This is a genomic window from uncultured Thermosynechococcus sp., assembly GCF_937958135.1.
Lineage (GTDB): Bacteria > Cyanobacteriota > Cyanobacteriia > Thermosynechococcales > Thermosynechococcaceae > Thermosynechococcus.
On the sequence record NZ_CALGOG010000015.1, the window covers coordinates 1 to 56,865 of the forward strand.

General features: G+C 54.0%; 57 protein-coding genes and 1 tRNA gene. 37 read left to right on the forward strand and 21 right to left on the reverse strand.

Features of this window, described 5'->3' with window-relative positions; translation table 11 throughout:
- Positions 1-1,530, forward strand: a 1,530-nt coding sequence (locus Q0711_RS01890) for a PDZ domain-containing protein (protein ID WP_299041432.1), incomplete at its 5' end; no start/stop codon positions are given.
- A gap of 13 nt (positions 1,531-1,543) precedes the next feature.
- Positions 1,544-3,430: an excinuclease ABC subunit UvrC gene (gene uvrC, locus Q0711_RS01895; protein WP_298617290.1), complete on the forward strand. Its 1,887-nt coding sequence runs from the start codon at positions 1,544-1,546 to the stop codon at positions 3,428-3,430.
- A gap of 68 nt (positions 3,431-3,498) precedes the next feature.
- Here the strand turns inward: uvrC and Q0711_RS01900 are convergent.
- A tRNA-Gly gene (locus Q0711_RS01900) sits at positions 3,499-3,570 on the reverse strand.
- A 308-nt stretch (positions 3,571-3,878) separates the two neighbouring features.
- Here Q0711_RS01900 and Q0711_RS01905 point away from each other — a divergent pair.
- The 4 genes from Q0711_RS01905 to Q0711_RS01920 all read left to right on the forward strand — a co-directional run bounded on the left by Q0711_RS01905 (position 3,879) and on the right by Q0711_RS01920 (position 7,723).
- The gene (locus Q0711_RS01905; protein WP_298615422.1) at positions 3,879-4,037 is read left to right on the forward strand and encodes a chlorophyll a/b-binding protein; all 159 of its coding nucleotides are present in this window, start codon (positions 3,879-3,881) and stop codon (positions 4,035-4,037) included.
- Between the two features lie 3 nt (positions 4,038-4,040).
- Complete coding sequence (locus Q0711_RS01910) at positions 4,041-5,114, forward strand: ABC transporter ATP-binding protein (protein ID WP_298615418.1); 1,074 nt, start codon at positions 4,041-4,043, stop codon at positions 5,112-5,114.
- A 94-nt stretch (positions 5,115-5,208) separates the two neighbouring features.
- On the forward strand, positions 5,209-6,180 hold the full coding sequence (gene sds / locus Q0711_RS01915; protein WP_298615416.1) for a solanesyl diphosphate synthase: 972 nt from the start codon (positions 5,209-5,211) through the stop codon (positions 6,178-6,180).
- 181 nt (positions 6,181-6,361) lie between these two features.
- Complete coding sequence (locus Q0711_RS01920) at positions 6,362-7,723, forward strand: LCP family protein (RefSeq protein ID WP_298615413.1); 1,362 nt, start codon at positions 6,362-6,364, stop codon at positions 7,721-7,723.
- Here Q0711_RS01920 and Q0711_RS01925 read toward each other — a convergent pair.
- Positions 7,720-8,376: an ATP-dependent Clp protease proteolytic subunit gene (locus tag Q0711_RS01925; RefSeq protein ID WP_298615411.1), complete on the reverse strand. Its 657-nt coding sequence runs from the start codon at positions 8,374-8,376 to the stop codon at positions 7,720-7,722. The genes Q0711_RS01920 and Q0711_RS01925 overlap by 4 nt on opposite strands.
- Positions 8,377-8,482: 106 nt before the next feature.
- Between Q0711_RS01925 and Q0711_RS01930 the strand changes: the two genes are divergently transcribed.
- The 7 genes from Q0711_RS01930 (at position 8,483) to Q0711_RS01960 (ending at position 15,206) form a co-directional block, all read left to right on the forward strand.
- Positions 8,483-9,316, forward strand: a complete 834-nt coding sequence (locus Q0711_RS01930) for a prohibitin family protein (protein ID WP_298615409.1) — start codon at positions 8,483-8,485, stop codon at positions 9,314-9,316.
- Between the two features lie 121 nt (positions 9,317-9,437).
- Positions 9,438-10,796: a diaminopimelate decarboxylase gene (lysA, locus tag Q0711_RS01935; protein WP_298615406.1), complete on the forward strand. Its 1,359-nt coding sequence runs from the start codon at positions 9,438-9,440 to the stop codon at positions 10,794-10,796.
- 20 nt (positions 10,797-10,816) lie between these two features.
- The gene (cdaA, locus tag Q0711_RS01940) at positions 10,817-11,695 is read left to right on the forward strand and encodes a diadenylate cyclase CdaA (protein WP_298615404.1); all 879 of its coding nucleotides are present in this window, start codon (positions 10,817-10,819) and stop codon (positions 11,693-11,695) included.
- A 22-nt stretch (positions 11,696-11,717) separates the two neighbouring features.
- Complete coding sequence (uppS, locus tag Q0711_RS01945; RefSeq protein ID WP_298615401.1) at positions 11,718-12,467, forward strand: polyprenyl diphosphate synthase; 750 nt, start codon at positions 11,718-11,720, stop codon at positions 12,465-12,467.
- A 58-nt stretch (positions 12,468-12,525) separates the two neighbouring features.
- Complete coding sequence (gene upp, locus Q0711_RS01950) at positions 12,526-13,185, forward strand: uracil phosphoribosyltransferase (RefSeq protein ID WP_298615399.1); 660 nt, start codon at positions 12,526-12,528, stop codon at positions 13,183-13,185.
- A gap of 3 nt (positions 13,186-13,188) precedes the next feature.
- Complete coding sequence (thrB, locus tag Q0711_RS01955; RefSeq protein WP_298615397.1) at positions 13,189-14,094, forward strand: homoserine kinase; 906 nt, start codon at positions 13,189-13,191, stop codon at positions 14,092-14,094.
- A 41-nt stretch (positions 14,095-14,135) separates the two neighbouring features.
- Positions 14,136-15,206: a RuBisCO accumulation factor 1 gene (locus Q0711_RS01960; RefSeq protein ID WP_298615394.1), complete on the forward strand. Its 1,071-nt coding sequence runs from the start codon at positions 14,136-14,138 to the stop codon at positions 15,204-15,206.
- Position 15,207: 1 nt separating this feature from the next.
- Here the strand turns inward: Q0711_RS01960 and Q0711_RS01965 are convergent, their stop codons facing one another.
- Entirely contained in the window at positions 15,208-17,451 is a 2,244-nt protein-coding gene (locus tag Q0711_RS01965; RefSeq protein WP_299041437.1) for a tyrosine-protein kinase domain-containing protein, read from the reverse strand.
- An 8-nt stretch (positions 17,452-17,459) separates the two neighbouring features.
- Positions 17,460-18,596: a polysaccharide biosynthesis/export family protein gene (locus tag Q0711_RS01970; RefSeq protein WP_298617288.1), complete on the reverse strand. Its 1,137-nt coding sequence runs from the start codon at positions 18,594-18,596 to the stop codon at positions 17,460-17,462.
- 176 nt (positions 18,597-18,772) lie between these two features.
- Here Q0711_RS01970 and Q0711_RS01975 point away from each other — a divergent pair, with 176 nt between their 5' ends.
- Positions 18,773-19,495, forward strand: coding sequence for an ABC transporter ATP-binding protein (locus Q0711_RS01975; protein ID WP_298615385.1), 723 nt, complete (start codon positions 18,773-18,775; stop codon positions 19,493-19,495).
- Positions 19,496-19,521: 26 nt separating this feature from the next.
- Complete coding sequence (locus Q0711_RS01980) at positions 19,522-19,806, forward strand: DUF427 domain-containing protein (RefSeq protein WP_298615383.1); 285 nt, start codon at positions 19,522-19,524, stop codon at positions 19,804-19,806.
- Here the strand turns inward: Q0711_RS01980 and Q0711_RS01985 are convergent.
- Both Q0711_RS01985 and glmM read right to left on the reverse strand, forming a co-directional pair.
- Positions 19,760-20,692, reverse strand: coding sequence for a methylenetetrahydrofolate reductase (locus Q0711_RS01985; RefSeq protein ID WP_298615381.1), 933 nt, complete (start codon positions 20,690-20,692; stop codon positions 19,760-19,762). The genes Q0711_RS01980 and Q0711_RS01985 overlap by 47 nt on opposite strands.
- Before the next feature lie 55 nt (positions 20,693-20,747).
- Positions 20,748-22,118 carry a phosphoglucosamine mutase gene (gene glmM / locus Q0711_RS01990; protein WP_299041440.1) on the reverse strand — a complete coding sequence of 457 codons (1,371 nt, stop codon included), beginning with the start codon at positions 22,116-22,118 and terminating at the stop codon, positions 20,748-20,750.
- Positions 22,119-22,301: 183 nt separating this feature from the next.
- Here glmM and rfaE1 point away from each other — a divergent pair, with 183 nt between their 5' ends.
- The 3 genes from rfaE1 to Q0711_RS02005 all read left to right on the forward strand — a co-directional run bounded on the left by rfaE1 (position 22,302) and on the right by Q0711_RS02005 (position 24,447).
- Positions 22,302-23,324, forward strand: a complete 1,023-nt coding sequence (gene rfaE1, locus Q0711_RS01995) for a D-glycero-beta-D-manno-heptose-7-phosphate kinase (RefSeq protein WP_298617286.1) — start codon at positions 22,302-22,304, stop codon at positions 23,322-23,324.
- Positions 23,325-23,875: 551 nt separating this feature from the next.
- Positions 23,876-24,100 carry a hypothetical protein gene (locus Q0711_RS02000; protein ID WP_011057612.1) on the forward strand — a complete coding sequence of 75 codons (225 nt, stop codon included), beginning with the start codon at positions 23,876-23,878 and terminating at the stop codon, positions 24,098-24,100.
- A 68-nt stretch (positions 24,101-24,168) separates the two neighbouring features.
- Positions 24,169-24,447, forward strand: coding sequence for a hypothetical protein (locus tag Q0711_RS02005; RefSeq protein ID WP_298611742.1), 279 nt, complete (start codon positions 24,169-24,171; stop codon positions 24,445-24,447).
- On the opposite strand, the gene Q0711_RS02010 is transcribed toward Q0711_RS02005, so the two are convergent.
- Positions 24,444-25,643 carry an anion transporter gene (locus tag Q0711_RS02010; protein WP_298611739.1) on the reverse strand — a complete coding sequence of 400 codons (1,200 nt, stop codon included), beginning with the start codon at positions 25,641-25,643 and terminating at the stop codon, positions 24,444-24,446. The two genes, Q0711_RS02005 and Q0711_RS02010, sit on opposite strands and share 4 nt — an antisense overlap.
- A gap of 446 nt (positions 25,644-26,089) precedes the next feature.
- Between Q0711_RS02010 and Q0711_RS02015 the strand changes: the two genes are divergently transcribed.
- The 4 genes from Q0711_RS02015 to Q0711_RS02030 all read left to right on the forward strand — a co-directional run bounded on the left by Q0711_RS02015 (position 26,090) and on the right by Q0711_RS02030 (position 27,354).
- Entirely contained in the window at positions 26,090-26,395 is a 306-nt protein-coding gene (locus tag Q0711_RS02015) for a DUF3155 domain-containing protein (protein WP_149819587.1), read from the forward strand.
- Positions 26,396-26,668: 273 nt separating this feature from the next.
- Positions 26,669-26,821, forward strand: a complete 153-nt coding sequence (locus Q0711_RS02020; RefSeq protein WP_298611734.1) for a hypothetical protein — start codon at positions 26,669-26,671, stop codon at positions 26,819-26,821.
- Between the two features lie 58 nt (positions 26,822-26,879).
- Positions 26,880-27,260, forward strand: coding sequence for a transglutaminase domain-containing protein (locus Q0711_RS02025; protein WP_298977493.1), 381 nt, complete (start codon positions 26,880-26,882; stop codon positions 27,258-27,260).
- On the forward strand, positions 27,223-27,354 hold the full coding sequence (locus Q0711_RS02030; RefSeq protein WP_298611728.1) for a hypothetical protein: 132 nt from the start codon (positions 27,223-27,225) through the stop codon (positions 27,352-27,354). Before Q0711_RS02025 ends, Q0711_RS02030 begins: the two co-directional genes overlap by 38 nt.
- Here the strand turns inward: Q0711_RS02030 and cax are convergent.
- Positions 27,351-28,406: a calcium/proton exchanger gene (gene cax, locus Q0711_RS02035; protein ID WP_298611725.1), complete on the reverse strand. Its 1,056-nt coding sequence runs from the start codon at positions 28,404-28,406 to the stop codon at positions 27,351-27,353. The genes Q0711_RS02030 and cax overlap by 4 nt on opposite strands.
- A 97-nt stretch (positions 28,407-28,503) precedes the next feature.
- Complete coding sequence (locus Q0711_RS02040; protein WP_298611721.1) at positions 28,504-29,943, reverse strand: DUF3084 domain-containing protein; 1,440 nt, start codon at positions 29,941-29,943, stop codon at positions 28,504-28,506.
- A gap of 88 nt (positions 29,944-30,031) precedes the next feature.
- On the opposite strand from Q0711_RS02040, the gene xth reads away from it, so the two are divergent.
- On the forward strand, positions 30,032-30,817 hold the full coding sequence (gene xth / locus Q0711_RS02045) for an exodeoxyribonuclease III (protein WP_298615171.1): 786 nt from the start codon (positions 30,032-30,034) through the stop codon (positions 30,815-30,817).
- Here xth and surE read toward each other — a convergent pair.
- Complete coding sequence (gene surE / locus Q0711_RS02050; RefSeq protein WP_298615173.1) at positions 30,803-31,606, reverse strand: 5'/3'-nucleotidase SurE; 804 nt, start codon at positions 31,604-31,606, stop codon at positions 30,803-30,805. The two genes, xth and surE, sit on opposite strands and share 15 nt — an antisense overlap.
- A 170-nt stretch (positions 31,607-31,776) precedes the next feature.
- Between surE and Q0711_RS02055 the strand changes: the two genes are divergently transcribed.
- The 9 genes from Q0711_RS02055 to Q0711_RS02095 all read left to right on the forward strand — a co-directional run bounded on the left by Q0711_RS02055 (position 31,777) and on the right by Q0711_RS02095 (position 41,293).
- Positions 31,777-32,013, forward strand: coding sequence for a hypothetical protein (locus tag Q0711_RS02055; protein ID WP_298615175.1), 237 nt, complete (start codon positions 31,777-31,779; stop codon positions 32,011-32,013).
- A gap of 203 nt (positions 32,014-32,216) precedes the next feature.
- A complete protein-coding gene (locus Q0711_RS02060; RefSeq protein WP_298615178.1) occupies positions 32,217-32,804 on the forward strand; it encodes a thioredoxin family protein in 588 nt (195 codons plus the stop codon).
- A gap of 110 nt (positions 32,805-32,914) precedes the next feature.
- Positions 32,915-34,930 (forward strand): BamA/TamA family outer membrane protein, encoded by a 2,016-nt coding sequence (locus Q0711_RS02065; protein WP_299041444.1) that lies wholly within the window; start codon positions 32,915-32,917, stop codon positions 34,928-34,930.
- Between the two features lie 11 nt (positions 34,931-34,941).
- Positions 34,942-35,799: a UDP-3-O-acyl-N-acetylglucosamine deacetylase gene (lpxC, locus tag Q0711_RS02070; RefSeq protein ID WP_299041445.1), complete on the forward strand. Its 858-nt coding sequence runs from the start codon at positions 34,942-34,944 to the stop codon at positions 35,797-35,799.
- 71 nt (positions 35,800-35,870) lie between these two features.
- Positions 35,871-36,332 (forward strand): 3-hydroxyacyl-ACP dehydratase FabZ, encoded by a 462-nt coding sequence (fabZ, locus tag Q0711_RS02075; RefSeq protein ID WP_298615185.1) that lies wholly within the window; start codon positions 35,871-35,873, stop codon positions 36,330-36,332.
- A gap of 12 nt (positions 36,333-36,344) precedes the next feature.
- Positions 36,345-37,151 carry an acyl-ACP--UDP-N-acetylglucosamine O-acyltransferase gene (gene lpxA, locus Q0711_RS02080; RefSeq protein ID WP_366142475.1) on the forward strand — a complete coding sequence of 269 codons (807 nt, stop codon included), beginning with the start codon at positions 36,345-36,347 and terminating at the stop codon, positions 37,149-37,151.
- Between the two features lie 25 nt (positions 37,152-37,176).
- On the forward strand, positions 37,177-37,665 hold the full coding sequence (locus Q0711_RS02085) for a tRNA (cytidine(34)-2'-O)-methyltransferase (RefSeq protein WP_298977138.1): 489 nt from the start codon (positions 37,177-37,179) through the stop codon (positions 37,663-37,665).
- 101 nt (positions 37,666-37,766) lie between these two features.
- Complete coding sequence (locus Q0711_RS02090) at positions 37,767-39,032, forward strand: HlyD family efflux transporter periplasmic adaptor subunit (protein ID WP_298977136.1); 1,266 nt, start codon at positions 37,767-37,769, stop codon at positions 39,030-39,032.
- A gap of 38 nt (positions 39,033-39,070) precedes the next feature.
- Positions 39,071-41,293, forward strand: a complete 2,223-nt coding sequence (locus Q0711_RS02095) for a glycosyltransferase (RefSeq protein WP_298615194.1) — start codon at positions 39,071-39,073, stop codon at positions 41,291-41,293.
- Here the strand turns inward: Q0711_RS02095 and Q0711_RS02100 are convergent.
- The 3 genes from Q0711_RS02100 to Q0711_RS02110 all read right to left on the reverse strand — a co-directional run bounded on the left by Q0711_RS02100 (position 41,290) and on the right by Q0711_RS02110 (position 43,920).
- Positions 41,290-42,462, reverse strand: coding sequence for a hypothetical protein (locus Q0711_RS02100; RefSeq protein WP_299041448.1), 1,173 nt, complete (start codon positions 42,460-42,462; stop codon positions 41,290-41,292). The two genes, Q0711_RS02095 and Q0711_RS02100, sit on opposite strands and share 4 nt — an antisense overlap.
- Positions 42,463-42,678: 216 nt before the next feature.
- On the reverse strand, positions 42,679-43,263 hold the full coding sequence (rdgB, locus tag Q0711_RS02105; RefSeq protein ID WP_298615198.1) for an RdgB/HAM1 family non-canonical purine NTP pyrophosphatase: 585 nt from the start codon (positions 43,261-43,263) through the stop codon (positions 42,679-42,681).
- 3 nt (positions 43,264-43,266) lie between these two features.
- A complete protein-coding gene (locus Q0711_RS02110) occupies positions 43,267-43,920 on the reverse strand; it encodes a retropepsin-like aspartic protease (RefSeq protein ID WP_298615201.1) in 654 nt (217 codons plus the stop codon).
- A gap of 62 nt (positions 43,921-43,982) precedes the next feature.
- Here Q0711_RS02110 and Q0711_RS02115 point away from each other — a divergent pair, with 62 nt between their 5' ends.
- Complete coding sequence (locus Q0711_RS02115; RefSeq protein WP_298615203.1) at positions 43,983-44,441, forward strand: Uma2 family endonuclease; 459 nt, start codon at positions 43,983-43,985, stop codon at positions 44,439-44,441.
- A 6-nt stretch (positions 44,442-44,447) separates the two neighbouring features.
- Here Q0711_RS02115 and Q0711_RS02120 read toward each other — a convergent pair whose 3' ends face one another.
- The 8 genes from Q0711_RS02120 to speA form a co-directional block, all read right to left on the reverse strand.
- The gene (locus Q0711_RS02120; RefSeq protein ID WP_011057637.1) at positions 44,448-44,852 is read right to left on the reverse strand and encodes an NIL domain-containing protein; all 405 of its coding nucleotides are present in this window, start codon (positions 44,850-44,852) and stop codon (positions 44,448-44,450) included.
- Between the two features lie 114 nt (positions 44,853-44,966).
- On the reverse strand, positions 44,967-46,469 hold the full coding sequence (locus tag Q0711_RS02125) for a CapA family protein (RefSeq protein ID WP_298617152.1): 1,503 nt from the start codon (positions 46,467-46,469) through the stop codon (positions 44,967-44,969).
- Positions 46,470-46,565: 96 nt separating this feature from the next.
- A complete protein-coding gene (locus Q0711_RS02130) occupies positions 46,566-47,036 on the reverse strand; it encodes a CBS domain-containing protein (protein ID WP_298615210.1) in 471 nt (156 codons plus the stop codon).
- A gap of 2 nt (positions 47,037-47,038) precedes the next feature.
- Positions 47,039-47,455, reverse strand: a complete 417-nt coding sequence (gene aroH, locus Q0711_RS02135) for a chorismate mutase (RefSeq protein WP_298615212.1) — start codon at positions 47,453-47,455, stop codon at positions 47,039-47,041.
- 45 nt (positions 47,456-47,500) lie between these two features.
- Entirely contained in the window at positions 47,501-48,325 is an 825-nt protein-coding gene (sppA, locus tag Q0711_RS02140; RefSeq protein ID WP_298615233.1) for a signal peptide peptidase SppA, read from the reverse strand.
- Between the two features lie 53 nt (positions 48,326-48,378).
- Positions 48,379-49,515 carry an S-layer homology domain-containing protein gene (locus Q0711_RS02145; RefSeq protein ID WP_298615215.1) on the reverse strand — a complete coding sequence of 379 codons (1,137 nt, stop codon included), beginning with the start codon at positions 49,513-49,515 and terminating at the stop codon, positions 48,379-48,381.
- 40 nt (positions 49,516-49,555) lie between these two features.
- Positions 49,556-49,942 (reverse strand): hypothetical protein, encoded by a 387-nt coding sequence (locus Q0711_RS02150; protein ID WP_298615217.1) that lies wholly within the window; start codon positions 49,940-49,942, stop codon positions 49,556-49,558.
- A 17-nt stretch (positions 49,943-49,959) separates the two neighbouring features.
- Positions 49,960-51,873, reverse strand: coding sequence for a biosynthetic arginine decarboxylase (gene speA / locus Q0711_RS02155; RefSeq protein WP_298615235.1), 1,914 nt, complete (start codon positions 51,871-51,873; stop codon positions 49,960-49,962).
- Between the two features lie 514 nt (positions 51,874-52,387).
- Here speA and accC point away from each other — a divergent pair.
- From accC to purM, 4 genes are read left to right on the forward strand one after another with little or no spacing between them, the layout of a single operon-like run.
- The gene (accC, locus tag Q0711_RS02160; protein ID WP_298615219.1) at positions 52,388-53,749 is read left to right on the forward strand and encodes an acetyl-CoA carboxylase biotin carboxylase subunit; all 1,362 of its coding nucleotides are present in this window, start codon (positions 52,388-52,390) and stop codon (positions 53,747-53,749) included.
- Positions 53,749-54,819 (forward strand): undecaprenyldiphospho-muramoylpentapeptide beta-N-acetylglucosaminyltransferase, encoded by a 1,071-nt coding sequence (gene murG, locus Q0711_RS02165; RefSeq protein ID WP_298615221.1) that lies wholly within the window; start codon positions 53,749-53,751, stop codon positions 54,817-54,819. The genes accC and murG overlap by 1 nt, the downstream gene beginning before the upstream one ends.
- A gap of 10 nt (positions 54,820-54,829) precedes the next feature.
- Positions 54,830-55,324, forward strand: a complete 495-nt coding sequence (locus tag Q0711_RS02170; protein WP_298615223.1) for a low molecular weight protein-tyrosine-phosphatase — start codon at positions 54,830-54,832, stop codon at positions 55,322-55,324.
- A complete protein-coding gene (purM, locus tag Q0711_RS02175) occupies positions 55,324-56,349 on the forward strand; it encodes a phosphoribosylformylglycinamidine cyclo-ligase (RefSeq protein ID WP_298615226.1) in 1,026 nt (341 codons plus the stop codon). Before Q0711_RS02170 ends, purM begins: the two co-directional genes overlap by 1 nt.
- Positions 56,350-56,865: the final 516 nt, after the last annotated feature.

The window sequence follows — 56,865 nt, forward strand, 5'->3', positions numbered from 1 at the left end:
GAGTGGTGGAAGTGTACTAAAAATCAGTGGCAGGTGGCCTGCACACCTGGTTTGGAACTTGAAGTGCGCTATGCCATCTATGCCCACGAACTCTCGGTACGCACCAACCATGTTGATAGTAGCCACGCCTATTTTAATCCCGCGGCTGTGTGTCTCTATGCGCCGGCATATCGCGACCAGCCCCTCACGGTAACCATTGAAGCACCCCCTGATTGGCGGGTGACCACTTCCCTCCAGCCCTTGGACAAAGCAGGCTATACCTTTTGGGCGGCAAATTACGACCTGCTAGTAGATAGTCCCTTTGAGGTGGGTACCCATGCGGTTTACACTTTTGAGGTGGCGGGTAAACCCCACGAATTGGCAGTGTGGGGTGAGGGGAATTTTGAGCCAAAGCGAGCGATCGCCGATATTCAGCGGATTATTGCCACCGAGGCCAGTTTCTTTGGCGGCCTGCCCTACGATCGCTATGTCTTTATCTTGCACCTCACCCACAAGGGCTACGGCGGTCTGGAACACCTCAATAGCTGCTCATTGATCTTCCATCGCTTTGGCTTCCAGCAAGCGGAGCAGTATCGCCGCTTTCTCTGTTTAGTGGCCCATGAGTTTTTTCACCTCTGGAATGTCAAGCGCATCCGCCCCCAAGCCTTTGAGGTCTTTGACTACGACACTGAAAATTACACCACCAGTCTCTGGTTTGCTGAAGGGGTAACCAGCTATTTGGATCAACTGATTCCCCTGTGGGCGGGACTGTTTGATGCAGCAGCCTATCTCAAACTGTTGAGTGAAAGCCTCAATCGCTATTTCCATACCCCCGGTCGCCATGTGCAATCCCTGAGTGCCGCGAGCTTTGATGCTTGGATTAAGCTCTATCGCCCCGATGAAAACAGCATCAATTCCCAGATGTCGTACTACCTCAAAGGGGAGCTGGTGGCGCTGCTGTTGGATTTGCGGATTCGTCTCAACTTTAATCACCGGCGATCGCTCCTCGATGTCCTGCGGCGGCTCTGGCAACAGTATTGCGAGACGGGTCAAGGCTATACCCCCGATGGGCTGTGGGAGACCATTGAAACCATTGCCGATGAAGACTTGGGAGCATGGCGGGAGCAGTTCATTGAGGGCACGGCAGACTTACCCCTACAGGAGTGGCTTGCCAAAGTGGGACTGGAACTGGTTCCTGAGGAGGCACTGCCCTATACCGGCCTTCAGTTCAAACAGGAGCACGGTTCCCTTCAGGTCAAAGCGGTACTGCGGGACTCCCCGGCTGAAGCAGTGGGCTTGGCAGCGGGGGATGAAATTATTGCCCTCAATGGTTGGCGTGTGACGGCGGAGGACTGGTCAGAGCGCCTGCGGGAATACCAAGCCGGAGACACAATTCAGCTGACTTGGTTTCATGATCAGCAGTTGTGCTCCAGAGCGTTAACTCTAGGCAACCCCCAGCCCCAATATCGGCTACAGTGCTCTGCCAATGCCACGGCGAGCCAGCGGTCACATTTAGTTGCTTGGTTAGGAGACACCGCAGCGTCGCTTTAGGGGAGGTGGTAGGATGCTTCAGCCCTTGCTTCAGGATCGCGATCGCTTGGAACAGGTGCTGCGACAACTTCCCCTGTCTCCCGGCGTCTATTTCTTCAAGGACAAGACCGATCAGATTCTCTACATTGGCAAGTCCAAGCGCCTGCGATCGCGGGTGCGCTCCTATTTTCGTCAGCCGGCCCAACTGGGACCGCGCCTTGAGCTAATGGTCTATCAGGTGGCGGAAATTGAGTTTATTGTCACCGATACGGAAGCGGAGGCGCTCGCTCTGGAGGCTAACCTTATCAAGCAGCACCAGCCCCACTTTAACGTCCTCCTCAAAGATGACAAGAAATATCCCTATCTGTGCATTACATGGTCAGAACCCTATCCCCGCATTTTCATTACCCGCAAGCGCCAGTTTGGCAGTGGGGGCAATACCCCCGCTGATTCCCCCAAGGATCGCTACTATGGTCCCTATGTGGATAGCTTTCGGCTGCGCCAAACCCTTGCTCTAGTCAAGCGTCTTTTTCCCCTGCGGCAACGTCCCCGGCCGCTCTTTAAGGATCGGCCTTGCCTCAACTACGACATTGGCCGCTGCCCAGGGGTCTGCCAAGGCCTCATTTCCCCGCAGGAGTATCGGCAAACCCTGCAGAAGGTGGCCATGATTTTTCAGGGACGCACAGGGGAACTGGTGGCGCAGTTGCGGGAACAAATGGTACAAGCGGCAGCGAACCTCAATTTTGAACTGGCGGCACGGTTGCGGGATCAAATTCGCGGTCTAGAACATCTAGGGGTGGATCAAAAGGTCTCGTTGCCGGATGATACGGTGTCACGGGATGCCATTGCCCTTGCCCTTGGCGATCGCCATGCGGCCGTTCAACTCTTTCAAATTCGCGCCGGTCGCTTGGTGGGACGCTTGGCTTTTGTGGCCGATGCCCAAAGTGGCAGTCCCGGCAGCATTTTGCAGCGGGTGCTCGAAGAACACTATGCCCAAGTGGACGATGTAGAAATTCCCAGTGAAATTTTGCTGCAACATCCCCTTCCCGAGGCGGATCTGCTGCGCACCTACTTGAGCGAAAAGAAAGGCCGCGCCGTTACCCTCACCGTACCCCAGCGCCAAGCCAAAGCAGAACTAATTACTATGGTGCAGCGCAATGCGGAATTGGAATTGGCGCGCATTCAACAGGCCAGCGATCGCACCCAAACCGCCCTTGAAGATTTAGCCCAACTCCTTGGCTTGGATACCCTCCCCCACCGCATTGAAGGTTACGACGTTTCCCACATTCAGGGGGCGGACGCTGTGGCCTCGCGGGTTGTCTTTATTGAGGGGTTACCCGCCAAGCAGCACTATCGCCACTACAACATCCGCAATCCTGAAGTCAAACCTGGCCACGCCGATGACTTTGCCAGCCTAGCGGAGATTCTCCGCCGTCGCTTTGCTCCCTACCTTGAGGGGAAAAGGAACCCTCTGGAGACTGATGACTGGCCCGATGTCATCCTCATTGATGGCGGCAAGGGGCAACTCTCGGCTGTGGTTCAGGTCTTGGCGCCCCTCTTGGGCGATCTCACCCTTCTTAGCTTGGCCAAGCAGCGGGAAGAGATTTTTGTTCCCCATCAACCCCAGCCCCTTTCCGCTGACCCAGAGCAACCGGGAGTGCAATTGCTGCGCCGCGTCCGCGATGAAGCTCACCGCTTTGCCCTCAATTTCCATCGTCAAAAACGTTCCCAACGCCAGCGGCGATCGCACCTCGATCAAATTCCGGGCTTAGGCTATCAGCGCCAAAAGGAACTTCTGGCAACCTTTCGCTCCATAGATTACATCCGAATGGCTACGCCTGAGCAGCTGGCGCAGGTGCATGGGGTCGGCCCCCGCTTAGCGGAAAAAATTTACCGCTACTTTCATAGTGATACGCAGTAGCCCAGAGCCACTTACCTAAAAAAAAGAAGGCAACTTTTGGTCTCCTTCTTGGGGTTTATCATACCAAAAGCGGGTAACGCGATTCGAACGCGCGACATCAACCTTGGCAAGGTTGCGCTCTACCACTGAGCTATACCCGCAGTAGTACCTTAGTTTAGAAAATTAGCGGCGGCATTGTCAAGTCCCACCCGCGGTGTTCAATTCCCAGTGATCACAACGTGCTCAATGGTTTCCTAGGGGGTCTTGGCCCGTATGGACTAGCAACGGGGGCTAGAAGAGATTGCTATAAACCGGGAAGTATATTAGGCTGATGCTAAAATTCTGCGGGCCAAGCGCAAATCAAGGCGGTGATCACCGCCCTACAGCAGAAACAGACCTCTTCTAAAATGTGAGTACAAAGGGAAGGTTCTGTGCCAAGCTAGAGAAGTTGTTTTGCATTCCTAACACTATGAGTGAACCGACACCCGATGATTTGACTCCCCAATTCGGTTGGTCCCGCTATGCAGAGCTAGTCAATGGCCGCTTTGCCATGATCGGTTTTGTTGCCCTGCTGGTGCTGGAGTGGGTCACCGGCCAAGACTTCTTTACGTGGGTGGGCTGGCGATAGGTTGTGGCGGCAACACTGCGTTTAGAGGGAGTCACGCGGCGATTTGCGCCGGGCGTGGCAATTGGTCCACTATCCTTGACGGTACCCGCAGGGGAGCTTTGGGTCATTGTCGGGCCTTCCGGTTGTGGTAAATCTACCCTGTTGCGGCTCATTGCCGGTTTGGAGCAACCCACCAGCGGCAACATCTACATTGGAGAGACTTGTGTCAATGGCCTCAGTGGGCGCGATCGCGATGTGGCGATGGTTTTTCAAAACTATGCCCTCTATCCCCACATGACCGTGGCCGAAAACCTTAGCTTTGGCCTGAAAATGCGCGGTGTTGATTCGGCAACACGGCAACAACGGGTGCTCCAAGTGGCAAAGCTCCTGGGGATTGAGTCCCTGCTTCAGCGCAAGCCGTGGCAACTCTCCGGTGGTCAGCAGCAGCGGGTAGCCCTCGGAAGAGCTTTAGCGCGATCGCCCCAAGTGTTTTTGCTCGATGAACCTCTCTCCAACCTCGATGCCCAATTGCGGGAGCAAACTCGTGCTGAATTGAAACAATTACATCAACAACTGGGGATTACTACCCTCTACGTCACCCACGATCAAGTGGAGGCCATGACCCTTGGCGATCGCATTGTGGTGCTCGATCGCGGTCAAATCCAGCAGATTGGCACCCCTGCCGACCTCTACGCAAGACCCGCAAATACCATGGTGGCGCGCTTTCTGGGCACCCCGCCAATGAACTTACTGGCTGCTCACTGGCATGGCAGCCGCCTTTGGATCGCGCAGCAGCCCCTGAGTTGCCCCGATAACCTACATTGGTCACTCAAAAACGAACAGTCGCTGCTGGTGGGAATTCGGCCAGAGCACTTGCAGATTGGCGAGACCGGTTTAAGAGCGATCGCCACCCTCGTTGAACCCCTTGGTCGCGAAGCCATTGTCCGCTGTCGCCTGATGAATAGTTCCCAAGAACTCCTGTGGCTAGCTCCGAGTCAGCACCTCCCTCGCATCGGCGACTCCCTCCACCTGCAGGTCAGCCATCTCTATCTTTTTGATCCCACAAGCGGGGCGGCTCTCAATTTTGAGCCTTGTTGAAAATTCAGCGGAACCCTTACCCAAGACCGGTGGGTTCGCTTAGAATACAACTAGGATTCTGTAAAATTTCGTAACTTCTGCGGCCAGCCCGTCCATGACTTCGGTAACTTCTCTTTTCTCACCTGTCGAAGCCGATCTCTGTGTCCTGACGGAGAACCTGAAGGCACTGATTGGAGCACAACACGCCGTACTCTCTGCTGCCGCCGAACATCTCTTGACCGCCAGTGGCAAGCGTATTCGACCCGCCATTGTTCTACTGGTCTCACGCGCCACCCTGCCGGATCAGGGTCTCACTCCTCGGCACTGCCGCTTGGCAGAAATTACGGAAATGATTCATACTGCTAGTCTCTTTCATGATGATGTCGTTGACCAGGCTCAACTGCGGCGGGGTGTTCCTACCGTCAACAGTGTCTTTGGCAATCGGGTGGCCATTCAAGCCGGTGACTTTCTCTTTGCCCAAGCCTCTTGGTACTTAGCGGATCTAGATAATCTCCAAGTGGTGAAGCTGCTCTCTCAAGTGATCAAAGACTTTGCTGAAGGGGAAATTCGCCAAGGTTTTAACCGCTTTGACACCAGCATTACCCTAGAGGACTATCTGTTAAAAACCTACTACAAGACGGCCTCCCTCATTGCCAATAGCGCCAAAGCCGCAGCGGTTCTCAGTGAAGCCCCCCCAGAGACCATTGAGGCCATGTACACCTACGGCAAAAATCTCGGCTTGGCTTTTCAAATCGTAGATGACATTCTCGACTTTACCCGTTCAACCGCAGAATTAGGCAAGCCCGCCGGTTCAGATCTGCGGGATGGCAATTTAACAGCGCCTGTTCTCTTTGCCCTACCTAAAGCTCCCTACCTGCACACCCTTATCGAGCGCGAGTTTAGCGAAGAAGGAGATCTAGAAACCGCCCTCAACCTCGTGCGCCAAAGCGGGGCAATTGAAGAGGCGCGTAACTTAGCCAAGGAATATGCCCAGGCGGCTCTACCTGCCCTTGAGGTGCTCCCCCCTTCAGAACCGCGTCAAGCCCTCAGCCAGTTGACGGATTATGTCCTTGAGCGCCTGTATTGAGCTGCGAGGCAAACGAATTCCGACACACAGCGCATAAAGCTGCGGCGGTAAACGAAAACCCAAAAAACAGAAATAGTCCTGCTGAGTACAGGTGCGGGAGGAGGAGAGAATCCCCTACACTAAACACAGGGGGACATCCACCCGGCGAACCCATGACTTGTTCTTGGTGGGGGAGTGAATTGTGGCACGAAGTGTTAACCAGCGTAAACCAGTGAGTTCTCCTGTGGCTCGTCGGGGCAATCCAAAACCACCTTCCAAAACGGTTATCCGGCGATCGCACCCTTCCCCTTGGCGCACCCTGCGTTGGATTGCTGCCTTTGGCACTGTGTCCTTGGTCTCGGCCTTTGCGGGCATGACCTTTGTTTTGATAGCGCCATTTCAGGGGACAGGTCATCGGGGACAAGGCGATCCCTCTTGGCTGGAAATGATAACGCGGGGGTTGCAGTATGGCATGGGGCGGCCAGTGAACCTCCTAGTGTTGGGGGTAGATAAGGTCTTGGATGCGCCCGAAGGATCTCCTGAACGCTTTCGTGGTCGCACCGACACCCTCCTACTGGCGCGGTTTAACCCTGAAAATGGCACGATAACCGTTCTGAGTATTCCCCGTGACACCCGTGTTGAGATTCCCGGCTATGGCATTAACAAAATTAATGCAGCCAACGTTTATGGGGATGTGGATTTAACGGTGCGGGTAGTTAGCAAAACTTTGAATTACACCCCGGTGGATCGCTACATTCGCATTGATACGGCAGCCTTTCGGGAATTAGTAGATCTCGTCGGGGGGGTCGAAGTCAATGTTCCCAAGCGCATGGTTTACACCGATCACACTCAAAAACTCTACATTGATCTTCAACCGGGGCTGCAAACTCTGAATGGAGAGCAAGCGGAGGGGTTTGTTCGCTTTCGTTACGATGAATTGGGGGATATTGGGCGTGCCCAACGGCAGCAGATGTTGATTAAGGCTTTGCAAAAGAAACTGGCCAACCCCGTCATGCTGACCCAGTTGCCGAAAATCTACAGCGTCCTACAAAAATATGTGGATACAGATTTAACTTTTGCCGAATTAATGGCGATCGCTCAATTTAGTCTGCGCATTGAACCAGACAACCTACGTTTGATCTTGCTCCCTGGCCGTTTTGGTGGCGATGGCTATGAAGTGAGCTACTGGCTGCCTGACTATGAACGGATTGGTCGGGTGGTGGCAGAACATTTTAGGGATCGCCCCGCAAAACTCGTCAACTCTAATTGGAGCGAAAGCGGCACGTTACGCATTGCCCTGCAAAATGCCTCCGGCAGGAGCGACGCCGCCCAAGATATGGCTGACTTTCTCGCCCACCACGGCTACACAAACGTAATGATCAGTAACGAGTGGTATCAGCAAACCCCTGAAACAGAAATCATTGCCCAGCAAGGGGATGTGGGAGCTGCCCAAATGATCCGCTCTGTTCTTGGCATGGGACGAGTGTCAGCCAATTCGACGGGTGTGCTATCTTCAGATATTACGATTCGGATTGGTCGCGACTGGGCAGCCGTCCTGCATTAGGTTAGGGTTGCGGGCAGTTTCTTCTTTACGGCCTCGGGTTCAAGAATGCGGTCAATAATGCCGTATTCCTTGGCCATTTGTGGCGTCATGTAGAGCAATCGATCCATATCACGGGTGATACGCTCAGGGGGTTGACCCGTGTTTTGCGCCAAAATCTCCACCATCATGGCTTTATTCGCCAAAACTTCGCGGGCACGAATTTGAATATCGGTGGCCTGCCCTTGGGCATAGCTTTTGGTTTGGTGCAGAACAATCGTGGCGTGGGGTAAACTGGCGCGGCACCCTTTAGTACCAGCGGAGAGCAACATAGCTGCCATGCCCATGGCTTGACCAATGCAGATTGTGTGCACAGGGGGCTTAATGTAGCGCATGGTGTCGCAGATAGCAAAGGCTTCGGTTTCAAAACCAATGGGTTCGCCATCGTAGCGGGAAGTCCCCGTTGAGTTGATGTAAATGCGGATGGGTTTTTCGGGGTCCTCGTATTGCAGATAGAGCAGTTCGGCAATAATCAGCTCGGTAACTGCTGGCACCAAAGGCATACCTAGATAGACAATCCGCTCCTTCAATAGCAGTGAAGGGAGGTCTGGAGGTGGGGTGCGATAGTAGGCATCACCATAGTAGGCGGCTTGGGCAGCAGTAATGGGCAACCGCATAGAACGCTCAGCAAATGACAGTCTATCTGTACTTTAGCAAGGAATTGCCTTCAGGATCGGTGGGAGGCACCCCCTATAATCAAAGCAGTAATCAAATTCTCTGCGCATGAATTACCTTCTCAGTTCGCGGCTGACCTCCTCAATAGTGGCAGTTGCCATCCTCTTACTGATACTTTTTTTGAATGCGGTGGTGATTATTAATCCCGGCCAAGCAGGGGTGTTGAGTATTTTGGGCAAGGCTCAGGATACCCCCCTCCTCGAAGGTATTCACTGGAAACCCCCGTTTATTGCCAGTGTGGATGTCTATGACGTAACCGTGCAGAAGTTTGAAGTGCCAGTGGAAAGTGCCACCAAAGATCTGCAGAATATCAAAGCAAGTTTTGCCATTAACTTTCGCCTCGACCCCTTAGCCATTGTGGATGTGCGCCGCACCCAAGGAACCCTGGAAAACATCGTGGCTAAAATTATTGCCCCCCAAACCCAAGAGGCCTTCAAAATTGCCGCTGCCCGTCGCACAGCAGAGGAGGCGATTACGAAGCGGGATGAACTGAAGGAGGATTTTGATCGTGCCCTTAGCGATCGCCTAGCCAAGTATCACATTCTCGTACTGGATACCAGTGTGGTCAACCTTGACTTTTCGGAGGAATTCTCCAAAGCGGTCGAGGATAAACAAATTGCTGAGCAGCGGGCACAGCGAGCTGTGTATATTGCCCAAGAAGCCGCTCAACAAGCCCAAGCAGAAATCAATCGTGCCCAAGGGAAAGCGGAAGCCCAGCGCCTGCTGGCTGAAACCCTCAAGGCACCAGGGGGACAGTTAGTCCTACAAAAGGAAGCGATCGAAGCGTGGCGTGAAGGGGGTGCCCAAGTTCCGCAAGTGATTATACTCAACGGTAAAGAAGGACTCCCCCCCTTTTTGCTGAACTGGAGCCCTGAAAAATAGGCAAGGGTGTCTTCGATCCCCTGATCCACAGGAGCGATCGCCCAAATCCCCCCTAGAATTGAGAATAGTAATTTGTCCGTCATTTGCCCTTTGATTCTTTCGTTCCCCTCGAAATTGACCCATGATCTCCACCCCTGTCACCCTTGCTGCCAATCAGCAAATTTTGCCCTTGACGGCTGAGACCAATGCTCGTGGCCATCTCACCATTGGTGGGTGTGATGTGGTGGAGTTAGTGGCACAGTTTGGCTCTCCCCTCTACATTCTTGATGAATTCACCTTTCGCGCCGCTTGCCGGCAATACCGCGATACCCTGCAGCAGAGCTATGGCGGTGATTTCTTGGTGCTTTACGCCTCCAAGGCTTGGAATTGCTTGGCCACCTGTGCCCTTGCCCACAGTGAAGGCCTAGGGATTGATGTGGCATCGGGGGGAGAACTCTACACTGCCTTGAGGGCTGGTGTCCCTGCTAGCCACATTTACTTCCACGGGAATAACAAATCTCCCCAAGAACTCCTCTATGCCCTTGAGGTCAACTGCACCATTGTTGCCGATAACTGGCTGGAGCTGGAACGTCTGGCTGCCTACACTGAGGAGCATGAGCTTTCGACGCCGCCACGGGTGATGTTGCGGCTGACACCGGGGATTGAATGCCACACCCACGAATATATCCGCACCGGGCATCTAGACAGCAAATTTGGCTTTGACCCGCAACAGTTTCCAGAGTTGCTGCGGTTTGCCAAAGCCCATCCAGAACTGGACTGGGTGGGACTGCACGCCCATATTGGCTCCCAGATTTTTGAGGAGCAGCCCCATCTGGATTTATGTGATGTACTCGTGGATTGGCTGGCTCAAGCCCGTGACGCTATGCTACCGATGCGAGAATTGAACGTGGGGGGCGGACTCGGCATTCGCTACGTAGAATCCGATAATCCGCCGGCGATCGCCCGCTGGACAAAGGCCGTTAGCCGGCAACTGAGCCAAGCCTGTCAGCAACGCCATCTTCCCTTGCCCAAACTCCTCTGTGAGCCGGGGCGCTCCATCGTGGGGCCTGCGGCAGTGACTGCCTACACCGTGGGTAGCCGTAAGGTGATTCCTGAACTGCGCACCTATGTTGCAGTGGATGGGGGAATGTCCGATAACCCGCGACCCATTACTTATCAAGCGCAGTACACCGCCCTGTGTGCCAATCGCATGACCACGGCGGTCACAGAAACCGTGCGAGTTGCCGGCAAGCACTGTGAATCGGGCGATATTCTCCTGCCCCAAGTTACCCTGCCACCGCTGCAAGCCAACGATATTTTAGTTGTGGCCGGTACGGGTGCCTACAATTACAGCATGGCTTCCAACTACAATCGGGTTCCCCGGCCAGCGGCGGTGATTGTTTGTGAGGGTGAAGCCAACTTGATACTGCAACGGGAAACCTACGCTGATTTGGTGGCTCATGATGTCTTGCCCCTACGATTGAGCACTCCCGCCCCCTAGGAGGTGACGAGAGAGATGGGATGATAGGCCTCCTAGGTAACTTATCGTGGCTGCTACTGTCCGCGCAGACACTGGCCAAAGTGCGAACAGTGGTGGATGTGGTTTTGGTCTTGGCTCTAACCTACGCTATTTTGCGGGTTGTGGCTGAGCGGCGAACCCTCTGGATGATACGCGGCTTTATCTTCCTCCTCCTGGCAACTTCCCTAAGCCGTGCCGTTGAACTCCACTTTTTGAGTTTTGTTTTGCACAATTTAGTCATTGGTTCGGCAGTTGCCTTGGCCGTCATCCTGCAATCGGAAATTCGCATTTTTCTGGAACACTTGGGTCGGGGGCAGTTCTTGGGCTTGATGCAGCCTGGGGCCGAGTCGAGTCTAACCAATGATGCTGTTGATCTGATTGTGGCGGCAGTGAAGGGGTTATCTCAAGATCGCACAGGGGCACTCATTTTACTGGAGACCCATACAAAGCTCAGCCCCCAAGATTTTACCCATGCGGGAATCCTGCTCAATGCCCGTCTATCGCCAGAACTGATTACCTCAATTTTTCAGGTGACTTCACCCCTGCATGATGGGGCAATTTGGGTACGGGGGAGTGAAGTGATTGCAGCAAAGTTGATCTTGCCCCTCTCGGATCGCACAGGACCTTGGCAGTTGGGCACCCGTCATCGCGCTGCCTTGGGGATTACTGAGCGCATTAGCCACTGTGTCTGTGTGGTAGTTTCTGAGGAAACGGGGTCAATTTCCCTTGCCTTTAAGGGGGAGCTTCAACGTCCTCTTACAAGCAGTAAACTAGGGGAATTGTTACGGCAGTATGTGCAGAATCAAGGGACAGGAACTTCACAACCCCTTCCCCGTCAACACAGCTCAAAATTCTGGAAAACAATATGGCCATTGCGTTAATTTTCTGTAAACGGATGTCTCCATGACCCTACAGCCCCATTCATTGATTGAGTTACCTGCTGATTTGGATCGCGATCGCCTACCTCGCCATGTGGCGGTGATTATGGATGGCAATGGCCGCTGGGCAAAGCAACGCAATTTACCGCGCGTGATGGGGCATCAACGGGGGGTGGACACCCTTAAGAATTTGCTGCGCTGTTGCAAAGATTGGGGCATTGAAGCCCTGACCGCCTACGCCTTCTCTACAGAAAATTGGGGGCGCCCCCTGCCGGAGGTGGATTTTCTCATGACCCTCTTTGAGCGAGTGTTGCGGCGGGAGCTAGCAGAAATGGTTGCCGAGGGGGTACAAATCCACTTCGTCGGCGACTTGGCGGGTTTGCCGAAATCTCTGCAAGCAGAAATTGAGCGCGCCATGGCCGCCACAGCCAATAACCAAAAAATTAAATTTGTGGTGGCAACAAACTATGGTGGGCGACGCGAAATTATCCACGCTTGCCGTTCGATTGCAGCCCAGGTGAAAGCGGGACTTATTGACCCTGCGGATATTGATGAAGTGCTCTTTGAGCGGCATTTGTACACCGGCGGCCTACCGGATCCTGATTTGTTGATTCGTACCAGTGGTGAGATGCGCGTCAGTAACTTTTTGCTGTGGCAGGTGGCCTATTCAGAAATCTACGTTACCAAAACCCTCTGGCCGGATTTTGACCGAGCTGCTTTCCATGAGGCGCTACGGGATTACCAACAGCGACAACGGCGATTTGGCCGTGTCTAAAGGGAGGGGTTTCGGTGGACAATAGGAAAGCTTGCCGGGTACGTATTGGAGCGATACTGTGACCCCCCAATTGCGCATTTATGTCCCCCCCCATCCCCTGATTCAGCATTGGCTAACGGTGGCTCGCGATCGCACCACACCCACCCCTTTATTTCGGGTGGCCATGACGGAGTTGGGGCGGTGGTTGGCCTATGAAGCGGCACGGGAATGGTTACCCACAGTGGAAACAATGGTGGAGACTCCCCTTGCCCCCTGTGCTGCAGTGGTGGTGAATCCCCAAGTGCCCATTGTGGTCATACCGATTCTGCGGGCGGGCTTGGCCTTGCTCGACGGTGCCCAAGGGGTCTTACCCACGGCAAAAACGTACCACCTAGGGATTGTGCGGGATGAGGTTACCCTTGAACCCCGTTGCTATCTCAATACGTTCCCTCCTCAATTTGACCCACAAACCCGTGTCCTCATTAGTGAGCCAATGCTGGCGACGGGAGGTTCAATCATGACAGCAATGCAAGAATTGGTGCAGCGGGGGGTTGACCCGGCCTGGGTGCGAATCATTTCCGTGGTCACTGCCCCCCCCGCGTTGCAGACACTGGGTGCCCATTTCCCGGCAGTGCAAGTCTATGCGGCCACGATTGATGAGAGATTGAATGAGCAGGGCTTTATTGTGCCTGGCTTGGGGGATGCGGGCGATCGCGCCTTTGGGACTGGGGAGGAATAGCCCATGATAACAGTGGTGACTGTACCGGCAACAACGGCCAATTTGGGGCCTGGATTTGATTGCCTTGGAGCGGCGCTGACCCTCACCAATAGGTTTACATTTTCGTTGAGCGATCGCCCCCATGTGAGGGTGCAGGGCACCGAAGCAGCAGGTGTCAGTAATGGCTCCGACAATTTGGCCTATCGTGCCTACAATCGTCTCTATGAATATCTGGGGCGGCAAGCCCCACCCGTGTATCTAGAAATTGATCTGGGGGTTCCCCTCGCGCGGGGTTTAGGCAGTTCAGCGACAGCAATCATTGGTGGACTGGTGGGAGCCAATCGGCTGGCGGGCTTCCCCCTCAGTCATCGTGAGGTTCTGGAATTGGCTATTGAAATGGAAGGTCACCCCGATAATGTGGTGCCCGCCTTGCTAGGAGGCTGTCGTCTTGTCCTCCAAGAGGGGGGAGGGGAATGGCATTGGCTAGAGATTCCTTGGCATCAGGAGGTGGTGCCTATTGTGGCGATTCCAGACTTTGAGCTAGCGACGGAAACAGCGCGTCAAGTGCTGCCCGCCCACTGTACCTACGGTGATGCGGTTTTTAATATCAGTCACCTTGGTGCTTTGCTGCGGGGCTTAGAAACGGGTCAACGGGAGTGGCTGCAACTGGCTTTGGGCGATCGCTTACATCAACCCTACCGCCAAGGTTTGATCAAAGGTTATGCCGATCTCCACAGCGCTGCGCTTGAAGTGGGTGCCCATGGTCTGGTGATTAGTGGGGCAGGGCCAACCCTCTTAGCCCTTGGGGATCCCGTTACTGCTCCAGCCATTGCCGCAGCGTTGAGGGAGACTTGGGCAAAGTTTAACGTACAGGCGCGGGTCGAGGTACTGGGGATTCAACGCCAAGGAACAACAGTGCGCGATCGCTAGGTCATCCATTGAAGACTTCCCTGCTCCTAGGAGGTGATCTAATGAGTCAAGAACAGGATGCCCTGACAACGGAAGTGCTGCAACGTCTGCGCCGCAAGGAGGGAACTTGGCAAGATTGGGGTGCAGGATGCCAGCAACTGCAAAAACAAGGACTCTCCCCCCAAGCCATTTTTGAAGCTACGGGCATTGAACCGATTCACCAAAATCAATTGATCATTGCCTGGCAAGTGAGTCAGAGTTTGCGGGACGCTCCTGAATCTGTGCATGCCTATTTTCAAACGCGGGGCAGTGATCTGCTCTATGAGCTGCGGGTGTTGTCAGTGGGCGATCGCCTTGCAGTCGCAACGCTAATTGTTGAGAAACAATTGGATCTCACTGCGGTTCATGAAGTGTGCCGTGCCCTTAAGGCGGTGAGCTATCAAAAAGATGACAGTGAAGGCTTTGGTGAGAGCGTCGGCGATCGCATTGGTCGCTACTACTGGCAACTGGCACGGCAGCAACGCGATTTGGCTCAGCGATCGCGCCTCATTGCTCAAGGCCTCCGCTTTGTCGAATCCCCCACTGGTCGCCAAGCGCTTGAAAAACTCCTGACGGACTTTACCGTTGTTCCTGCAGCTCGCCAACCCCGCCTGCCCCTTTACCGCTTCGATTCCGCCGAAGACCTGCCCTACTTTATTCCTGTGGCAGGAACAGCCCCCCTGACTGCGGAAGCGTTTAATCAAGTTCCCCAGTTAACCGCCACAGACCCTTTTCAATTAGTCTCCGTTCCCCAGCCCATGACCCTGGTGGCTCTTCCCGGTTGGCAGGTTCTCTTGAATGCCGTTGATCCTGTGGCAGTTCTTTGGCCTGCGGCGGACTTACCCACAGAATTACCGCCAACTCCTGAGGGACTTCCCATTGAACAGGTGCTCTTGATTGTGGATCGCGGTCTTCAGGCATGGGATCGCGATCGTTACCTGCTGATTGCCCCTGCCACCAGCGATACTGTCAAATTGGCCTGGTTGCCTGAACCGCCTACAGTTCCGATTCTGGGCCAACTCCTGCTGGTTCTACGCCCCCCCCAAGTGTTGGATAAGAGCCTTAATAAGGAACTCTGGTTTTTTGAGGAATAATTCATTGAGCGAGATTGACCACAAAGCCTAAAGCGCCAACATTTCCTAAACTGTAATCTCCTAAGGCTAGTCGTACAGGCTGCTGGGGTGCCTTTAGATTCACCACCACAAGAGTCTGATCCACCAGCCTCGACCAAAGTTTAGCATCAGCAAAGTTTGCCAAGGGCGGTGTATCCACAATTACTAGATCAAAGTAGTTTTTGAGGTGAGCCATGAATTGCTTGAGCGTATCTTGACTGAGGAGCCGCATTGGCGGATGCCGCAACTCGCCGGCGGTTAAAATCGTTAGACCTTGTCTGGCCTGAGTCAGGCTATCCCAGTGGTGTTGGCAAATCAACCAATCGCCCAAGCCCTGCTCGTTCCCTACTCCCAGATAGCGGTGAAGTTGCGGTCGTCGCAAATCCCCATCAATGAGGAGAACCCGCTGATCCATCCCTGCGGCAGCCAGGGCAAGATGGAGGGCAACTGTAGTGCGTCCATCGGCGGGTAGAGCTGAAATCACGGCTAACGAATGCCCCAAACCTATGGCCTGGAGGTTGGCAAACACATGGTGAAACGCTTCCTGAAATTTCACCGCTTCCCCCACGGAGGGTAGGACTTGGGTCACCTGCCATAGCCCTGAATTGCCCTTTAGCACGCGCTCTAAGCGCAAATGGATTTGGGGGGTTGCCTTGGGAATTTTGCCAAGCAGAGGTAAGCCTAAAGCCTCTTCCACCTGGGCGGCACTGACTTGGGGCGCGGCAACCTCCGCGATATAAATGACCAGAACGCCCAAGATTAAGCTGGCGATCGCCCCTAGGATCAGCAGTTGTAGTCGCGGTACTGTGGGCTGGACAACCGGGTTCTCTAAATCCGTGAGAACTTGCCACGCAACGTTATTCTGCGCCAGTTGCAGTTGCACCGCCTGTCGGGCCTGATTAAGCATCTCTAGGGAGAGATTTGCTGTCCGAATTCGATTCTCAAGGCGATCGATGGCGGGGAGTTGGCTACTCAGTTGTTGTAATTGTTGGGCAACCGCCGCTTGAGGAGCAGCCAGCTCGGCATCATAGCGCCGCTGGTTTTCGTACTCAATCCACGCCGTAATGTAGTCGGTAATCAGCCTTTGGGAGACGGTTCCCTGAAAGCCTAGGGCAGTGGGGTTGTCCACTCGATATTGCTTACCAATTACTTGGCTGGCGATCGCCTGCAATTGCTCCCCTAAAACTCGCCGCTGCTCCTCTAGGGCTTGGATCACGGGTGTCCCTTCACGGAAAATAGCCAGATTCTTGGCAATTTCTTGATCCAGTTCTTGAATGCGTGCCAGTTGTTGTTGATAGGCGGGGGAGGTACTCAAATTTGTTGCCGCTAGAGCTTCGGCGGGTGTCATCTTCAGCTGTTCTTGGAACCCTCGAAAGCGACCGTAGGCCTCTATGGCCTTTAGGCGAGCTGCTTGGCGCAGGTTATGGATTTGGCGGTACTGTTCTGTCAAAAAGCGCAGTTGCTCCGAGGGTTGCAGACTTGCGCCTTGCGGTTGGCTGGCCTGGAGTTGCTGCTGTAATTGATCTATTTCTTTAAGGTGCCGATTGATCTCTTTATCCAGTTGTTCTAGGGTGCGATGGAGTTGTTCTTGGCGATCGCGCTGACTGTAGTCAACAAACGCCTCTGCCACTGCTTTTAAGACGGCGGTCACAATTTCCGGCTGGCGATCGCGATAGGCCACTTCGATAACTTTTGTTGGGGCCGCCAGTTGCTCTGTTGCCCGATGAACAACAGGTCGGATTTCTAGATGCTCAGCTAGAGTCCGCGTGGTTAGATGGGGATACTGGGTTTGCAGTTTCTGGGCAATGGGCGCTAGGACTTTATCACTTTCTAAAACGAGAATCTGTGATCCCAAATCCACTTGAGAAGCTGTACCGGGTGGAGGGGAGGGGAAGGATTCAGGGGGGAGAGTCCCGAAAATACCATCGCGCGGGGGCAAGGTTGGCGCAGGCTGTGGCTCCTTCACAGGTTCCATTAGGAGGCGAAAATAGGCCTCGTACATTTCGGGTTGCCGGAGAACCCACCCGCCCATCGCCAAAAATGCGAGTAGAACCGTCCCCGCAAGAAGTCGCCAGCGGCGCCGGCAGCGATCGCCAAAAGCTGGCAGGCCACTCTTTTTAGACCTTGTTGTTATCCTAAAGTGCGATGCATTTTGCCGGCGATCGCCCGCAAGGCGTGCTTTGCGATTGACAACCTGTAAACTCGGTGTTTTTTGTGGGAGCGACATCAGCAGTCCTAGTTCAAGTTTAGTAAGTTGATGATAAATCCTATAGGGCTCAATGCACCTAATGCACCTATAGGACGCAAGGCATTCCCAATCGCATCCCCCACTTGGGTTACCCCTGATCGTTCTACCACAATCACATCCCCCTGTTGCAACACAGGATTGTTGTTGGCATCGGGTTGAGCCGCCAAGCTAAAGGGAATGCGTCGCCGACTGACCGTGCCATCGCGGTTGAGCCGCACCAATGTTACCCGAGACCTATTGGCACGCTGCACGTTGAATCCGCCGGCTGCCCCAATTCCCTGAGTGAGGGTGGCATTGGCAGGGACTTCCACAATACCTGGTCGGCTCACTTCACCAATAACTTGAATTTGAATTTTTTCCGGCGAAAAGGTAGCAGAGGCCACCCGTATGGCTTCCGCCGCATTTACTTCCTTTGCCTTGGGCACTAAAATTACATCATCACTGCGCAGCGTAATATCTTGGTTGGCATCGCCAGACTGAATCATTTCCCAGAGGTTAATTTTGGTCACCGCAGTTTGGCCATTTCCCAGTTGGCGGCGTATCTCAATATTGCGAATGTCTGCCTCTTGGGTAATGCCACCGCTTTGAGCGAGTACTTGGCTCAGGCGAGGCCATGTTAAGCCACCGGAAAGGCCAACACCAGCTGCAGAAGCTGATACAGAGGTAAAGGGAACAACATAAGATCCTGGACGGCTAACCTCACCCGCCACCAGAATTTTCATGGGTCGCGGAGTCTGCAACGTCACCGTCACGGCTGGAAAGCGCATCACCTTACTGTAGGCATTCAGGATCAGCCGTTCCGCTTGGGGTAACGTTAAGCCCCCCACCATGACCCGCCCTGCCAGAGGAAGGGTGACTGAGCCATCGAGATTAACCGTGAATTCTCGCTGACTAGTAACGCTTGCCGGAAGGTTGACCACTTCAATAAAAAGCACATCCCCTGGCCCTAAAAGATAGTCTTGGAGGGGATTCACGCTGGTAAAACTATAGGAGTTTGGACTGACAGCCCTAGGTTGAGCGGTGACGGAGGGGGGGACTAGAAGTGTTGCCCCAAGGGTCAGGCCGCCAGCGATCGCCAGCCCAACAGCCCCTTTTTGCAGTCGTGCTAACCTTTTATCCCCCATCGTGAATACTCCTACTGAGTCTGCGCTTTTGCCAAGAACCTATGTTCTCCCCCGTTTTACCACAGGGCAGGGGGACACTGGGAGATTCCCAGCGGTTTAACATGGCAAAAAGCAAAGAGCCTACCCCCTAGGAAGACAGCTTTAGAATGAGAGTAACCGACTTTTCACGAATTGTAATGTCAGACCAGCCACTCATTTGTCTAGAGCATATTTCTAAGGTCTATGGCCAAGGGGAAACCGAGGTTCACGCCCTCAAGGATGTGAATCTAGAAATTCAGCGAGGGGAGTACTGCGCCATTATGGGGGCATCGGGATCCGGCAAGTCCACAATGATGAATATTATTGGCTGTTTGGATCGCCCGACCTCTGGCCGCTACTTTCTCGATGGCCAAGATGTGGCTCACCTCAGTGATGATGAACTGGCCCATATTCGCAACGCCAAGATTGGGTTTGTCTTCCAGCAGTTTTACCTTCTGGGGCAACTGACGGCATTGGAAAATGTCATGCTCCCGATGGTCTATGCTCGAGTACCCCCTAAGGAGCGGCGCGATCGCGCGATCGCTGCCCTAGAACAGGTGGGCTTGGGTCACCGCCTTGAGAATCGTCCCAATCAACTCTCCGGCGGACAGCAACAACGGGTGGCGATCGCCCGTGCCATTGTCAATCAGCCGCTCCTCCTCCTTGCCGATGAACCCACCGGTGCCCTCGATAGTCACACCACAGCGGAAATTCTCGCCATCTTTGGTCAACTCAATGAGGCCGGCATGACAGTAGTTATGGTCACCCATGAACCTGATGTGGCGGCTGTAACGCACCGCATTATTCAGTTTCGCGACGGTCAAATTCGCTCGGATCGTCCCAATCTACCTAGTCCGCTGGCCGTACCTGCCCTATCTTAAAAAGGGAAGTACCCGAGAAAAGAGCAATGGCAAAGGCAGTTTGGAAAGGCGCCATCTTGGCCGAGAGCGATCGCTATGAAGTGGTGGAAGGCAATGTCTATTTTCCACCAGAGACGATTAATCAGGTCTATTTTCAGCCCAGTGACACCCACACCGTCTGTGGTTGGAAAGGCACGGCCAGCTACTACCACCTTGTGGTCAATGGGGAAGTCAATCGCGATGCGGCCTGGTACTACCCCGATCCTAAACCGGCAGCCGCCAAGATCAAGGGGTATGTGGCGTTTTGGCGGGGGGTACAGGTGACCCGCTAAGGGGAGGAATCCCGGCGCGGTTAAGAATTTCCGGAATCAAATCCTCACGGCGCACCGCCATTAAGTGCACCCCTTGACAAAGTTGTCGTGCCTGTTGCACCTGCTCCGCAGCAATGGTCATCCCTTCATCGAGGGGATCGGCGGCAGCAGCAAGGCGATCAATAATGTGCTGGGGAATCGAAGCTCCCGGCACAGCTCGATTGATAAATAGAGCATTTTTAGCAGATTTGAGAAGAAAAATCCCCGCCAGAATTGGTCGCCCACAGCCTGCGGCAATCTGATCCATAAATTTAGCGAGCCGCTCAAAGTCTGTAATTAACTGCGTCTGGAAAAACTGGGCACCGGCAGCTAACTTGCGTTCAAAGCGCTGTTGCAGTCCCGACCAACTGGGCGACTGGGGATCAACGGCTGCCCCTGCGAAAAATTGGGTAGGGCCATCGGGTAAAGGGCGATCTTCGCTATCCACCCCTTGATTGAGTTGGCCAATAATGCGCAAGAGCCGTACAGACTCCAAATCAAAGACAGGTTTGGCTTGGGGATGATCCCCCGCTTTGACGGGGTCACCTGTCAGTGCCAAGATGTTGCGAAGACCTAGGGCGGCAATGCCCATGAGATCCGCTTGCAGGGCAATGCGGTTGCGATCGCGACAGGCCATTTGACAAATGGGTTCAAATCCCTCCTGCTGGAGTAAATAGGCAGCGGCCCAAGAACTCATGCGCAAAACCGCACGACTACCATCGGTGACATTCACCGCATGTACCCGTCCCCTCAAATGAGCCGCTTGACGCAACATGGCACTGGCATTCTGCCCTTTGGGGGGACACACCTCTGCGGTAATCAGGAACTCACCCTGCTCACAGGCAGCTTGGAAACGAGAAACAGACAAGTAAATCAGTAGAGCGCGACTAGGCCATTATCATACACACTCCTGACGCCTGTTCCTAGGCAGCCAAATGGGCAGTTGCCGTCTGCACCAAAGTCTCTGTCCAATAGTCAGCTAGACGCTGCTGCTCTGCCTCCACCATGATGCGAATAACGGGTTCTGTACCAGAAGCCCGCACCAAGACTCGCCCGCGATCGCCCATGTCCAGTTGGGCTTTGGCAATCATCCGTTGCAAAGGTTCGCACTCTTGCCAGTGGAGTCGCCGCTGCCGATCTTCAACGCGGACATTCCGAAGAATCTGAGGATAGGGGGTGAAACTTTGGTCGCGCAGTTGTGCTAACGATAGACGGGAATCTTGGACAAGGGTTGCTAAGTGCACGGCCGTGAGCAGGCCATCCCCACCGACGCCATAGTGACGGCAGAGGATGTGTCCCGACTGCTCGCCCCCCAGCATGGCGCCGTGGCGCACCATTTCCGCATGGACGTATTGATCGCCGACGGCTGTGCGCACCAGTTGTCCCCCCCGCGCTTGCCAAGCCCGTTCAAAGCCTAAGTTAGACATGACCGTCGCCACAATTAAATCCTTCGGCAGTTGGGCTTGGGCCTGGAGGCGTTGTCCCCAAAAGTAGAGGATATAGTCGCCATCCACCACCCGTCCTTCACTGTCCACCGCCAGCACGCGATCGGCATCGCCATCAAAGGCAAATCCCATAGCGGCACGGGTTTCACGCACAGCCTGCTGCAGTGGCTCTAAATGGGTCGAACCACAGTTGACATTAATGCGATCGCCATCGGCGCGATCGTGGAGAGGAATCACCTCAGCCCCTAGGGCATGAAACACCGTCGGTGCCACCGCAACGGCAGACCCCCAAGCCAAATCCAACACCACCCGCAGTCCCCGCAGGGGCTGACGCTCCTCAAGGGGGGCTTGCACCGCATGGCGATAGCGCTGGAGTAGTTCTGGGCGATGATGCAGATGCCCCCAGTGCTCAGTAGGGGGAAGGGAGAGGCCAGCATTTAAGTGTGCTTCAATTTCTTTTTGCAGATCAGGGCTGAGCTTACTACCGTCGCTGCCAAAAATTTTAATGCCGTTATCGCTGGGTGGATTGTGACTGGCGGAAATCATTGCCCCCCCAATGGCCTCAGTGGTAGCCGTCAGATAGGCAATACAGGGGGTAGGACACAGACCCACCTGCCACACTTCAAAACCGGCGGCGGTTAACCCTGCAGCCAAGGCCGTTGCCAACATATCGCTGGAGTTGCGGGAGTCTTGACCAATGATAAACGGGCGGTTGGGGGTATCCGTCGTTTGCCGCAGCACTTCCCCTACCCAATATCCCAAGCTCAAGGCCAAGTTGGGAGTTAGCACCTCTCCCGCGCGTCCGCGAATGCCATCGGTGCCAAACCGAATCGGCTGCTGCCCAGTCATGGTTAATTCCTCACGCCACACCAGTACTCACTATTTTCTGGTCGATCTCCTGAGCTATGCAGGAGGCAATTCTTAACATTTATTTACTCCCTTTGGACTATAGCATCTCTATGGATCTTTGCTGCCGCATCAACGTCCCCCCACAGGAGTATTCTGGATCAGCGGGAATTAGGACCACGTGAAATGCTACCACCGGAATTGCGCCAGCAATTGCAATTGTCCCAAGGGCGACTCCTGCACCTTTTGGAGTCTTTTTCCTCGGCACGGGTACTGGTAGTGGGAGATCTCACCCTCGATGAATTTCTCACGGGTCAGGTGGAGCGTCTCTCACGGGAAGCCCCTGTCCTCATTTTACGCCATGAGTTTACCCGCCAAGTCCCCGGTGGCGGTGCCAATGCTATTTACAATTTGGCCAAGTTGGGGGCTCAGGTGCAGGCGGTTGGTCTGGTGGGTGCAGATCCGCAAGGGGAAGCCCTCTGTAGCATCTTTCGCGAGGCTGGCATTGACACCCAGGGAATTTTCCGGGATAGCGATCGCCCCACCGTAACCAAAACGCGCATCTCCGGTCATGCTCGCCAATCGGTGACCCAACAAATTGTGCGGGTAGATCGCAAGTCCGATGCGCTACCTCCCCCAGCCCTCCAGGAGGCACTTGCGACTTTCATTCGGCACCGGTTGGGCACTGCTGATGCCGTAGTTTGCTCCGACTATGGGGATGGCGTTTTTACCCCCCCTGTCATTGCGGCAGCTCTGGAACATGAGCGGACAATTGTGGACAGCCAACGAGATTTAGCGCGCTATCGCGGTGCTTTCCTATTCACGCCAAATCTACCGGAGGCGGAGGCAGCGGTGGGTTACCCGATTCGCACAGAGGCGGAGGTGCTACGGGCCGGTGAAGACCTGCTGGCGTTGACAGGGGCCAAGTACATCCTGATCACGCGGGGCGATGCCGGTATGAGTCTGTTTAGCCGCGAGGCTACGCCTTACCATTTGCCCGCCTTTAACCGCACGGATGTCTTTGACGTTACCGGGGCGGGGGATACCGTTGTGGCCGCCTTGACCCTCGCCATTATAGCGGGTGCTAGTCTTTGGGAAGCAGCGGTTTTAGGCAATTTGGCCGCGAGTATTGTCGTACGCCGGTTTGGCACTGCAACCACTTCCACCGCAGAGATGGCGGCAGCTCTTTATCATTTGCTAGAAGACTAGTCTCGTGTGGCCTGCTGTAACCATTCGAGAATCCCTTGGGCAAGGGTCTGGGCAAGCTCAGCTTGGGCTTGGAGTAAGGGAGTCAGCCGTGAATAATCCGTGCCGGAGCCAGTGCGGGCAATCCCTTCTAGAGACTAAAACTGAATCCCTTCACCCCCAACCCCCATACATTCCTTAATCCTTTCTTTAGATTACAGTCCTTTTCTAAAATGCAGGCTACCCATGATGCTGCTTTGTCGATATGTGATCTCATTTAATCTTTGGGAAAAGGGCTGTTATAAACGTCAATCAATTCTTAGAAAAAAGAAGAACTTTTCTTTTGAGCAGGTTAATTGAATTCGTTGATCCCTATCTAGTTAGCATATTTTTTAACATTGGGATCATTGCCATCTCTAAGAAATCTATCCATAATAAAAGTGTCCTCTCTTATAAATTCCCTTAATGTTGCGCAATACTATTTCTTTGGTCTTGTTGTTTTGAAACATAAGTTTGCGCAGCGTCTCTTATCACAAGTTCGTGTCCATCAAAAAGAATTTAAGGATTATTTAACTATGGTTACGATGCAAACGATTCACTGTCCTCACTGTGGTAAATTAGCCCTCCGTCAACGCTATGGCTCCGTGAGTCACACCCAGTGTCCCCACTGTGATTACGTCCTAACGATGTGCGATCGCACCGGGCGGGTACTAGAGGCCTACACTCCCGAAATTACCCATGTGGGTCAGTATGGCCCTAACCTCACCTGCACCATAGAGCGGACAAGGGCACTCTGCTAACAGAGATTTATTAGAAGAATCTAAAGATTGATGAGGAAAATCCTGAGAGTTGTTAAGATAGTTTACATATGGCTATCTTACTTCTACTGGTACTGGCATTGGTGCTGTGGTCGGTGCGACTCCTCCACAGTGCCTATCGCCTGCAGGATTTTTCCTTACTGCTGGCCAGTGGCCTCGTGGCCATTTCAGCGGGCGGCGTGATTTTTGTCTATAGCCTAATGAATGGCTGCGTCGGCTATCTCAGTCAAGGGCAGCCTATTCCTGAGTCTGATGCCCTTGTCATCGTGTCAGATGTGGCCTACTTTGAGAACGCCTCTGAAGCAGCCGCCTCCTCATCAAGTCCCTAGGTTTGACCCACGATCCAAGCGTAGGCGATCGCCAGCGTCAAAAGTGTGAGGGGCGCACCAAAGCGCAGATGCTGCCAAAATGAAAACTGTCCAGAGCGGGCAGCGGCCTCAGCTGTGATTAAATTCGCCACTGCCCCGAAAAGCGTGAGATTACCCGCAAGGGTGCTCGTGGCTGCCAGTAAGTACCAGAGTTGATCGGCACCTTTGGGAATAAACTGCGCCAGAAGTAACACAGTGGGAACATTAGAAATCAGGTTTGACAGCAGCGTTGTCAATACCACCAGAGGCAACGGCTGGTTCACCCAAGGGCGCAAAACAGCCAGCAAATCAAAGTTTTGAATACAGCGGGTGAGAATAAACAGACCCGCAAACAGAACTAATAGTGACCAATCCACCTGAGCAAGGACGCGCTCCGGCTTGAGACGACGAGTCACCAGTAAAGCCGCTGCCGCCAAAAGAGAGGATTCTGCCAAGGGAAAACCCAGCAGAAAAGCCAAAAACATCAGTCCAGAGACAATCAGTGTTTTGTGGAGTAACCCTTTTTGCACCTGCGCCGGCTGGAGAGTAGCCAATGTACAGGATTGGCGCGATCGCACCTCCGGGTAGAGCCACCACAACCAAACCACCTGCAGACCTAGCCCCAGCACCGCTACGGGCACCATCACTTGAGTAAACTGAAGATACCTCAGGTTAGAAAACGACCCCACGAGGATATTTTGGGGGTTACCGCTGAGGGTGGCCACGGAGCCAATATTCGTTGCTCCAGCGATCGCCAGCAGATAGGGCACCGGATTCAAGCCCAAAGCATGGGTAATACGCAAAGTTAAAGGTGTTGTTACAAGGGCAAGGGTATCGTTAAGAAAGACCGCCGACAACATTCCCGTCGCTACAGTGAGGAAGATCAGTAATCCTAGGGGACTGCCACTAAAGCGCACGATGGTCACCATTGCGATTTGAAAAAAGCCGCTAAAGCCCAGATAAGCATTAAGAATCATCATGCTCAGCAAAAACACAATGGTTTGGGGATCAATGGCTTGCCATGCGCTGGGCAGATCAATCGCCCCTAGGGCAATCAAAAGCGCTGCACTCACAAGGGAGATCGTCGCTCGATTCATGCGTAGCCCCGGCACCCCCCCTAGCGCCAGGGCACCGTAGCTGAGGGCAAGGATTAGGAGTTGTAGAACAGACCGCAGCACCTACTGTTGGGTTTGAATTTTCTTGGCCTCTGGGCCGTCTAGTCATTCTCCAAGGGCAGCCATATCCTCAGCGTTATATTCCCCCTTTCCCAGCAGTCGGGAAATTTGGTTTTAATGGCTGGAGTTAATACCGGGGTTTCGAGCACCCGTTGCCCTAAGCGTTGGATCATCATTGGGGTTGAGCAGCCTAGACAGTCGTTCTCTAGGGTAGCCCATTGGCTGGGAAACAAATCGAAGGAACCACTTTTTCAAGTGGCACAATTTGCTATATTTGGGGCACTGGGATCAGCAAAGCGTTGATCCTAGGCTGGGAATCGTTGTCCCGTTAATAAATCGTGTTTCGATAAATTAAGGAAAGTTGAAATTCCAGGATACTCCGGATATACTAAGGGGCGACTTTTGTAAACTCAATAACAGTTCTTTGACGGCAAAGGAGGTAAGGCAACTTGGCTAGAAGACGGAAGCGGAAAAGCCGGCGGCGTCTCGAAGGGCGCAAGATCCTTGAGTGCGTACCTCAATATAGCATTGAAAGTGGCGAAGATAAACCCGTAACGGCGGCACGAAAGTTTATTCAGGCGAAGGGGATCACTCCACCCGCTTTACTTCTTGTGAAGCGGAATGAGCACACCACCGATCGCTACTTCTGGGCAGAAAAGGGCTTATTCGGTGCGCAGTACGTTGAAGAAAATCACTTTTTATTCCCTAGCCTAAGGGAACTTGCCGAAGAGAAAATGGCAGCCACTACCCGTTAGGCTTTTTTACAAAAAACATTTTACGAGGAGTCAGGACTTGCTTCTGGCTCTTTTTGCTTTGCCAAGGAGAGGCTCTCAGGCGTGGCTAAAGATTTGAGCTTTTTGCGCTATTTACTTATGGCAATTTGGAAACTGTCCCCTACAATAGAAATAGCGGAGACGCACGTTTCCGTTCACTCCTCACACCACACCCCGCCTGGACAGTTACTAGTTCAGGCGGCTTCCTTTTAGATAGGAAATGCCCCTGTTGCCCTTGCCCCCCACGATCTGCGCTTGATCCCCCGCAGGGATGGCCACCAAGCCTGCGATCGCTCTCCCTATAGTTTTACAACTTCCCGAGGCCAAAGTGCCGTCCTCGATCTCCATGCCAATCACCTTCAACGCCACTGGTGGTCACCGCAGCCCACCACTTTTCTAGGGAGTTAGGTCACCTCCGAAGTGGCAACCCCTTTAACTATTTGCTCGACTCGTGGGCAATTGCACTTTGTTTAACTATCCCCAACGGCTGGCAACTAGTCTGCATCCCTATCTATTACTGCCGGTGGATCCTGTTGCCGATGAATTGGCTTGGCAAATTTTAGCTGGTGGCGAGGGCAATGTCCCCACATTTCTCAGCAGGATCAATAACAAAACTTATCGCACCTGTGAGCACCAAATTCGCACCGCCCCTTGGCTCTCTTGTCGGGCTGTGGGCCTAGGAGCGCGGTTTGTCAGGGGCTATCAGGAAGAAGATTTAGAGAACGCCGAGCGGCACCTTCATGCTTGGGTAGAAGTGTATTTGCCGGAGGCAGGCTGGCGCAGGTATGATCCCACTCTTGATCTAAGCGGTGAGCGATCGCCCCATTGCCCTTGTGGCTGCTGCTGATTCGGCGGATGCTGCCCCCATTCAAGGTGCCCTACGGGGACAGCGGGTCACCTCAACTATGACCTATCAACTACCGATTCAGCGCCTCTGCTAGGTATGGAAGAAGAAGGCGGTGCCGAGAATTCCATAGGTGGCCAACAGCAGCGCCCCTTCTAGCCAATTGGAGCGGCCATCCAGACTAATCACGTTGGCAATCACGACCGCAATAATCACCGTCACCACTTCAAAAAGACTAAAGTTCAAATCCATCGGCTGACCGATGAACTGGCCAATGAGCACAAGAACAGGTGCGACTAAGAGCGCCACCAAGAGGGATGAACCCAGGGCGATGGAAACGGACAAATCCATGTTGTTTTTCAGAGCAACCCCCACAGCAGTGACGTACTCTGCTGCACCGCCCACCAACGGTAGAAGGATCACCCCGGTAAATAGCGGTGTTAGACCCAAGTCCGCTGTGGCTGCTTCAACGGCACCGACAAAGATTTCCGACTCAAAGGCTACCCCAATCGTGGCAATCAGCAGCACGGTAATCCACAGGGGGAGGCTGGGTCTCTTTTCGTCTCCTAGTTCCACTTGGCTGACCTCGTAAAGATAGCTGTGGGTTTTCAAAGAGAAAAGTAACGTTAAACCGTAAACAAGTATAAGAATGATAGCTGCCACCACCGACATTTTAGAAATCGCCGCCGGCGGCACACCGCTGGAGGTATAAATCACCATTGCCGGCAAAAGCATGGCCGCGATCGCCACCGTCATCGAGGAAGCATTGACCCGTGCCACCACTGGAGCAAAGGATTGCTCCTTGTAGCGAATGCCCCCCAGCAGCATAGACAACCCCATCACCAGCAAAAGGTTTGCCATGAGGGTTCCCGTAATACTCGCTTTGACAATATCCACTAAACCCGCTCGCAGTGCCACAATGGCAATAATCAGTTCCGTGGCATTTCCAAAGAGGGCATTCAATAGGCCCCCGATTGTCGGCCCTGTGGCAAGGGCGACCTCCTCTGTTGCCGTGCTCAGCCAAATTGCCAAGGGGACGATCGCCAGTGCTGCCAAAATAAAGACTGTAAGGGCGCCCCATTCTAGTTTTTCAGCAGCAATCGAGAGGGGAATAAACACCAAAAAACCAATCGCAACCAGTCGCTTCATGGGGGCATCCCTGATATGGTGAAAGGAGAAAAATCTCCTCTATCCTAGCCTGCGGTTTGCGTACTCCAGACCCAACGGCCAGAGGTAGGATCGGTGGCTAGCCACTGCGGAGGATGACGCGCTGATTTTGGCGGGCCACAAGGGAGAGGGTGAGTGGGCCGGCGGTATAAACGGGCGTAGGGGTCACCGCACTAATGTCAATTGTCCCCTGGTGATCTTTGAGGTCAAGGACAAACTTTACCAGTTCAATTTGGCGAAAGGAACCCACTGTGCCGGTTACCGGATCGGGAAGCACGCCGGAGGCGATCGCCCGCCGATTACTCACCGTAAACAACTGATCCAACCGTTGCAAAATTTGCTCATCGGTCATCTGGCTCGGATCCAAGGAAATCGTAGCCAGATTCTCCCCTTGGCGGAAAACCTCCTGATTCCGGGCCACTTGGGGCACCACGAGAATATGCCTTTCCCCCTGTAGATAGTTGGCTGCCGCTAGGATACGCACCACATAGGGCTGACCGTCACTAATTTGGCTGCGCAGGCGGTTCACGTCTTCGGTAGTAATTTGAATCACCTGATCTGTCGGTTTGACATTTTGGGGATTATTAAGAACAATGGCATTGCGACGTGCCTCTCGGAGCAGTTCTTCAATCACTTGGGTGGCCTGACCCGGATCTTTGACATTTTGAATGATGGCAGAGGCCAAGACTTGCCCCGTGCGAATGGCGATCGTCCCGCGTCTTAGTCCTAGCAATAGGATGCTCACGTTCTCCTCAAGGCGTTGGCGACTGGCCTCAAGGGCAGCAATTTCCTTTTGGAGGCTGCGCTGTTGATTGCGTAGTACCTGCTGCTGCTGATTGGCGAGAGCCAGTTGATCCTGAATGCGGTCAATTTCAGCTTTCAGACGATTCTTTTGATCTTCAACTTCGGCAAGGCGCTGTTGGGCTGTACGGGTGGCGGTTTCTAAGGCTGCTTTTTGAGCGGCTACATTCTCAAGGCGGTTCTGGATGGCCTGTCGTTCCCGTTGCAAACGTTGGATTTCTTGCCGCAGGCGTGCCCCTTGGGCTTCAAAGTTCTCAAGTTCTGTTTGGGCTTGGGTATAGCGGCCTTGGAGTTGCTTCAGTTCCGCTTCCGTCAGGGTTTGGCGATTGACCGCCTGCTCTAAGATTTGGTTGGTTTGACTGAGGCGTTGGCGGATGTTGGCCAGTTCAATTTGCGATTGTGCAAGTTCCGCTTCAATTGCATTCTTTTGGGCACGGGTTTCCGCTAGTTCTTGTTCGGCAGCCGCCTGTTGACGGCGGATCGTATCAATGCGCAGCACCCCATCGCGCAATTCACGGCTGAGGGCAAAGAGGATGGCAAGGGTTGAGGCAGAAATTAAGCTCCCCGTGAGAATTGTAATCAGCACAGCCGTCTGTCGAGGCCGCAAATTAAACCAACTCAAGCGGGCTTTGCCCACTTTGGAGCCAAGGCGATCGCCCACTGTCGCGATCGCGCCTCCCAGAATAATCACGGCCAAGACCAAAACATACCCAGCCATATTTCGGGTACTGTTGTCACTCCCCAACTATACTTTCTACAGTATGTGCCGATGCTGACCCATATAACGATCTGGGCAAATCACACCGATGCCAAAAATTGCCACTTGGAACGTCAACTCAATTCGCACCCGTCTTGACCATGTGTGCCAATGGTTGGATAGCACTGGGGTGGATTACCTCTGTCTTCAGGAGACTAAAGTCACAGATGCTGAGTTTCCGCGTCAGCCCTTTCTGGATCGTGGGTATCAAGTTTATTGTAGTGGCCAAAAGGCCTACAACGGGGTGGCCATTCTCAGTCGTCAGCCCCTTGCGGGAGTAGCAGCAGGCTTTGCATCCCAGTTGCCAAGCTACAGTGAGTTGGATACGCAAAAACGACTCATTCGCGCCCAATTAGCCCCTGATCTGATCTTGGTGAATGTCTATATTCCCAACGGCGGAGAGTACAACAGTGAGAAATACCACTACAAGCTGCACTGGTTAAAAATTCTCCATGTCTATCTTGAGCAGCTCACCGCCCAAGGGGATATAATCCTCTGCGGTGATTTTAATATTGCCCCTGAAGATAAAGACCTCTTTGATGCCAGCGATCGCGCCACAAAAGTAGGGGCTACCGATGCGGAACGGGAGCTTCTTGCGGCTATTCGCGACCTCGGCTTCCACGATGCTTTTCGGAACTTTACCGACGCGCCAGGCCACTACTCTTGGTGGGATTATCGGGCGGGTGCCTTTCGCCGCAATCATGGCTGGCGCATTGATCACCTCTACATTACCCCCGCTGTCAAAGCCCGTGCCTGTGGCTGTCACATTGATATTGCCCCGCGGCGCTTACCCAAGCCCAGTGACCATGCGCCCGTGATTCTAGAGATTGAATAGGGGCTGTACGGTGGGTTGACGCAGCCACTCGGTTAAACTCTGCACCCCTTGGCCGTAGGTAAGATCAAAAGTCAGCGGTGTGATACTGATGAGATTTTGGGCAATGGCTTCCACATCCGTGGGCGCTTGATTGGGTTCTTGGGGATATTCTTCAACCACTTCACCCGCAAGCCAGTAGTAGGTTTTGCCACGGGGGTCAATGCGCTTTTGGAAAAGGTCATGGTAGCGGCGAATCCCCTGCCGCGTAATGACAACGCCAGCAATTTCACTGGCGGGTAGGGCAGGCACATTCACATTGAGGAGCATTTTTGGCGGAAGGGGGGCTGCTTCGAGTGCCTTGAGGAGACGACTGGCAAAGTCGGCGGCCGGCTGAAAGTCATGGACTGTGAAACTGGTGAGGCTGATGGCAATACTGGGAATGCCCTCAATGACTCCCTCCATAGCCGCCGAGACCGTGCCGGAGTAAAGAATATCCGTGCCAAGGTTGGAGCCTTGGTTAATCCCAGAAACCACAAAATCTGGGGGTTCCTCTAGGAGGGCACCAAGGGCCAATTTCACACAGTCGGAGGGGGTGCCGGAGCAGGCCCACGCCTTAATACTGGGGTGAAAGCGATCGCTGACGACTTCTGCGCGAATCGGATCAAAAACAGTGAGGCTATGCCCTGTGGCAGAGCGTTCGCGATCGGGACACACCACCACCACTTCATGGCCGGCGATCGCCAGCGTGTCTGCCAACGCCCGGATTCCAGGGGCAAAGACCCCATCATCATTGGCAATGAGTAAACGCATTTTCCGTCCCCTGAATTGTGAAGTATTGGCCAAACATTACAGTTGATTGCAAATTGCAGCACCCTCCCTGAGAAATGTTAACCTCTAGAAGGGTCAAGTGGCGCACTGCGTGACCCACCCTGCCGAACAGTTTGAACGTACTCTTCCTGACACGACCACTGTTGGGAGTTATGAGACAACTACTGAACCATCAGTTGAAGGAGAACATTGTGTCTGTGCATCAAAGTCAGCCATTACTCCGTGAAGACCTCAGCGAATACGTTGCCCATTTGCAACTGCACATGGCACTCCAGGCGCGCAATCTGGTACCTGCCCTAAAACACACGGGCGACAGCCGCGAGCAACTCCTCCATCAAACCCAAGCCACCTTTGAAAAGCACGTTTCCCGTCAAAGCTATCTTGGTTAAGACAGCATTCCTTTGGTCTTAAAAATCAACCCCCCAATCTTTAGGCAGCAGTTATCGTGCTGCCTTTTGCATTGATTAGAGCAGTTTTGGCCTGCGTTGCAGGCGTAATTTCCTCTCACCCCTTTGAGGAACGATTGCAACAGAGTACACTAGGGACAATATTGCTATTTGTAACACTTTTGCCAGCGTTCTCAGGAGGTTTTATGGCGCGGACAGAGTCCACAATGCTTGCCCTTGGCACGGTTGCGCCCGATTTTCAACTGCCCGATGTGGTCAGTGGCCAAACGATTTCCCTCAGCACCTTTGCCGACAAGAAGGCGCTACTGGTGATGTTTATTTGTCGCCACTGCCCCTACGTGAAACACGTTCAAGAGGAACTGGCAAAGCTGGGGCGCGACTACAAAGACACGGATTTAGGAATTGTTGCCATTAGTGCCAATGACGCTGCCAACTACCCCGAGGATGCCCCAGAGTCCCTCAAGGAAATGGCCACGGAACTGGGATTTACTTTCCCCCTGTGTTATGACGAGAGCCAAGAAACGGCCAAAGCTTATACAGCAGCCTGCACCCCAGACTTCTTCCTTTTTGATGGCGATCGCAAGCTCGTGTATCGTGGCCAACTCGATGACAGCCGTCCCCAAAATGGCCTACCCGTCACCGGAAAAGACTTGCGTGCTGCCATTGATGCAGTCTTAGCCGGTCAAACCCCCAGCGAGGATCAAAAACCCAGCCTGGGCTGTAATATCAAGTGGAAACCGGGGAATGAACCCGCCTATTATAGCCAAGGTTAGAAGGGCAAAGAGAGGGGCACTTTTATTGCCCCTTTTGAGTCGTTAACCTACTGTAATTTATGCCAATGGGCTTGGCTGTATTGACACGATTTGTATTGTAGGTGTGAGCAGTGAATAACCAACTTTTTTTGCCAGTGCGCATGCAGCTAATGGAGGCTGCCCTGAAAGCAGTAGCAGTGGCAATAGCAACCGTGGCGATCGCCCTCGGTTCTTTGGGGTCTAGCCGTGGTCAAGAGGCTCCCACGCCCCCTGAAAACCAACCTGCGGAAACTCCAGCATCCCCAACGCCGCCATCGGTAGAGCCTGCCCCTGAAACTCCCCCAGCACCTCCTCCTGTGAGTCAGCCCCCCGCCGATGAACCCCAAGTGCTGATTGCGGAGGTGGTGGTTGAAGGAGCCACTCCTGAACTGGAGCAACTGGTATATCAGGTCATTCGCACTCGACCCGGCAGTACCACCACTCGCACGCAACTGCAACAGGATACCAACGCCATCTTTGCCACGGGCTTTTTTGCCGATGTCAATGCCGTTCCCAGCGATACCCCCCTGGGTGTGCGAATTACATTTGTCGTGCGTCCCTATCCGGTGCTGCGAGCCGTTCAAGTGGCCGGCAACCAGGTGCTCAGCCAAGAAAAAGTCAATGAGATCTTTGCACCCCAAATTGGTCGGACGCTGAACCTCCGTGAGCTACAGTCCGGCATTGAGAAAATCAATACGTTTTATAAAGATAATGGCTACATCTTGGGGCAAGTGGTCGGTACCCCCCAAGTGGATGCCGATGGGGTCGTGACGTTGCAGGTGGCTGAGGGGGTAGTCGAACAAGTCACCTATCGCTTTCTCAATAAAGATGGGGAACCGACAAAACAGCGTACCCGTGACTTTGTAATTAGCCGTGAAATGGACACCCAACCCGGTGTTGTCCTCAACCAAAAAACCGTCCAAGCCGATCTGCGCCGCCTCTTTGAATTGGGTCTCTTTGAAGATGTACAAGTTGCCCTTGAACCGGGTCAAGATCCGCGCAAAGTGAATTTGATTCTCAATATTAAAGAGCGCAATACCGGCAGTATTTCCGCTGGGGCGGGTTATAGCTCTGCCTCCGGTCTGTTTGGAACGGTGGCATTCCAGCAAAATAACCTCTTTGGCCGCAACTGGAAATTTAATGTTGAAGCCCAAGGAGGGACTGAAGGGGAATTACTCTTTGACATTAACTTTACCGATCCTTGGATTAAGGGAGATCCCTACCGCACTTCCTATACCGTCAGTGCCTTTAACCGCTTAAATGTACCTTTCACCTTCAGTAATGGTCCGATCGATGTCCCCTTAGCCAATGGCGATTTGCCCCGCATTAACCGTTTGGGATCTGCTCTCTTCTTTACCCGTCCGTTTACCAAAGATCGGGATTTGAGTCGCACCGCTTGGACCGGTTCCTTGGGTCTGCAATATCAGCGGGTGACCTCCCTAGATGGCTCCTTTAATCAAACAGCCACAGATCGTCTGAACAACTGTTTGACCTTTCCAGATAATGGTGTGTGCCGGGGTTTCAATGACCTGCTTACGGTACAAGCAGCGATTTTGCGAGACTTGCGCAATGATCCCTTACGCCCAACCAGGGGCCAAGTAATTCGTTTGGGGGTGGATCAATCCATTCCCATTGGCGCAGGGAGCATTTTATTCAACCGAGTGCGCGGAAGTTACAGCTTCTATATCCCGGTGAAGTTTCTGCGGATTGAGGGACCGCAAGCCTTTGCCTTTAATATTCAAGCGGGCAACATCTTTGGTGATTTGCCCCCCTATGAAGCTTTTACGATTGGGGGAGCCAACTCGGTGCGCGGTTGGGAAGAGGGAGGAATCGGCTCCGGACGCGCGTTTGTTCAAGGAACGGTCGAGTACCGCTTCCCGATCTTCAATATCATTGGTGGTGCCCTTTTTGTGGATGGGGCGAGTTTGCTCGGTACCCAAGGTAGTGTCCCCGGTCAGCCGGGGATTGTGCGTGGTAAACCTGGAGAAGGCTTAGGCTACGGAGCAGGAATACGGGTGAATACGCCCTTGGGGAATATCCGCATTGACTTTGGCTGGAACAATGAAGGGGGTAGCGCCTTCAGCTTTGGCATTGGGGAGCGCTTTTAGGAGAAAGAGGGATGATTCCAGCCTCTGTACCGGCAGTATTGGCGACAACGATGCAACAGACCCTTGGGGGGGTTGCCCAATGGTCAGGGGTCGGCTTGCATTCAGGTCAACAGGTTGAGGTTATCCTGCAGCCAGCACCTGTCAATACAGGGCGTCGGTTTGTGCGCCTTGATTTGGCGGAGCAGCCCGTGATTCCGGCTCAGATTGAGGTGGTAAAGTCCACCCAGTTGGCTACAGAGTTAGTTGCCCATGGTGCCAGTGTGCGCACGGTTGAACATCTTCTGGCAGCACTGGCGATCGCCGGTATTGATAATGTCACAATTCAGATAACAGGCGCCGAAGTACCGATTCTCGATGGCTCGGCACAACCGTGGTTAGAAGGCATGCAAAGGGTCGGTGTTGTCCCTCAGGAGGCTCCTCGGCCAGCAGTCCCCTTGAGGGAGCCTATCACGGTTTATGAAGGAGAAGCCTTTGTCAGTGCCATTCCTGCTCCTGAGCTGCGCCTTACCTACGGCATTGACTTTCCCTATGCAGCCATTGGTCGGCAGTGGTGTAGCTTTATCCCTTCGGAACTAGCGGCGGCCATTGCCCCCGCCCGCACGTTTGGTTTTGCCGAACAGGTGGAGTATCTCCGCAGCCAAGGTTTGATTCAGGGGGGCAGTTTAGAGAATGCCCTTGTGTGCAGTAAGAGTGGCTGGGTAAACCCACCGTTGCGCTTTGCTGATGAACCGGTGCGCCACAAGTTACTGGATCTCTGGGGAGATTTAGCCTTGCTGGGAACGCCCCCCATTGCGCATTATGTTGCCTATCGGGCTAGTCATCATCTGCATACCCAGTTGGCACAGGCGATCGCCCGCCAAATGGTTTAGTGGGCAACCATTCTCGCCTATGATTTGTTTATATCTTTATATCTTTAGATTTCAACCGACACCTAATCCCTATGCCAACGTTGACTGAGTCCCCACCACCCCCTATGCTGACAGTCACCGATCTCCAGCAATTGCTTCCCCACCGCTATCCTTTTTTGCTAGTGGATCGGATCATTGACTACGTGCCAGAAAAATATGCCGTGGGGCTGAAAAACGTCACGATCAACGAACCTTTTTTTCAAGGACACTTTCCCGGTCGCCCAATTATGCCGGGCGTGCTCATTGTTGAAGCCCTTGCCCAGGTGGGTGGTGTTGTCCTGATGCAGATGCACTGCGCCAAGGATAAGCTTTCCGTGTTTGCGGGGATTGATAAGGTGCGCTTTCGCCGTCCCGTCGTGCCCGGAGATCAATTAATCCTGCGGGCTGAGCTTCTTGTGGTCAAGCAGCAGCGCATCGGCAAGATGCAAGGTCGGGCTGAGGTGAATGGTCAATTGGTCTGTGAGGGCGAGATGATGTTCTCGCTAGTGGACTAGTCACGATCAATGATGCAAACGCTCATCCATCCTACTGCTGTCATCCATCCCAGTGCCGAGCTGCATCCCACAGTTCGGGTCGGCCCCTATGCCGTGATCGGTGAACAGGTGCGTGTTGGTGCCCATACGGAAATTGGTGCCCACGTGATCATTGAGGGGCCAACGGAGGTGGGGGTGGGCAACCGTATCTTTCCGGGGGCAATTATCGGCACCGCCTCTCAGGATCAAAAATATACGGGCGCCAATAGTGCGTTGCGTATTGGTGACTACAACATCATTCGCGAGTTTGTGACGATTAACCGCGCCACCGGCGAAGGGGATGCCACGATCATTGGTAACCATAATCTACTCTTGGCCTATGTCCATGTAGCCCATGATTGTGTGATTGAGGATCAGGTGGTGATTACGAACGCCGCTTCGATCGCCGGCCATGTGTGTATCGAATCAAAGGCACGCATTGGCGGTATGGTGGGCATTCACCAGTTTGTGCATATTGGCCGCTTGGCCATGGTGGGGGCAATGGCACGGGTAGATCGCGATGTGCCTCCCTATATGCTGGTGGAGGGTCACCCGGCACGGGTGCGTGCCCTCAATCAAGTGGGACTGCGGCGGGCAGGGGTCACCGAGGCGGAAATGCGCGATCTCAAGGAAGCATTTCGGATTCTCTATCGTCGGGAGTTGCCCCTTGCTCAGGCGATCGCCCAATTGGCAACCCTACCCCCTTCTGAACATTTAGAGCATCTCCAGCGCTTTTTGACCTATGCTCGCGAAGAGGGACGGCGGGGCTTAACCCCCAGTGGTCGCGAGACAGCGGATTAAGTCTTTAGTTGCTTCCGCTAACGCCATGCCGGCTGTGGTGCTTGTTCATCCCCAAATTCCCCCTAATACGGGTAATATTGCCCGCACCTGTGCGGCTACCCAAACGCCACTGCACCTGATTGAACCCTTGGGGTTTGAACTCAGCGATCGCTACCTCAAGCGAGCGGGTTTAGACTATTGGCCCTATGTGACTCTCTACTGTCACCCCGACTGGCCGACGTTCCTAAAAACTACCCGTACCGCAGGGCGTCTTGTTGCCTTTGAGCCTTCCGCACAACAGATCTACTGGGACTTTATCTTTGCTGAGAGTGATTGGCTGGTCTTTGGCAGTGAACCCGCCGGCATTCCTGCTGACGTATTGGCAAGCTGTGATGCCTTCTTGAAAATTCCCATGTGGCAGCCGGCAGTGCGAAGTTTGAACCTCTCGGCTTCGGTGGCGATCGCCCTAATGGAAGTCTATCGCCAATTATTTTCCTCATCATCGCCATTCTCTAACCTAAACGCAGCGAAGTGATGTTCCTCAGTCTTTAGTGTCCACCTCAACAAGATTGAGTCCAGTTGCGGCAGCTAAATATTTTTTATAGGCTAGAGCTGTTCTTTCTCTAAGAAAGTCTTGTGAAGCTTACCCGGCGGTTCCTTTCCGCGCCGTTGTTCAAAGGGATTTCGCTTCAGATTCAGCGACAGCAACTCTTTCGCGGGTTGCGCCTGTTGTTTATCTTCTCCTTGGTGGCAGGAGCAGCTTGGTTCCTTTGGCAGCGACAGATGCGGGTTTTTAGCCGCGTGGGCTACCTCAACGGCACGCTCCTTAACATCTACGCTAGGATTCCCGGTACCCTTGTTTTATATCCGTTGCAGCCCGGCCAGCTTCTCAGCAAAGGTCAGGAAATCGGGCGAATTGAAAACGAGCGCAATCCTCAACTGGAAACCGATCGCCAGAATTTGGAGACCCGCCTGGCCGTCGCCCAACGCCAGCGGCAGGTGCTGTTGCAAAAACGCCGCAGTCGTCAAAAACTGATTGCAGAACTGAGCTACTATCAGCGGGAACAATACCGCCTGGAGGTTCAGTTTGCCCAAGAAGCCCTGCAGCGGGTGTTAGCAGAACTCAGAGAAGCCCAAGAGGCCCTGACCTTGGCTCGGCGTGAGGCAGATCGTTACACGCGTCTAGTGCGCCAAGGGGCTGTTTCCCAGCAGCGGGCAGATGAAGCCGTTTACAACGCTCGCCAAGCAGAACAGGTGGTTAAAAACAAACAGGCGGAGCTACGCCGCTATCAAACCAACCTAGAAGCCTTTCGCAAGGGCTTGCAACTGGATTCAGCGCGCACGTTTAGCTTTCCGCAAATTCGCCTGATTGACCTGCAAATTGAAGTGGTAAACATTGAAGGGCAAATTGCCGAAGTCGAGGCAACCATTGCAGAGTTAAAGAAAGAAATTGCCAACATCAAGCAACAGTTGGCACTACAGCGCTTAGCTCGCATCCAATCGCCAATTCGGGGGGTGGTGTGGTCAGTGATCCACAAAAGCGGTACGCTGGGTATTCCCATTAGCGCCGGTGATCCCGTTGCCAAGGTTCTAGACTGCGACGATGTCTGGGCAACCGCTCTTGTGGCCGAGCGAGAGAATGCCCGCCTCTGGATTGGCCAGCCGGCTATTGTCCGCTTGCTAGATGGGAGCGATCGCCGCATTTCGGGATGGGTACGTGCCATTCGCGGGGGGCCAGGAAAAGTCGTTGTGGGGGAAAACGTTGCTGTACCGCCTCCAGATCTGGTGCGCAACGAACTGGCGGTGGATGTTGCCTTAAAAAACTTGCCCCCAGAATTAGGGGCACAGCGGTTTTGTGGGGTGGGCCAAAGTGTAGAGGTTATTTTTGATGCTCGTTCCTAATTGGGCTGTTCCCGATCGTCGTGTAGTTCCCGAAACCTATGCTCTTGAAAAAGCAAGACTCTACAACAACGCTGCTGCTGTTGGCTATCCTGGCCTTTGCAGCCGTCCAGCTCTGGACTTTTGACTGGCGAAATCTCCTCCCCAACCTTTTGGGCACTTGGAATGCCGGCAAGGCGCTCTTTCGCACGGAGGGCACCAGCCCAGAGGCACTGCTGTTGCCAGCTTGTCTGTGGGCAGCAATTGTTTTACTGATTAAAGAACTCTGGCCGCAGCCCACTACCCTAGCTCGGCTCCTGGTTACGGGCGGGACACTCTTCTTTGGGGTGCGCTATGAACTCTGGCGAGTCTTTTACAGTCTTAACCTCGATGATCCCGTTAACGGCATCCTTTCTGTCAGTCTCTTTTTGGCAGAACTCCTGATGGTGTTCAACACGTTGGCCTTCTTTTTTCACTGTAGTTTTACAATCAACCGCAGTCCAGAGGCCGATCGCTACGAGCAGGATGTCGTCAGTGGCAGGTACCAACCTTGGGTGGATGTGATTCTGCCCACCTACAACGAGGGCGTGGACATTCTCCGCCGCTCGGTCATTGCCTGCCAAGCCATGGACTATCCCAACAAACGCATTTATCTTTTGGACGATACCCGTCGTCCCCACGTGCGTGCCTTGGCTGCTGAATTGGGCTGTGAATATCGCGATCGCCCCGACAACCGCCACGCCAAAGCGGGGAACATCAACCATGCCCTGCCTACCCTGACGGGCGAATTTATTGCCGTCTTTGATGCCGACTTTACCCCCTGTCGCAACTTCCTCAACCGCACCATTGGCTTTTTCCAAGACCCCAAAACCGCCATGGTGCAAACGCCCCAGCACTTCTTTAACGAAGACCCGATTACCGTCAATTTGGGGTTAGAGGGAATTGTCAACAATGAGCAGAGCCTCTTTTTCCGCTTTATCCAACCCAGTCGTGACTGGTGGGATGCAGTGGTCTGCTGTGGCACCTGTTTTGTTATTCGCCGCAGCGCCCTCGACGAAATCGGCGGCATCCCCACCGATACGATTACGGAAGACTACATGACCAGCATGAAGCTCCAAAGTTTAGGCTATCGGGTGAAATACCTCAACGAAGCTCTCTCCGCCGGCATGTCTCCCGAAACCATTAGTGCTTACGTCAACCAGCGCCTACGCTGGGGCCAGGGCACACTGCAAATGTTGTTTGTGGGGGGTAACTGTTTTACCGTGCCCAATTTGCGACTCAGTCAGCGTTTTGCCCACGCCTTGAGCATTGTTTATTGGTTTTTGGCACTGTCGCGGGTCATTTGCCTCTTGGTTCCGCTGACGTTTCTGCTGTTCGGCACCGCACCCCTGCGGGCGACGATTAACGAGATTCTCTACTTCTACTTGCCCTACTACATTGGGAATGCCTTGAGTTTCGCTTGGTTTACCGAGGGGCGGCGTTCAGCGTTTTGGTCTGATGTCTATGAAACCATTCTGGCTTTTCCCATGGCAATTACGATTGTGCGCACGATAATTCAACCTCGCGGCAAAACTTTTAAGGTGACCCCCAAGGGGATCATTGATCCGCACCGCATTAATCCCAATTGGCCGCTCATCCGCCCCCTGTTAGTCGTGGCTGCCCTCACCCTGTTGGGCCTTTTCTGGCGTAGCCGCCCTCTCCAGGACACAGTTGTGAACCCAGATAGCTTGGCAGTCAATATCTTTTGGAGTGTCTATAACTTAGGGTTGTTGCTCATCTCAATCATGGTGGCCATTGATGTGCCGCAGCGACGCTTTACCCGTTTTGATCGCCGTGAATCTTGTGCTCTACTGGCACGTTCAGAAAACTGCCAGGTAAAGTTAGACGGCAAATCCTTCACAGGTTATACCACTGACATGAGTGAAGGCGGTGCCCGTCTCCATTTATGGTCTGAAGATTTCTCCAGTCAAGAACTGGCTGCCTGTCTTAGGGGCGCTAAAGGGTATTTGTCCTTTTTGCCGCCGGGGGAGCTAGCAGACCTAACGCTAGAAGTTACTGTTCGCTGGTGTGTCCCCTTGCGCCCGGAATCTGCCCAAGGGAAAGGAGGAAGAGTAGCCGTAGGCCTTCTGTTTTCAGAACTGTCCTTGGCGCAGCAGCGCCGCTTGATTCCCTATCTCTACTGTCAGCCTAGTCAATGGCAAGAAGTGCGTGCTCCTGAGCTAAAAACCGCTTGGGCCATGCTCCAAAGTCTCTTTCGATTACATCCCTTAGCCGAGAGCCGCTAGCTATTGAGAAGTGTGAGGAGGTTTTGAATCGCCAGACTGGTGTTCTGAATTGCTGCACGAATGTTGGCATTTTTCGGTTCAGCTTGCAGCAGATAGGCCAAGCTAGATTGGAGATAGGTGAGCGCCATCTGCACGTTGGGATCGATGGGTTGGTAGGTTTGAGAGGGATATGGCTGCCCATAACTGGGATAGCCAACGGAGTGCTCGTAGTGCGCTCCCGGATACCCCTGGGAGTAGTCATAGGTGGGATAGGGATAGCCGATAGAGTGCTCATAGTTCGCCGCCGGGTACCCTTGGGAGTAGTCATAGTTGGGATAGGGATAGCCAACGGCGTGCTCGGAGTTCACCGCCGGATACCCTTGAGTCGCTTCACCAGGTGGCGCAGGGTCAGGAGAGGCTGGGGCTGCAACCCCAGGTACTGATGGCGCCGGGGATAAAGTCACAGTCTGTTCTTTGTCCGCCGGTTCGTCCGTAGGGGAGGGCATGGGTGTTGCTTCAGCACCACGGGCTTTAGGGGCAATCAGTTCTGTGGCCTCGAGGATTTGGGTAGGAGCGCTGTCAATTTCTCCCATACGTTCTCCCCGTTTGTAGGCACTGATCTGGCTGGGACTCTCAGCGGTCTCTTTTTCCTCCTTTTTCAGCCACACCAGAAAGTCCGAGGCACTGTAGGTGACTTCTCCCCCTAGGGTACGAATAGCTACAAAGCCATTGGCGACACTGACGCTTTGAACGGGATACCAAGTGCCCCGGTAGAGAATCATTGCGTCCATGGCGAGGGAGCTGCCCCCCGAAAGAGCATTGCGTCGCTTCCCCCGTGCCCAGCGATCTTTCCAGAGCACGCCTGCTTCGGTGTATTGCACAACATAGCCTTCAGGAACAGTGCGATGTTCATAACGCAAAAAGCCGGGGGTTTGGGCAACACCCACTTGAAAAATTCCGTAATCCACCATTACTTCTTGAACGAGAGGCCGATAGGGGGAGGCATCCCGTACTTCAATGGCAAGGGTGGGGGCATCTATTTTCACCCGAGCAACTATGCCATCCCGGTAGGAAATTAACTGAACTTCATCAAATGTTGTTTCCACGCGCAGGTGCCGATTCGAGAGCATTCGCGAATTGTGCTGAATCAAATCTTTAATAAATTGGTCTATTAATTCGCGATCGCCCATCGTTGTTGCTTTGAATCACGGCAAGAAAATTGCCCGCCCCTGCGCCTGCGATGCCCTCTTATTTCTAGTATATTCCCTATCAATTCCTGTCTATAAAGAGCCTTGATGGATGCCATTGGCGAGATGAACCTTTCTTTGCGGCGCGGCCACCTGGGAGTTGGGGAAGACTATTGCGGTCAGCTTAAAACTAAAGGCCTGCTGCAAACAACAGTAAATCTACGGATTAAAGTCCTGAAAATACTCCCGTAACCGCTGCAAGGCCCGACCCCGATGACTCACCTGTTGTTTTTCCCTCGGACTCATCTCAGCAAAGGTGCGCTGATAGCGAGGTACCCAAAAAATCGGATCATAGCCAAAACCGTTCTGACCACGGGGTGCCGTTAAAATCTCACCTAGGCAACGTCCTTCTGTAGTAAAAGCAATGGTGCCGTCGGGACGGGCGAGGGCAATGGCACAGATGAATTCAGCCGCGCGATCGCTCACACCGATCATTTCCCGCAACAGACGCTCAATGCGTTCAGCATCCGTGGCCCCATAGCGAGCCGAATAGAGGCCCGGTGCTCCTTGGAGGGCACGAACCGCCAATCCCGAATCGTCGGCGATCGCCCACTCTCCCATTTGCCGGGCAGCAATACTGGCCTTCAAACAGGCATTGCCCACAAAGGAATCGGCTGTTTCAGCAATCTCAATCGTGGGGGGCAGGGGCACTAACTCCCCAATCCACGGCTCTAACCAGCTTTGAAACTCTTTGACCTTACCGGCGTTGTGACTGGCTAAGACAGCTCGGGCAAGAATGGACATGGTTTAGGGACGACGCTGCAACTGGATATGATCTTGCCGCAAACTGACATCGAAGTGCTGGAGAAAATCCTGCCCTAAGAGTCCAAGGGTCATCTCAGGCCCGGCCACGGCAACAGGCAATTGCTTACGCTGGAATCCCCCAACGCTGATGGATTGGATATACACGACCGGCAATATCACTTGACCATTGGCTGTATGGAATAGCCGATTATCCACCACCTGCGCAGGGGTAATGCCTAAGGCCCGTGCCATGGGTTGCGTAATTACGGTCATACTGGCGCCCGAATCCACAAGCATCTCAACGGGCAGGCGTTGATTTAATATCACTTGAATCACGGGAATGCCCCCTTCTCGCCGGCGGATAGGGACAATGCCCCCAGGCTGAGGAACCGCGGTTGCCGTTGGCGGAGCAGGGGTTCGGGGTTGTTGTTGCAGTTGTAACAATTCTTGCCGATAACGAGCAAGGGCTGGCGCTTCCTGGGGATGGGCGCGAATCAGCCGATCGAGAATTCTCACGGCTGTTGCCCAGTCTTGGTTGGCGATCGCCCGATAAAAACTTTCTGGTAGCGCCACCGCCGGCACCCCCTTGGCCGGGGCAATCAGGAACACCATCCCCGCCAGTGTTGCCAGTGCCCAGTATCCGTAATGTTGGGTCATGAGTTTCTTCGTACCCTAGGATCAATAGTAGCGAGAGAACCGCCGGCTATTCCAGACTGGCCATGAGCACGCAACCTTCGCCGCAACTGAGTCCTGAAGACTATTTGGAATGGGAAGCCCAAAGTGGCGTTAAGCACGAATATATCCATGGCCAAGTATCTGCAATGGCCAGAGCTAGTGATGCCCACGTTACCCTAGCCTTGAATTTGGCCACCCTCCTACGACCCACTGTGCGGCAGCGGGGTTGTCGTCTGTACATGTCAGATATGAAAGTGCGGCTTGAGCAGCGAAATTGCTTTTACTATCCTGATTTGTTGGTGACCTGTGACCCACGGGATCAGCAAACACCGCTCTATAAATCCTTCCCTTGCTTGGTAATTGAGGTGCTTTCTCCCTCAACAGAGGCCTTTTTATGGGTTTGGCAGGCCTACTCTCCTCCAGAAGATTGGGTTGAATTCAAGAGCATTGGCTGGCAAGGCCACATATCGGGTATTTATGAGGATGTCAGCCTAGAATTGTAATCTCAATCAAAAGTTGGTGTGAATCGCCTCCATCGGGCACGCAGCCACACATTGCTCACAGACAATGCAGCGGGAGCGGGTAAATTGCAGCTGAAACGTCTCTGGATGTAGGGTCAGCGCCTGAGTGGGACATACCCCTGTACAGAGGCCACAGTGGACACAGGCCTGCTCATCAATGACAATTTCGCGGCTGGCAAGGGAAACCTCAATATTCTGCTGCCGCAGCCACTCTAGGGCAGCTTCCATTTGATCAATATCGCCGGCCAGCTCTAGAACCAGTTTCCCCACTTGGTTGGGCGCCACTTGGGCACGGATGATATTGGCCGCAATGTTAAAGTCCTTGGCCAAGCGATAGGTGACGGGCATTTGAATCGTCCGTCGGGGGAACGTCAGTGTAACCCGCTTTTTCACTGGTTGAAACGCCCAAACCGCTGTATCTTTAGTTTGGCATATTCATCCAATTTGAAGACCCATGCTCTCCAGGGGGCGATCGCGCAAGCCTGCCCTGCTCTTAAACCAAGGATTTTAAGATTGGGAAGGGGTGGGGAAAATCTCGCCAAGGCGTCCAATGTTCAGGGGAGTGTTGGGAAAGTCTATTTGGGTTAAACGGCGGATCAGCTGCACACTGGCAAAGTTTTGGTCAATGTGAGGAACCCCTTTGGCATCGAGGCGCACGGGAATGACTTTTCCTTGAATGAAGCGACCAGAACCGTCCAGTTCCACATCGAGAATGAGGGATTTACCCAGTGCACCGGCGCTGCTGAGGGTTTGATAGCCAACAAAGTTTCCTAGGGAGTAGGCAATGAGGCGACCTTTGTACAATTCCAAGGCACGGGGGACATGGGGGCCATGCCCTAGGATTAAATCGGCGCCGTTGTCTATCATGGTGCGGGCAAACTGCACCACATTGCCGCGGTCTTCGCCGTAGAAGTACTCCGTGCGATCGCGGGTGTGAATCTGATCGCTGCCTTCGGCACCGCCATGGAAACTGACAATGACAATATCCGCGTTTTGCTTGGCTTTTTGAACGAGGGCAGCACTGCTTTTGAGGTCTTGAATGCGGTTCTGGCCATGGTAGGTGGCAAAGCCGATAAATGCTGTTTTCAGGCCATTGGCTTCAAGGTAGGTAATTTGATTGAAATCCCCAATGGCAGTCATGCCGGCCGCGTTGATGTGGCGAATCGTATCGCGAAATCCCTGCTCATTAAAGTCGTAGCTATGATTGTTGGCAATGTTGAGGACATGGAAACCGGCCTGGCGCAACACCTGCGCATAACCGGGGGGCGAGCGAAAGGCAAAACTGCGACCGCTACTGGTGTTTTTGAAGGGATGGGGATAATCGGTGAGGGTACCTTCGTAGTTGCCAAAGAGGAGATCGGCCCCCTGCAGATAGGGTTTCACAGCAGCAAAGAGCTTTTGCGGATCCGCAGGCAAGCGGTTGCTGGGAAAATTGGTGCCAAGGACAATATCGCCAACGGCTTTAATCCGCAAACGGCGATCGCTAGGGGCAGGGGGAATCAAAACCGGCGCAATGGCGGGGCTAGGTTCGGCAACGGGCGGCGCATCCACCCTTAGTTGATTTTGCAGCGTCAGAGCCAGAGTACCACTGCCGGCGATCGCCAGCACACCGAGGACAAAGGCATTCACTGCGTGGGGGGAGGAAGCAGTGACAGGGGGTGCATGATCTGTGCTTGCCCGCGGTTGAACAGGGGGGGTGGAGGGCAGAGTCTGCCGCAGGTCAATGGTCTGTGTCCATTCTGGCCATTCTTCGCCAACTAGCCGAGCATGGAGCCGCACACGCAAAATTCCTTGGGGCGCTAACTGCTTGAGACCGCGGGAAACAAAGGCAGCACAGGCGTGGGGTGGGAGCGATCGCGCTGCTTCAAACATAATCTGTAAACAGTCGCCCCGTCGTCGCACAAGGGCACGCACCCCCTTGGCCTGAAGCGTGCGGTTCATCAAATCGGCAATGGCCTCTGCTTGACCCTGCCGTGCCTGCTGCCAAATCAAATCAAGGGAAGCGGTCATGACCAAAGAAACCTCAGGCGATCGCGAGCAAACCTGTGGTTATTCTATGGGAAGTCAGCAATCTTGAAAGTTAGTGTCAGACCAATTTGACAAACGTCACGCAGAGGTTTCTTGGGTATGCAAGGCTCGCAACAAATCATGGCGGCTAATAATGCCCACCAGCTCCCCTTGGTCATCCAACACCGGCAGGCGACTGATGTGATGATTGACCATGAGGCGAGCCGCTTCGGAGATCGGCGCATCCACGTGGATGGTGTGGGGATGGGGCGTCATCACATCCTGTACCTGTTGACCCAGGGTTTTCTTGAGGTGTTGATGAAAAGACTCCGGTGACTCAAAGTAAATGATGCTTCCTAGGAACGTGATGTACAAGGGGGGTTCTAGGGGCGCTTCCCGTACAATCAGGTCAGCTTCAGACACCAATCCCACTAGTTTACCTTGGTCATCCACCACGGGAAGGCCGCGCACTTGTTTTTCTTCCATGAGGCGAACCGCCTCAGAAATCGGCGCATCGGCACGAATGGTAAAGGGGGTGGGGGTCATGTAGTCACGGACAAGAGCGGGCATAGTTAACCTAGGGAATGGGAGGACAGTTCGAGAGGATGATAGTCGCCATGCATTGCCAAATCGGGGCGGAGGCTCTGGGCATGGCGCAAATAGGCATGGTAAATCGGTTGATCGGGGTTGGGGGTGTTGAAATAAATCAAGCAGCGGATACAGCGGGGTAAGCCTCCCTCCACGTGCATTTGCTGGACATCGAGAAGGGGAATGTTGCGCCAATGGGGGCATTCCCGGGCGATCGCTGCCGGAAAAATCTGGTCTAGGTCACGGGTTACAGAAAAAGTAACACTGATGACTTCTGAAAAATCGAGGGCATTACGCCGTTCAATCTCACCGAGGAGTTCCAAAACTGCCTCACGGATTGCTGGAACTGAATTTTCAGTGGCGGTAGTTGCTCCACGAATTGCTCGGACGCGCCAGCCCACAGGTTACTCCTCCATTAAGACATCCGCAAGGGTACTGTATCCAGCTTAGGGGCGATAGAGCCAGAGGGGAAGTCCATTGGTGGCCATTTCAAATTCCAGCCAGTCTAAAGCCGCCTGCCACGGAAAGAGAACTTGTTCCTGCTGGCGCGGAAACAGTCGAGCTAAGGGGGACTTGGGTTCTTCAATGGTTTGCACCTTGGTTTTTTCCGGGTCGAGTCCTGCAAGTTCCGCCAGCCAGCGACGGGCATCCTCTTCGGTGCCTAGACGATCCACAAGTCCGAGGGCAAGGGCTTGCTCCCCCGTAAAGACACGGCCATCGGCAAAACTACGCACGGTTTCCACATCCAAATTGCGCCCCTCGGCCACAGTCTGGACAAATTGGTGATAGCTGGTGTCAATGAGGTCTTGGAGAATGCGGATTTCTTCCTCAGTCAGGTCGCGATCAAAAGCAAGAATGTCTTTATAGGGGCCAGACTTGATCACCTTGAATGAGATCCCCACCTTGTCGAGGAGCCGCTGGAGATTGTTGCCCCGCAGGATGACACCAATACTGCCCGTAATGGTGCCGGGGTTGGCCATGATGTGCTGTGCCCCCATACCGATATAGACTCCCCCAGAGGCGGAGATATTGCCAAAACTGGCCACGATTTTCATTTTTGGCTGCAAGCGCTTGAGGGCGGCATAGATTTCTTGGGAGTCCCCCACGGTACCACCGGGACTGTCAATGCGCACCAGCAGCGCCGGGTAGCGCCGTTGTTCAATAGTTTTCAAGGCCTTGAGGACACGGCGACGGGTGCCTCCAGCGATCACCCCTGTAATTTCCAGGCGAGCAATTTGACGATGGTAACCCCGGGAAAAAGGCCAAGGCATAGGCAGCAATCAGTTCAGTGACAATTGGCTCAGATTTCTAATCTAGCAAGGTTCTAGGAGGCAGAGGGCGGTAGCTGCTTCACCATGGCTGCTGAGAGTCCCTCTGTGCCATTGCCGATATACCACAGGGCTGCCGCTGCTTCGGCACGGGTGACGGGTTTCTGGGGCTGGAGCAAGCGCGTTTCTCCCCAAACGCGACGAATGTTTGAGAGATCTCCTGCCAAGTAGTCAGCAGCTACGGCATTGATGGCGGGGGGAGCAATCCGTTGACTGTCCTTGAAGCCCCAGGTTTGCTGAATGCGATCAATCGTGCTGGGGCTGAGCCGCCCCCGCTGATCGAGGGGCACTTTCCATTGCAAGAGGGTTTCGCGGGTCAGGGGAGCCTCGGGACGAAAGAAGGCACCCCCCTCCCCACTGAGGGGACTGGGTAAAAATCCCGCCATTGCCAGCCCTTGAATGTAGGGAAAGTCGGGATGGTCAGGGGGGACATCCTGAAAGACTGGCGTATCGTTGCGGTTGCCAAGGCGGATTTGCCGCGCGGGGCGATCGCTATAAAAGCGGTTGTAGGTGGTCACCAGCCAGCGGACAAACTGACCGCGACTGATAGGGGTATTGGGTTGCAGGCGATCGCCGGGGGTGCTGAGGACTCCCAGTTCTGCTAAATCGCGAACAGCAGGCTGTAGAGGAGCAGGAGTATCCTCTAAATCGGTAAAGGTTTGGGGTGAGGTGGTGTGGGATTGGGGAGGAGGAGGGGCGGCGGTGAGGGGGGTGTAGGCCACGGTGAAGGTTGTGAGGTTATTTTCCGGCACGGTGTTGATGGTAACATGCACTTCCAGTTCAGAATTGCGCCCCTTGAGGCTGACGGTATTGTCGGCCACCTGCTGCTCCACCAGTTGCCAGCCCGATTCTTGAAATTGCCGTGTGTAGAACTGCTGAATGGCGATCGCCGGTGCCCTTACTTGCCAGCGAGTTTCCGTGGTCTGCGGTGCCCCCGCTTGCGGCTGCGTACTCACAAGGATGGCATCGGGAAATCGCAAATTCGCCGGCAGCGTTGTTGTCGGTGCCGAAGGGGGCGTGGCCGGGGGAGGATTCCCCGCCCATTGCTCCGCATTGGGATCAGCGGCAAACCAATTTTGCAGTCCACTACCCTGGCAACTCCCGAGAAGCAGGGCACTCAAGAATAGAAACATCCATCCCAATGGGCGCGATCGCTTCAACGTTCTCTCACCCTCAACTGGCCGCCTCTTTGCCTAGGACTGATTTCAGTCGCCACAGGAGAAATGTCTGCCCCAACTCCAAGGGCAGGGGGGTTACCCCTTCAATGCAAGACTGTACCCAACCGTCACCCCAAGACCACTCCTGCCAGCCCTCAATGGCCTGCCGCAGCACTAGGACTAGTCGCTCTGCCGTGAGCAGTTCCACGCGATGTTCCAGTTTTAACCACAGGAATTCACTGGTGAAGGTCTCCCCCACTTGCAGGCGATCGCCTCTTGTCTGAAGCTGGAGGGGCCACAACCAGCGGCGTAGCTGGGCTGGCTGCGTCAAGTAATCCCGCAGTTGGTCTGCACTGGCTGCCACTTCAATGCGCAAATGGCTGGACTGAAATGTTCCTAGCATTGCTTTTCCTGAGCATCCTAAGAAGAGAGGTACGTGTAGCTGCGCAAGCTCCGCTCGTAGTTTTCTAAGAGGTGCTGCGCTTCCGCCAGGGTAATTTGCTGTTCTGCAAGGGCAGCCTCGGCTCGACGGCGGATTTTTTCCAATAGGGCATCCCCTTGGTACTGCACATAGCCAAGGACTTCTTGCATTGTATCCCCCCGCACTAAATGCTCAATTTCATAGCCCTTTGGCGTCAGACGAATATGCACAGTGTTTGTATCCCCAAATAGATTGTGGAGATTGCCCATGATCTCTTGGTAGGCACCGTTGAGAAAAAGGCCGAGGTAATAGGGTTCGTTAGGACGAAAAGGATGGAGTTCTAAGACCGATTTCACATCCCGCAGATCAATGAACCGGTCAATTTTGCCGTCGCTGTCGCAGGTGAGATCGGCAAGGATGCCCCGCTCTGTGGGTTCTTCATCAAGGCGGTGAATGGGCATGATGGGAAACAGTTGATCAATGGCCCAGCTATCGGGCACCGATTGAAACACCGACAGATTGATGTAGTAGATGGAAGCCATGATTTTCTCAAGATCTTCTAGATCATCGGGCACGTATTCCTGCTGACGGGCAATGTCGAGGATTTTGGCACAGCAGGCCCAAAAGAGACTTTCTGCGCGCGCCCGCTCTGGTAAACTCAAGTAGCCAAAGTTAAAGAGGCTAATGGCTTCCCCCTTAAATTGCAGGGCATCGTTGTAGGCCTCTTGGTAGTTATTCTCGTCAATCGTTTGGTAAGTTTCGTAAAGGTTGCGGATAATCAGGTGCTCCTCCTCCGTGGCAGGTTCGGGGGTAATTTTGGGCACTTCACTGACCCCCAAGACATTGAAAATCAATACCGATTGATGGGAGGCAATGGCGCGGCCACTCTCACTAATCAGGATGGGATCGGGAATGCCCCGCTGTTGACAGGCGTCCTTAATGCCAGCGACGACATCACTGGCGTAGTTTTGCATGCTGTAGTTTTTCGAGGCATGGAAGTTAGTTTTCGAGCCGTCGTAGTCCACCCCCAAGCCACCGCCCACATCCAGGTAGTGCATATTGGCGCCGAGGCGCACCAGTTCGCCATAAATTTGCCCCGCCTCGCGAATGGCATCCTTAATGACGCTAATGGCCGAGATTTGCGAGCCAATGTGAAAGTGCAACAGTTGCAGGCAATGGAGCATTCCCGCTTCCCGCAGTTGTTCAACGGCAGCTAGGATTTCTGGCACGGTCAAACCAAATTTGGCGCGATCGCCAGCGGAGGTGCCCCAGCGTCCTACCCCTTGGGTACTGAGTTTTGCCCGCACGCCCAAAATGGGTTCAATCCCCAAGGTTTGGCTAACGGCGATGACTTCCGCCACCTCTTCCGGCTGTTCAAGGACGATGATGGCCGTGTGGCCAAGGCGGCGGGCAAGAATTGCCGTTTCAATGTAGGCGCGATCCTTATAGCCGTTGCAGATGAGCAGGGCGCCGGGGGTATTGAGCATTGCCAAGGCAATGAGCAGTTCCGGCTTAGAACCCGCCTCTAGACCAAACTGGTGGGACTGGCCAAAGTGCACGAGGGCTTCAATAATGTGGCGCTGTTGATTGCACTTGATGGGAAAAACCCCCTTGTATGTGCCCTGATAACCATAGCGGGCAATGGCGCGGGCAAAGCAGGCATTTAGCCGCTCAATCCGATCCTCGAGAATATCGGAAAATCGCAGTAGCAACGGCAGGCCAATGTTGCGCTGCTGGAGCGCCTGCACCAGTTCGTAGAGATCCAACGACCCCCCGCGATCGCCCTTGGGAGAGACGGTGACATGGCCTGCGGCATTAATGCCAAAATAGGGTTCGCCCCAGCCCTGAATGCGGTAGAGCTGCTCGCTGTCCTCAATTGTCCAATTGCTGGTTTTCGTAACGGTCAATGCCATCGTGGGTGACACAGCAGCCATAGTGCGCTGTGAATGCTCCGCTGATAAGCGGCTTCCCAATCCTGTTACCAGAGAGGGAGGCGGCATTCTCGCCTACTGCCAGGAACTTTTGCCTTTGCAGCACCCCAGGTCATTTCTGCCTGGGGGTTTTGGGTTGAAGTGGTTCATGCCAACTTCTGGCCTGTTCCCTACGTTTATAAGTCGGGTAATGCCAGGGCTTACAGGTTCAGTTGTACCTTGCCAAGCAGGCCTTATATCTGCCCGAATCCCCAGAAGTCTTTCTGGCGGGCAATAGTGCCATACTCGGTTAGGGAAACTATATCACACCCGCCGCTAACTAGGGAATGACGCTTCCCCTTCATTCGTAGGATATGCGTCGGCATTGCTCAAACCAAACCCTGCTGATCCTATACTTGTTTTTGCCGGTGGCACCAATGCAATTGCGGTTCCGCTTTTCAGAAGCGTTCGGCTGACATGGTAGCATTAGGGATCGCTTCCCCTACCGCTGACCGCCATGGCCTTCACGAAAATTTTGATTGCTAATCGTGGCGAAATTGCCCTGCGGATTCTACGCACCTGTGAAGAGTTAGGCATTGCCACCGTGGCTGTTTATTCCACCGTAGATCGCCATGCCCTGCACGTGCAACTGGCGGATGAGGCAGTATGTATTGGCGAAGCCCCCAGTAGCCGCAGCTATCTCAATATTCCCAACATTATTGCCGCTGCCCTTACCCGCCATGCTTCGGCAATTCACCCCGGCTATGGCTTTTTGGCAGAAAATGCCCGCTTTGCGGAAATTTGCGCCGATCACAAGATTACCTTTATTGGGCCAAGTCCTGCGGCGATGCGTGCCATGGGGGATAAATCCACCGCCAAAAAAACCATGCAACAGGTGGGGGTGCCCACTATTCCCGGCAGTGATGGTTTGGTGCAGGATGAGGAAACCGCGCGGGCGATCGCCCGCAAAATTGGCTATCCTCTGATGATCAAGGCCACCGCTGGCGGAGGGGGGCGCGGTATGCGCCTCGTGCGCTCTCCAGAGGAGTTGGGACGTGCCCTGAGTGCTGCCCAAGGGGAAGCGGAAGCCGCCTTTGGCAATCCCGGCGTCTATCTAGAGCGGTTTATTGAAAATCCCCGCCACATTGAGTTTCAGATTCTTGCCGATAGCTATGGCAATGTCATCCATCTTGGCGAGCGGGATTGTTCGGTGCAGCGGCGTCACCAAAAGCTCCTTGAGGAAGCTCCCAGCCCTGCGCTGACCCCAGAGTTGCGCGCCCAGATGGGGGCAGCCGCTATCACTGCTGCCAAGGCTATTAACTACGTCGGTGCCGGCACGATTGAATTTCTCCTCGACGGCCATGGCAACTTTTACTTTATGGAGATGAATACCCGTATTCAGGTGGAGCACACCGTTACAGAAATGATTACGGGACTCGATCTAATTGCTGAGCAAATTCGGATTGCCCAAGGGGAACCCCTCAGTTTGACACAAGAGCAGGTACAGTTGCGGGGACATGCCATTGAATGCCGCATCAATGCCGAAGACCCCGAGCGCAATTTTCGTCCCCATCCCGGTCGCATTAGCGGCTACCTGCCGCCCGGCGGCCCTGGGGTGCGGATGGACTCCCATGTTTACACGGACTATGAAATCCCCCCCTACTATGATTCGCTGATCGGTAAATTGGTGGTGTGGGGGAGCGATCGCCCTGCTGCCATTGCCCGCATGAAGCGCGCCCTGCGTGAATGTGCAATTATGGGGGTGCCGACCACCATTCCTTTTCATCAGCAAGTGCTGGATACGCCTGAGTTCCGCAGTGGCATTGTCTATACCAACTTTGTTGATAAGTTCATGACCACATTGGGCTGGAACGTTTAATGCCTGGACAAGGAAAATTACTGATTGCAGCGAGTGGTACCGGGGGGCATCTCTTTCCGGCGCTGGCAGTGGCAGAGCAATTGCCCGAATACGAGATCCATTGGTTGGGGGTGCGCGATCGCCTCGAACAGCAATTAATTCCACCCCACTATCCCCTGCATACCGTCAACTTTAGCGGTGTTCAGAGCAAAACCCCTTGGGCAAAGCTGCGCCCCTTGGGGCAATTGTGGGGGGCTTTTTGGCAGACGCGCCAGTTGTTAAAACAGGGAAACTTTCAAGGGGTATTTACCACCGGGGGCTACATTGCGGCGCCGGCCATCCTAGCGGCTCGCAGTTTAGGGCGGGTTGTCCTGCTCCATGAAGCCAACGCCCTACCGGGCAAAGTTACCCGCTGGCTGGCTCCTTGGTGTACGCTGGTTGCCTTGGGAACCTCCGCGAGTTTAGCCTACCTTCACTCCAAACGGCTGAACCTACGGGTCACCGGCACACCGCTGCGTCCCGATATTCTCCATCCCGGCAACTTGGCGTTACCGATTCCCAAGGAGGTGCCTCTGATTCTGGTGATGGGGGGCAGTCAGGGGGCTGTGGCCCTCAATCGCTTAGTGCGGGAAACAGTTCACGTGTGGCTTGAGGCCGGCGCTTGGGTGGTGCATCTGACGGGAACCAATGATCCAGAAGCCCAGAGCGTTCAGCATCCCCATTACTTGGTCTTTCCCTTCTTTGAACCCATGGGGCCACTGTTGCACCGCGCGAATATTGCCATTAGCCGAGCCGGCGCCAGTGCCCTGGCGGAACTCACCCTCACAGGAACGCCGGCGCTATTAATTCCCTATCCCCATGCGGCTGAGGATCATCAAACAGTCAATGCTAAAGTGCTGGTGAGTGCGGGTGCCGCTGAAATGATCCCGCAATCGGCATTGACGGGCGATCGCCTCGGACGGATCATTTTAGAATGGCTAGGGCAGCCGCAAAAATTACAAGCTATGGCAGAGAAGGCCCGCCAACTGGCCATGCCCCACAGCACTCAGCAGGTCGCTGACCTCATTCGCACACTGATGCCCGCCCCCTAGGAAATACGCTATGCCCATCCGTCTTCTGTTTGTTTGTTTAGGGAATATCTGTCGCTCCCCTGCCGCTGAAGCAATCATGCAAGACCTGATCAAAAAGGCTGGTTTAGAGCATGAAATTCAGTGTGATTCCGCTGGCACTAGCAACTACCACGTCGGCGATCCCCCAGATTCTCGTATGGTGATGACGGCACGGCAACGGGGACTGCACCTAACCCATCGAGCACGCCAATTCCACACTGCCGACTTTGAAGAATTTGATCTGATTTTGGCGATGGATCGGGAAAACTACTATGACATTTTACGCCTTGACCCTGAGGGGAAATACCGTGACAAAGTGCGGCTGATGTGCGAGTTTTGCCGTCACCACGACGCAAAGGAAGTGCCTGACCCCTACTACGGCGGTCGCCAGGGGTTTGAAAAGGTGCTAGATCTGCTCACCGATGCCTGCGCAGGCCTACTGGAGTATCTCAAAACCAACTATCCCCAGCTTCAGGAGCAGTGCTGATGGACTATCGCAGTGCCGGTGTGGACGTGGCCGCGGGTCGCGCTTTTGTCGAGCAGATTCGCCCCTTGGTGCAGCGCACGCAACGACCGGAAGTGGTGGGACAATTGGGGGGCTTTGCTGGGCTGTGTCAAATTCCCAAGGGCTACCGGCAGCCGCTTTTAGTGTCAGGAACCGATGGCGTGGGCACCAAGCTGAAAATCGCGCAGACGCTCAATCGCCACAATACGGTCGGCATTGATCTGGTGGCCATGTGCGTGAACGATGTCCTTACCTGTGGCGCTGAGCCACTCTTTTTCTTGGACTACATTGCCTGTGGGCGTCTGGCGCCGGAGATTATGACCGCTGTGGTCGCGGGTATTGCCCAGGGGTGTGAAGCAGCCGGTTGTGCCCTCTTGGGGGGGGAAACAGCAGAAATGCCGGGGTTTTATGCCGAGGGGGTCTATGACCTCGCGGGTTTTTGTGTGGGCGTGGTTGAGCAGGATCAGGTGCTGGATGGCACACAGGTACAGGTGGGGGATGTGGTTTTGGGATTGGCCAGTTCTGGGCTGCACAGTAATGGCTTTAGTTTAGTGCGCAAAATTGTCAGCGATCGCCGGCTCAGTTGGCAAGATCCCCCCTTTGGCAACACCCCCCTTGGTGACCTGTGCTTAGAACCGACCCGCCTCTATGTCCAACCCATTCGTGCTGCCTTAGGCCAAGGGATTCCCATTCACGGCATGGCTCACATCACTGGTGGGGGGTTGCCCGAAAACTTGCCCCGCTGCTTGGGGGAAGGGCGATCGGCAGAACTCGACCCGCAGGCTTGGCCCATCCCTCCCCTCTTTCACTGGCTAGGGGAAATGGGAAACGTCAGCCTAGGGGAACTCTTTAACACCTTCAATATGGGCATTGGTTACACCGTTGTTTTACCGGCGTCAGCAGTGGCAGCGGCTCAGGCCTGCTTTGCTGAGTGGGGCATTGAGAGCTGGCGGATTGGCACGGTTGTTGCGGGAACCGGTGAAGTGTTGGGATTACCGGCTGCTTAATCCATTCCTGTTTACCATCCAGCCTTTTGCCCACGCCTAGGATAAAGGTGCTGGGTGCGACCACAAACGGTTAAAAAAGTCATAGCTCCCTTCCTCTCCTAAGAGTTCCGAAAAGGGCTGTCTCAAGGGGCGCTCTTTGCGTTCCTAAAGGATGATGTCTAATCGTTGTTGACGCAGGGGCGAGAGCAAGTTTGAGCAGTTCCGCTTCACGGCGAAAGATTTCCACAGTTTGGCGTCGCCAATCGGCAATCCAGTACTCCTTGGCTAGATTGACGCTCATCCCGCTAACGCTATGCCTAACGGCAGGCTCACGCCAACGCGTATAGCAGGAGATTCCCCGTTCACCGAGTCTTGGCTAGGGTTCCCTCGACGCTTAGGAGAGGTGCCCCAAAGGACACCCCCGCCAGAACCTCTCCAGGGGCATTTTCAGCACGATGCGCCCCACCGCCTATACATATTCCAAACTTGACGACACACTATCTAGATCGTGGTCGATCTGCTTGGCCTGCTGCTTAG

Excerpts from the sequence above, each read along its gene's own strand:
- uvrC (WP_298617290.1), top strand. The coding sequence starts at position 1,544 with ATGCTTCAGCCCTTGCTTCAGGATCGCGATCGCTTGGAACAGGTGCTG.
- Q0711_RS01905 (WP_298615422.1), top strand. The coding sequence starts at position 3,879 with ATGAGTGAACCGACACCCGATGATTTGACTCCCCAATTCGGTTGGTCC.
- sds (WP_298615416.1), top strand. The coding sequence starts at position 5,209 with ATGACTTCGGTAACTTCTCTTTTCTCACCTGTCGAAGCCGATCTCTGT.
- Q0711_RS01925 (WP_298615411.1), bottom strand. The coding sequence starts at position 8,376 with ATGCGGTTGCCCATTACTGCTGCCCAAGCCGCCTACTATGGTGATGCC.
- Q0711_RS01930 (WP_298615409.1), top strand. The coding sequence starts at position 8,483 with ATGAATTACCTTCTCAGTTCGCGGCTGACCTCCTCAATAGTGGCAGTT.
- lysA (WP_298615406.1), top strand. The coding sequence starts at position 9,438 with ATGATCTCCACCCCTGTCACCCTTGCTGCCAATCAGCAAATTTTGCCC.
- cdaA (WP_298615404.1), top strand. The coding sequence starts at position 10,817 with ATGATAGGCCTCCTAGGTAACTTATCGTGGCTGCTACTGTCCGCGCAG.
- uppS (WP_298615401.1), top strand. The coding sequence starts at position 11,718 with ATGACCCTACAGCCCCATTCATTGATTGAGTTACCTGCTGATTTGGAT.
- thrB (WP_298615397.1), top strand. The coding sequence starts at position 13,189 with ATGATAACAGTGGTGACTGTACCGGCAACAACGGCCAATTTGGGGCCT.
- Q0711_RS01960 (WP_298615394.1), top strand. The coding sequence starts at position 14,136 with ATGAGTCAAGAACAGGATGCCCTGACAACGGAAGTGCTGCAACGTCTG.
- Q0711_RS01965 (WP_299041437.1), bottom strand. The coding sequence starts at position 17,451 with ATGTCGCTCCCACAAAAAACACCGAGTTTACAGGTTGTCAATCGCAAA.
- Q0711_RS01970 (WP_298617288.1), bottom strand. The coding sequence starts at position 18,596 with ATGGGGGATAAAAGGTTAGCACGACTGCAAAAAGGGGCTGTTGGGCTG.
- Q0711_RS01975 (WP_298615385.1), top strand. The coding sequence starts at position 18,773 with ATGTCAGACCAGCCACTCATTTGTCTAGAGCATATTTCTAAGGTCTAT.
- Q0711_RS01980 (WP_298615383.1), top strand. The coding sequence starts at position 19,522 with ATGGCAAAGGCAGTTTGGAAAGGCGCCATCTTGGCCGAGAGCGATCGC.
- glmM (WP_299041440.1), bottom strand. The coding sequence starts at position 22,118 with ATGACTGGGCAGCAGCCGATTCGGTTTGGCACCGATGGCATTCGCGGA.
- rfaE1 (WP_298617286.1), top strand. The coding sequence starts at position 22,302 with ATGCTACCACCGGAATTGCGCCAGCAATTGCAATTGTCCCAAGGGCGA.
- Q0711_RS02000 (WP_011057612.1), top strand. The coding sequence starts at position 23,876 with ATGGTTACGATGCAAACGATTCACTGTCCTCACTGTGGTAAATTAGCC.
- Q0711_RS02005 (WP_298611742.1), top strand. The coding sequence starts at position 24,169 with ATGGCTATCTTACTTCTACTGGTACTGGCATTGGTGCTGTGGTCGGTG.
- cax (WP_298611725.1), bottom strand. The coding sequence starts at position 28,406 with ATGAAGCGACTGGTTGCGATTGGTTTTTTGGTGTTTATTCCCCTCTCG.
- Q0711_RS02040 (WP_298611721.1), bottom strand. The coding sequence starts at position 29,943 with ATGGCTGGGTATGTTTTGGTCTTGGCCGTGATTATTCTGGGAGGCGCG.
- xth (WP_298615171.1), top strand. The coding sequence starts at position 30,032 with ATGCCAAAAATTGCCACTTGGAACGTCAACTCAATTCGCACCCGTCTT.
- surE (WP_298615173.1), bottom strand. The coding sequence starts at position 31,606 with ATGCGTTTACTCATTGCCAATGATGATGGGGTCTTTGCCCCTGGAATC.
- Q0711_RS02055 (WP_298615175.1), top strand. The coding sequence starts at position 31,777 with ATGAGACAACTACTGAACCATCAGTTGAAGGAGAACATTGTGTCTGTG.
- Q0711_RS02060 (WP_298615178.1), top strand. The coding sequence starts at position 32,217 with ATGGCGCGGACAGAGTCCACAATGCTTGCCCTTGGCACGGTTGCGCCC.
- lpxC (WP_299041445.1), top strand. The coding sequence starts at position 34,942 with ATGATTCCAGCCTCTGTACCGGCAGTATTGGCGACAACGATGCAACAG.
- fabZ (WP_298615185.1), top strand. The coding sequence starts at position 35,871 with ATGCCAACGTTGACTGAGTCCCCACCACCCCCTATGCTGACAGTCACC.
- lpxA (WP_366142475.1), top strand. The coding sequence starts at position 36,345 with ATGCAAACGCTCATCCATCCTACTGCTGTCATCCATCCCAGTGCCGAG.
- Q0711_RS02085 (WP_298977138.1), top strand. The coding sequence starts at position 37,177 with ATGCCGGCTGTGGTGCTTGTTCATCCCCAAATTCCCCCTAATACGGGT.
- Q0711_RS02095 (WP_298615194.1), top strand. The coding sequence starts at position 39,071 with ATGCTCTTGAAAAAGCAAGACTCTACAACAACGCTGCTGCTGTTGGCT.
- Q0711_RS02100 (WP_299041448.1), bottom strand. The coding sequence starts at position 42,462 with ATGGGCGATCGCGAATTAATAGACCAATTTATTAAAGATTTGATTCAG.
- rdgB (WP_298615198.1), bottom strand. The coding sequence starts at position 43,263 with ATGTCCATTCTTGCCCGAGCTGTCTTAGCCAGTCACAACGCCGGTAAG.
- Q0711_RS02110 (WP_298615201.1), bottom strand. The coding sequence starts at position 43,920 with ATGACCCAACATTACGGATACTGGGCACTGGCAACACTGGCGGGGATG.
- Q0711_RS02115 (WP_298615203.1), top strand. The coding sequence starts at position 43,983 with ATGAGCACGCAACCTTCGCCGCAACTGAGTCCTGAAGACTATTTGGAA.
- Q0711_RS02125 (WP_298617152.1), bottom strand. The coding sequence starts at position 46,469 with ATGACCGCTTCCCTTGATTTGATTTGGCAGCAGGCACGGCAGGGTCAA.
- Q0711_RS02130 (WP_298615210.1), bottom strand. The coding sequence starts at position 47,036 with ATGCCCGCTCTTGTCCGTGACTACATGACCCCCACCCCCTTTACCATT.
- sppA (WP_298615233.1), bottom strand. The coding sequence starts at position 48,325 with ATGCCTTGGCCTTTTTCCCGGGGTTACCATCGTCAAATTGCTCGCCTG.
- Q0711_RS02145 (WP_298615215.1), bottom strand. The coding sequence starts at position 49,515 with ATGTTTCTATTCTTGAGTGCCCTGCTTCTCGGGAGTTGCCAGGGTAGT.
- Q0711_RS02150 (WP_298615217.1), bottom strand. The coding sequence starts at position 49,942 with ATGCTAGGAACATTTCAGTCCAGCCATTTGCGCATTGAAGTGGCAGCC.
- speA (WP_298615235.1), bottom strand. The coding sequence starts at position 51,873 with ATGGCATTGACCGTTACGAAAACCAGCAATTGGACAATTGAGGACAGC.
- accC (WP_298615219.1), top strand. The coding sequence starts at position 52,388 with ATGGCCTTCACGAAAATTTTGATTGCTAATCGTGGCGAAATTGCCCTG.
- murG (WP_298615221.1), top strand. The coding sequence starts at position 53,749 with ATGCCTGGACAAGGAAAATTACTGATTGCAGCGAGTGGTACCGGGGGG.
- Q0711_RS02170 (WP_298615223.1), top strand. The coding sequence starts at position 54,830 with ATGCCCATCCGTCTTCTGTTTGTTTGTTTAGGGAATATCTGTCGCTCC.
- purM (WP_298615226.1), top strand. The coding sequence starts at position 55,324 with ATGGACTATCGCAGTGCCGGTGTGGACGTGGCCGCGGGTCGCGCTTTT.